The sequence below is a fragment of the Soonwooa purpurea genome (assembly GCF_053891095.1).
In genome coordinates this window covers 1-47,261 of the sequence record NZ_JBSSMA010000018.1, presented here as the reverse complement: position 1 = coordinate 47,261, position 47,261 = coordinate 1, and the positions used below count along the sequence as shown (strand labels likewise).

45 protein-coding genes, 1 tRNA gene and 1 pseudogene are annotated in these 47,261 nt (G+C 33.4%); 27 read left to right on the top strand and 20 right to left on the bottom strand.

Annotation, left to right across the window (positions count from 1 at the left end; genetic code table 11):
• Positions 1-104: 104 nt before the first annotated feature.
• The 4 genes from ACVFVN_RS13605 to holA all read right to left on the bottom strand — a co-directional run bounded on the left by ACVFVN_RS13605 (position 105) and on the right by holA (position 2,878).
• Positions 105-189: transfer RNA gene (locus ACVFVN_RS13605), tRNA-Ser, on the bottom strand.
• A gap of 124 nt (positions 190-313) precedes the next feature.
• A complete protein-coding gene (crcB, locus tag ACVFVN_RS13600) occupies positions 314-682 on the bottom strand; it encodes a fluoride efflux transporter CrcB (protein ID WP_456235686.1) in 369 nt (122 codons plus the stop codon).
• Positions 682-1,650: a thioredoxin-disulfide reductase gene (gene trxB / locus ACVFVN_RS13595; protein WP_165131444.1), complete on the bottom strand. Its 969-nt coding sequence runs from the start codon at positions 1,648-1,650 to the stop codon at positions 682-684. The genes crcB and trxB overlap by 1 nt, the downstream gene beginning before the upstream one ends.
• A gap of 193 nt (positions 1,651-1,843) precedes the next feature.
• Positions 1,844-2,878, bottom strand: a complete 1,035-nt coding sequence (gene holA, locus ACVFVN_RS13590; protein ID WP_456235685.1) for a DNA polymerase III subunit delta — start codon at positions 2,876-2,878, stop codon at positions 1,844-1,846.
• 8 nt (positions 2,879-2,886) lie between these two features.
• Here holA and ACVFVN_RS13585 point away from each other — a divergent pair, with 8 nt between their 5' ends.
• The gene (locus ACVFVN_RS13585; protein ID WP_456235684.1) at positions 2,887-3,321 is read left to right on the top strand and encodes a type I restriction enzyme HsdR N-terminal domain-containing protein; all 435 of its coding nucleotides are present in this window, start codon (positions 2,887-2,889) and stop codon (positions 3,319-3,321) included.
• A gap of 25 nt (positions 3,322-3,346) precedes the next feature.
• Positions 3,347-5,830: a hypothetical protein gene (locus ACVFVN_RS13580; protein WP_456235683.1), complete on the top strand. Its 2,484-nt coding sequence runs from the start codon at positions 3,347-3,349 to the stop codon at positions 5,828-5,830.
• Here ACVFVN_RS13580 and ACVFVN_RS13575 read toward each other — a convergent pair.
• Positions 5,827-6,843: a helix-turn-helix transcriptional regulator gene (locus tag ACVFVN_RS13575; protein WP_456235682.1), complete on the bottom strand. Its 1,017-nt coding sequence runs from the start codon at positions 6,841-6,843 to the stop codon at positions 5,827-5,829. The genes ACVFVN_RS13580 and ACVFVN_RS13575 overlap by 4 nt on opposite strands.
• 414 nt (positions 6,844-7,257) lie before the next feature.
• On the opposite strand from ACVFVN_RS13575, the gene ACVFVN_RS13570 reads away from it, so the two are divergent.
• The 5 genes and pseudogenes from ACVFVN_RS13570 (at position 7,258) to ACVFVN_RS13550 (ending at position 9,979) form a co-directional block, all read left to right on the top strand.
• Complete coding sequence (locus ACVFVN_RS13570) at positions 7,258-8,631, top strand: RtcB family protein (RefSeq protein ID WP_456235681.1); 1,374 nt, start codon at positions 7,258-7,260, stop codon at positions 8,629-8,631.
• A gap of 159 nt (positions 8,632-8,790) precedes the next feature.
• Positions 8,791-8,955 (top strand): annotated as a pseudogene (locus ACVFVN_RS13565) (DNA polymerase beta superfamily protein); the annotation flags it as partial.
• A gap of 17 nt (positions 8,956-8,972) precedes the next feature.
• Positions 8,973-9,200, top strand: coding sequence for a DNA polymerase beta superfamily protein (locus tag ACVFVN_RS13560; protein ID WP_456235680.1), 228 nt, complete (start codon positions 8,973-8,975; stop codon positions 9,198-9,200).
• A gap of 102 nt (positions 9,201-9,302) precedes the next feature.
• Positions 9,303-9,671: a hypothetical protein gene (locus ACVFVN_RS13555; protein ID WP_456235679.1), complete on the top strand. Its 369-nt coding sequence runs from the start codon at positions 9,303-9,305 to the stop codon at positions 9,669-9,671.
• 50 nt (positions 9,672-9,721) lie between these two features.
• The gene (locus ACVFVN_RS13550; protein ID WP_456235678.1) at positions 9,722-9,979 is read left to right on the top strand and encodes a hypothetical protein; all 258 of its coding nucleotides are present in this window, start codon (positions 9,722-9,724) and stop codon (positions 9,977-9,979) included.
• A 91-nt stretch (positions 9,980-10,070) separates the two neighbouring features.
• On the opposite strand, the gene ACVFVN_RS13545 is transcribed toward ACVFVN_RS13550, so the two are convergent.
• The 3 genes from ACVFVN_RS13545 to rpsO form a co-directional block, all read right to left on the bottom strand.
• Complete coding sequence (locus ACVFVN_RS13545) at positions 10,071-12,260, bottom strand: polyribonucleotide nucleotidyltransferase (protein WP_456235677.1); 2,190 nt, start codon at positions 12,258-12,260, stop codon at positions 10,071-10,073.
• Positions 12,261-12,442: 182 nt separating this feature from the next.
• Positions 12,443-13,012, bottom strand: a complete 570-nt coding sequence (locus ACVFVN_RS13540) for a coiled-coil domain-containing protein (RefSeq protein ID WP_456235676.1) — start codon at positions 13,010-13,012, stop codon at positions 12,443-12,445.
• 111 nt (positions 13,013-13,123) lie between these two features.
• Entirely contained in the window at positions 13,124-13,393 is a 270-nt protein-coding gene (rpsO, locus tag ACVFVN_RS13535; protein ID WP_165131408.1) for a 30S ribosomal protein S15, read from the bottom strand.
• Positions 13,394-13,508: 115 nt separating this feature from the next.
• On the opposite strand from rpsO, the gene ACVFVN_RS13530 reads away from it, so the two are divergent.
• The 4 genes from ACVFVN_RS13530 (at position 13,509) to ACVFVN_RS13515 (ending at position 18,571) form a co-directional block, all read left to right on the top strand.
• Positions 13,509-14,069 carry a helix-turn-helix domain-containing protein gene (locus ACVFVN_RS13530; RefSeq protein WP_456235675.1) on the top strand — a complete coding sequence of 187 codons (561 nt, stop codon included), beginning with the start codon at positions 13,509-13,511 and terminating at the stop codon, positions 14,067-14,069.
• 107 nt (positions 14,070-14,176) lie between these two features.
• Positions 14,177-16,828 (top strand): heavy metal translocating P-type ATPase, encoded by a 2,652-nt coding sequence (locus ACVFVN_RS13525; RefSeq protein WP_456235674.1) that lies wholly within the window; start codon positions 14,177-14,179, stop codon positions 16,826-16,828.
• A gap of 91 nt (positions 16,829-16,919) precedes the next feature.
• The gene (locus ACVFVN_RS13520; RefSeq protein ID WP_456235673.1) at positions 16,920-17,609 is read left to right on the top strand and encodes an SIR2 family NAD-dependent protein deacylase; all 690 of its coding nucleotides are present in this window, start codon (positions 16,920-16,922) and stop codon (positions 17,607-17,609) included.
• 83 nt (positions 17,610-17,692) lie between these two features.
• Positions 17,693-18,571: a polysaccharide deacetylase family protein gene (locus ACVFVN_RS13515; protein WP_456235672.1), complete on the top strand. Its 879-nt coding sequence runs from the start codon at positions 17,693-17,695 to the stop codon at positions 18,569-18,571.
• Between the two features lie 16 nt (positions 18,572-18,587).
• On the opposite strand, the gene ACVFVN_RS13510 is transcribed toward ACVFVN_RS13515, so the two are convergent.
• Positions 18,588-19,034 carry a GNAT family N-acetyltransferase gene (locus ACVFVN_RS13510; RefSeq protein WP_456235671.1) on the bottom strand — a complete coding sequence of 149 codons (447 nt, stop codon included), beginning with the start codon at positions 19,032-19,034 and terminating at the stop codon, positions 18,588-18,590.
• 89 nt (positions 19,035-19,123) lie between these two features.
• Here ACVFVN_RS13510 and ACVFVN_RS13505 point away from each other — a divergent pair, with 89 nt between their 5' ends.
• From ACVFVN_RS13505 to ACVFVN_RS13480, 6 genes are all read left to right on the top strand, one after another.
• On the top strand, positions 19,124-19,501 hold the full coding sequence (locus ACVFVN_RS13505; protein WP_165131390.1) for a BlaI/MecI/CopY family transcriptional regulator: 378 nt from the start codon (positions 19,124-19,126) through the stop codon (positions 19,499-19,501).
• Positions 19,498-20,913 carry a M56 family metallopeptidase gene (locus tag ACVFVN_RS13500; protein WP_456235670.1) on the top strand — a complete coding sequence of 472 codons (1,416 nt, stop codon included), beginning with the start codon at positions 19,498-19,500 and terminating at the stop codon, positions 20,911-20,913. Before ACVFVN_RS13505 ends, ACVFVN_RS13500 begins: the two co-directional genes overlap by 4 nt.
• A 99-nt stretch (positions 20,914-21,012) precedes the next feature.
• Entirely contained in the window at positions 21,013-21,672 is a 660-nt protein-coding gene (locus tag ACVFVN_RS13495) for a 3-oxoacid CoA-transferase subunit B (RefSeq protein WP_165131382.1), read from the top strand.
• 39 nt (positions 21,673-21,711) lie between these two features.
• On the top strand, positions 21,712-22,197 hold the full coding sequence (locus ACVFVN_RS13490) for a biotin/lipoyl-containing protein (RefSeq protein ID WP_456235669.1): 486 nt from the start codon (positions 21,712-21,714) through the stop codon (positions 22,195-22,197).
• A gap of 27 nt (positions 22,198-22,224) precedes the next feature.
• On the top strand, positions 22,225-23,670 hold the full coding sequence (gene accC, locus ACVFVN_RS13485; RefSeq protein ID WP_456235668.1) for an acetyl-CoA carboxylase biotin carboxylase subunit: 1,446 nt from the start codon (positions 22,225-22,227) through the stop codon (positions 23,668-23,670).
• Positions 23,671-23,678: 8 nt separating this feature from the next.
• The gene (locus ACVFVN_RS13480; protein WP_456235667.1) at positions 23,679-25,220 is read left to right on the top strand and encodes an acyl-CoA carboxylase subunit beta; all 1,542 of its coding nucleotides are present in this window, start codon (positions 23,679-23,681) and stop codon (positions 25,218-25,220) included.
• A 68-nt stretch (positions 25,221-25,288) separates the two neighbouring features.
• Here the strand turns inward: ACVFVN_RS13480 and ACVFVN_RS13475 are convergent, their stop codons facing one another.
• The gene (locus tag ACVFVN_RS13475) at positions 25,289-25,879 is read right to left on the bottom strand and encodes a Crp/Fnr family transcriptional regulator (protein WP_165131370.1); all 591 of its coding nucleotides are present in this window, start codon (positions 25,877-25,879) and stop codon (positions 25,289-25,291) included.
• 169 nt (positions 25,880-26,048) lie between these two features.
• On the opposite strand from ACVFVN_RS13475, the gene pncA reads away from it, so the two are divergent.
• Positions 26,049-26,654 carry a bifunctional nicotinamidase/pyrazinamidase gene (pncA, locus tag ACVFVN_RS13470; protein ID WP_456235666.1) on the top strand — a complete coding sequence of 202 codons (606 nt, stop codon included), beginning with the start codon at positions 26,049-26,051 and terminating at the stop codon, positions 26,652-26,654.
• 75 nt (positions 26,655-26,729) lie between these two features.
• Positions 26,730-27,299: a hypothetical protein gene (locus ACVFVN_RS13465; RefSeq protein ID WP_165131364.1), complete on the top strand. Its 570-nt coding sequence runs from the start codon at positions 26,730-26,732 to the stop codon at positions 27,297-27,299.
• A gap of 51 nt (positions 27,300-27,350) precedes the next feature.
• On the opposite strand, the gene ACVFVN_RS13460 is transcribed toward ACVFVN_RS13465, so the two are convergent.
• The 10 genes from ACVFVN_RS13460 to ACVFVN_RS13415 all read right to left on the bottom strand — a co-directional run bounded on the left by ACVFVN_RS13460 (position 27,351) and on the right by ACVFVN_RS13415 (position 37,631).
• Positions 27,351-28,379 (bottom strand): pseudouridine synthase, encoded by a 1,029-nt coding sequence (locus ACVFVN_RS13460; RefSeq protein ID WP_165131361.1) that lies wholly within the window; start codon positions 28,377-28,379, stop codon positions 27,351-27,353.
• A gap of 68 nt (positions 28,380-28,447) precedes the next feature.
• Positions 28,448-29,371 carry a UbiA family prenyltransferase gene (locus tag ACVFVN_RS13455; protein WP_165131358.1) on the bottom strand — a complete coding sequence of 308 codons (924 nt, stop codon included), beginning with the start codon at positions 29,369-29,371 and terminating at the stop codon, positions 28,448-28,450.
• A gap of 5 nt (positions 29,372-29,376) precedes the next feature.
• Positions 29,377-30,306 carry a mevalonate kinase family protein gene (locus ACVFVN_RS13450; protein WP_165131355.1) on the bottom strand — a complete coding sequence of 310 codons (930 nt, stop codon included), beginning with the start codon at positions 30,304-30,306 and terminating at the stop codon, positions 29,377-29,379.
• Between the two features lie 98 nt (positions 30,307-30,404).
• On the bottom strand, positions 30,405-31,838 hold the full coding sequence (locus tag ACVFVN_RS13445; RefSeq protein WP_165131352.1) for an MFS transporter: 1,434 nt from the start codon (positions 31,836-31,838) through the stop codon (positions 30,405-30,407).
• A 103-nt stretch (positions 31,839-31,941) separates the two neighbouring features.
• Positions 31,942-33,342, bottom strand: coding sequence for an alanine/glycine:cation symporter family protein (locus tag ACVFVN_RS13440; protein WP_456235665.1), 1,401 nt, complete (start codon positions 33,340-33,342; stop codon positions 31,942-31,944).
• Positions 33,343-33,500: 158 nt separating this feature from the next.
• Complete coding sequence (locus ACVFVN_RS13435; protein WP_456235664.1) at positions 33,501-34,679, bottom strand: acetyl-CoA C-acyltransferase; 1,179 nt, start codon at positions 34,677-34,679, stop codon at positions 33,501-33,503.
• Positions 34,680-34,689: 10 nt separating this feature from the next.
• Positions 34,690-35,085, bottom strand: coding sequence for a hypothetical protein (locus ACVFVN_RS13430; protein WP_456235663.1), 396 nt, complete (start codon positions 35,083-35,085; stop codon positions 34,690-34,692).
• Between the two features lie 217 nt (positions 35,086-35,302).
• Positions 35,303-36,397: a hypothetical protein gene (locus ACVFVN_RS13425; RefSeq protein WP_456235662.1), complete on the bottom strand. Its 1,095-nt coding sequence runs from the start codon at positions 36,395-36,397 to the stop codon at positions 35,303-35,305.
• Between the two features lie 9 nt (positions 36,398-36,406).
• A complete protein-coding gene (locus ACVFVN_RS13420; protein ID WP_456235661.1) occupies positions 36,407-37,087 on the bottom strand; it encodes a hypothetical protein in 681 nt (226 codons plus the stop codon).
• On the bottom strand, positions 37,071-37,631 hold the full coding sequence (locus tag ACVFVN_RS13415; RefSeq protein ID WP_456235660.1) for an RNA polymerase sigma factor: 561 nt from the start codon (positions 37,629-37,631) through the stop codon (positions 37,071-37,073). Before ACVFVN_RS13415 ends, ACVFVN_RS13420 begins: the two co-directional genes overlap by 17 nt.
• 319 nt (positions 37,632-37,950) lie before the next feature.
• On the opposite strand from ACVFVN_RS13415, the gene ACVFVN_RS13410 reads away from it, so the two are divergent.
• The 8 genes from ACVFVN_RS13410 to ACVFVN_RS13375 all read left to right on the top strand — a co-directional run bounded on the left by ACVFVN_RS13410 (position 37,951) and on the right by ACVFVN_RS13375 (position 46,797).
• Positions 37,951-38,289: a hypothetical protein gene (locus ACVFVN_RS13410; protein WP_456235659.1), complete on the top strand. Its 339-nt coding sequence runs from the start codon at positions 37,951-37,953 to the stop codon at positions 38,287-38,289.
• 237 nt (positions 38,290-38,526) lie between these two features.
• Positions 38,527-39,534 carry a DUF2268 domain-containing putative Zn-dependent protease gene (locus ACVFVN_RS13405; RefSeq protein ID WP_456235658.1) on the top strand — a complete coding sequence of 336 codons (1,008 nt, stop codon included), beginning with the start codon at positions 38,527-38,529 and terminating at the stop codon, positions 39,532-39,534.
• Between the two features lie 297 nt (positions 39,535-39,831).
• On the top strand, positions 39,832-40,326 hold the full coding sequence (locus ACVFVN_RS13400; RefSeq protein WP_456235657.1) for a hypothetical protein: 495 nt from the start codon (positions 39,832-39,834) through the stop codon (positions 40,324-40,326).
• Positions 40,327-41,783: 1,457 nt separating this feature from the next.
• The gene (locus tag ACVFVN_RS13395; RefSeq protein WP_456235656.1) at positions 41,784-42,065 is read left to right on the top strand and encodes a hypothetical protein; all 282 of its coding nucleotides are present in this window, start codon (positions 41,784-41,786) and stop codon (positions 42,063-42,065) included.
• Between the two features lie 71 nt (positions 42,066-42,136).
• Complete coding sequence (locus tag ACVFVN_RS13390) at positions 42,137-42,988, top strand: GLPGLI family protein (RefSeq protein WP_456235655.1); 852 nt, start codon at positions 42,137-42,139, stop codon at positions 42,986-42,988.
• 977 nt (positions 42,989-43,965) lie between these two features.
• Positions 43,966-44,970 (top strand): DNA cytosine methyltransferase, encoded by a 1,005-nt coding sequence (gene dcm / locus ACVFVN_RS13385; protein WP_124643318.1) that lies wholly within the window; start codon positions 43,966-43,968, stop codon positions 44,968-44,970.
• Positions 44,967-46,106 (top strand): phospholipase D-like domain-containing protein, encoded by a 1,140-nt coding sequence (locus ACVFVN_RS13380; protein ID WP_124643314.1) that lies wholly within the window; start codon positions 44,967-44,969, stop codon positions 46,104-46,106. Before dcm ends, ACVFVN_RS13380 begins: the two co-directional genes overlap by 4 nt.
• Positions 46,107-46,284: 178 nt before the next feature.
• Positions 46,285-46,797: a hypothetical protein gene (locus ACVFVN_RS13375; RefSeq protein ID WP_456235654.1), complete on the top strand. Its 513-nt coding sequence runs from the start codon at positions 46,285-46,287 to the stop codon at positions 46,795-46,797.
• The last annotated feature ends 464 nt before the right edge of the window (positions 46,798-47,261 follow it).

The following is a 47,261-nucleotide window of genomic DNA, read 5'->3' as shown; positions in this document are numbered from 1 at the left end:
TTTATACTTAATTCAATATAGGTAATAATAAAACACCCAATCTTACATTTTGGGTGTAAAATTGGGTGTCTGTGTTTTAACTAACTAATTGTCAGCCTTTATTGCGGAGAGAGAGGGATTCGAACCCCCGGACCTGTTACAGTCAATAGTTTTCAAGACTACCGCAATCGACCACTCTGCCATCTCTCCAAAAACACCGTTTGTATCGTTGTTTTCAGTGGTGCAAATATAGAAAGCTTTTCAATGCCATGCAAATATTTTTAATAAAAAATTAGAACATATTTTTAACTCTCTAATTTTCAGAACTAAAAATTTAAGTTTTAATTATGCTAGCTCCCATCAATACAGCAAAAAAACCAATAACGACACTCAATAAAACATAAAAAAACAGAGAAATATAATTTCCATTTTGATATAAACTGAGGTTTTCTGCGGAAAAAGTTGAGAAGGTTGTAAAACCACCACAAAAACCTGTGATGAAAAGAAACTTCAAAGTGCTGTCATGCTTAATAAAATAAGATGCAAACAAGCCAATGAGAAAACATCCGATGAGATTAATACATAAAGTGGCTATAGGAAAACTCCCAAATTTGATAAAACGCGCCGAAAAAAAAGAGATGAGATAGCGCAGTATGCTGCCTATCCCACCTCCTAAGAATATTAAAATTAAATTTCTTAACATTAATCTTGTTCCACCCAATTGTGGTTTTCGCCATGTAGCTCGCCCAAATATTTTTCTGCATCCATCGCAGCCATACAACCACTTCCGGCAGCAGTAATAGCCTGTCTGTAATGATGATCTTGTACATCACCGGCAGCAAAAACACCTGGTAGATTGGTTAAAGAAGACTTTCCTTCGGTAATGATGTAGGCGTTTTCATCCAAGGTAATTTGATCTTTAAAAATATCGGTATTGGGTTTGTGGCCAATGGCGATAAAAATACCGTGCACATCGACTGTTGATTTTTCTTGAGTTTGGTTATCGATAACAACGGCGCGTTCTACCATTGCGTTCTCCCCTTCTATACCAATTAATTCATGATTGAATTTTACTTCGATATTCGGTGTGGACATCACGCGATCCACCATCACTTTAGAAGCACGGAAATGATCTTTGCGCACCAACATGGTCACCTTGTTACAGATTTTGGAAAGATAGGTTGCTTCTTCTGCAGCTGTATCCCCAGCACCAACCACAACAACATCTTTTCCTCTGTAGAAAAATCCGTCACATGTTGCACAAGCCGACACGCCACCGCCTGCATATTTTTTTTCATCATCTAGACCAAGATATTTTGCCTGAGCACCTGTGGAGATGATTACTGTTTTTGCCAAAATTTCGCGACTTCCTGTAGAAAGCTTGTGTACCCCTCCTCTTTTTGTCGCAAATTCAACTTTGCTGATCATTTCATAGTGTACTTTAGTGTCGAAACGTTCTGCTTGTTTTTGTAGTTGCATCATCATCTCGGGACCTGTAATACCATCGGGATATCCAGGGAAGTTCTCAACTTCTGTAGTTGTAGTCAACTGTCCGCCTGGCTCTAGTCCTGTAAATAATTCTGGTTTTAGGTTAGCTCTTGCTGCGTATATTGCTGCGGTGTAACCTGCTGGTCCCGATCCTACGATAACGCAATCTAAAATGTTTTCCATATACTTTTATTCGTTTTTAAAAATCTAATTGTCAAAAATCGTAATTAATTTTAGGACTTACTAATTTTGACTTATGAATTTTTTCAATTTTGTAATTTAGATATTATTATTGAAATTTATTTGTTTTAAAATAAATAAAAAACGATTTTGAAATAATCATCAAAATCGCTTGTAGAAGTTTATTTATTTAAAATTATTTAGTTTTGAGTTGGTCGATATTTAAAATTTTAAATGTCATTTCAACATAGATTTCATCATCTTCCATTTGACGAACACCGAGACCTTTAGATTTAAGATCCATCTCACGGATAACGGAAATAATTCTGGTTGCCATTTTTAAAGGATAAAAACGTGCTGCTTCTGCGAAATTCTGGATGGCATAGGGATTTACACCTATTTCTTTGGCGATAATGGATGGCGATTGCCCTATCAAAGTATGGTACATAATAAGGTCTGAGAAAAACTTGTACAACGCGCCTATCGACATTTGGATAGGATTTGTTTTCTTGTTTTTGCCCATATAATAAGCAATTTTGAAAGCACGTTCTTTATTTTTTGTAGCTAAAGCTTTTTGAAGTTCAAAAATGTTATAGTCTTTGCTAATGCCGATGTGTTCTTCAACAATCTTTTCGTTGAGAACATCATTTTCTTTCAGAACAAGTTTTAGTTTATTAAGTTCATTAGAGATTCTGGAAAGATCGCTTCCCAAATATTCTGCTAGTAAGAAGCTGATATTAGGCGCAGATCTGTACCCGAATCTTTCAATTTCCGATTGTATCCAACTCGCTAATTGTGAGTCTTTAATTTTATCACTTAAAAATAAAAATTTCTTATTGGCAAGTTCTTTACTGACCTTTTTTCGGGAATCAAGTTTTTTATGTTTATGTGCAAAAACAAGGATCGTAGATTCTACTGGTGATGTGAGATAAGCAAGAAAAGCATCGGACTCAGATTCTTCTAATTTCAGATCTTGCGCTTCTTTTACAATGATAAGTTGCTTCTCTCCCATCATGGGATATTGTCTCGCTAAGGACAATATTTCGCCATAGTTGGTATCTTTTCCATAAACTACCGTTTGGTTAAAAGCCTTCTCATCCTCTTCTAAAACGTCATTTTCAAAATGTCTGGTCGCGACATCAATATAATATGGCTCTTCACCATGTAAGAAATATATTGGTAAAAATTCTTTATTTTTAATACTTTTGAGGACAATTTCTATATCTTTCATCAGATTTTATGCAACTACCTAAACTAAATTTCAGTACCGAATTTGACTTTAAAATCAAGCAAGACAAAGATACATTTTTTATTTATGATTCGGTGCGCAAGATGTGGCTGATCTTAACGCCGGAAGAATGGGTTAGACAGCATTGGGTAGCTTATTTCCTGAAAACAAAAGCTAAAAATGCATCTTCATTAATATTGGAACAAAAATTGGAACTGAATTCCACGACAAAACGTCTGGATCTATTGGTAACGCATCGCACAAAAGCACAAATTTTAATAGAACTGAAGGCGCCAAATGTCAAGCTAACCGAGAAACAATTTGAACAGATTGCAAGGTACAATTCGGTTATAGAAGCGCCAGAGATTATCTTGTCCAACGGATTACAGCACATTTATGCAAAATACGACGACGGACAATACCGCTTCGAGTTATTTGAATTTTGATTAAATTTAATTTTAAAACCATCAAATGGAACACAAAGTAACGCACAACAAAACTTCGAAATGGAAAAAAATTATCCTAACAAGTATTTCTGTTATTTTGTTGATATTGGTAGCATTTCCGTTGGTGCTTAATCTTTATTTAAAATCAAAACTTCCCGATCTCATCAACGAAAAGACGCCTTACGAAGTCGAATTGAAAAACTTTAGTTTTGATTTGATTTCGGGGAATCTTCATATCCAAGATGTTGATATTAAAAATAAAAATCCTAAAGACACTTCTGTAACTCAGATTTCTGGAAAAATTGGAGAATTGTTGGTGCAGGATTTTGGAGTTTTCAAAGCAGTATTCTCCAAATCTTATAAAGCTGAAATTATTAGTTTTAAGAATGCCAATCTCAAGATCCGTTTGGGTAAAAACGGAAATGAAAACAATAAAAAAAGGACAAAACCTGATGTTTTTGTCCATCATTTAAAAGTTGAAAATGCAGAAATTAAAGCCATAAATTATGATGGTAAAACCGTTTTTAATGCTAATAAAATCAATGTTGATTTAGAAGATATCGATTTGAACAATTCGGATAATTCCAGACTTCCGATTGGATTTAAAAAAGTAGCTATAAAAGCTGAAAATTCGGTGATAATGATTAACGATTATTATCAAATTCTTGCTGATAAAATAGATACTCAAAACAAAGAAATTGAGATTCTTAATTTTCATCTCAATCCAATCAAAAATCCTAATGAATATCAATCAAAAAATATATTTGATTTCCGTGTAAAACGCTTTGCAGCAAAGGATTTTAATATTAATCGCGACTCGCTGATTGCGGAATCTGCGACTTTTGACGAACCCACTATTATCATTACTTCGCTCAACAAAAAGACTGTCAAAAACGCGCCAAAAGAGCTTAATGTAAAAATAGCACTGCATGAAATTATATTGAATAAAGGCAAATTTCTTGTCCAGAATAATAGCAAAATCAAGTCTGCTTCTGCTGAGGAGTTTAATGTTAATTTGTCAAAAATTATCCTGGATAAAAATACGGTTAAGGAGAAAGTTCCTTTCAAATTTGGGTCGCACAAAATTGCTATTTCGCAACTTTTTGTTCGTGCCAATAATCATCAGGAAATTTTTGTTGGTAAAGTTTTTACCAATAATTCGGATTTAAAATTAGATTCTGTAAAATTGGCTGTCGCAGGAAAAACGGCAAATCAAAATCTTTGGTCTGGTACTATTAGACAAGTTTTTTTTAATAAAATCAACACGAAATTTGATGGTGAAAAAATTAAATTTAAACTCAATAATCTGTTGATTGATGATGCTAATTTGGCGATGATTTCTAAGCTTAATACATCGGTTAAGAATGAAAAAAAATTAACATCTAATCTCGGTATTGAAATTGGAAATATCAAATTAAATAATGCTGGATTTCGACATATTTTATCGGATGGACAACCGAAATATTCGATTTCAAAAATTAATGGCACTTTTGATCATTTTGAATTTGGTGAAAAAACAGCAAAAAATAGAATTCCATTTAGTATAAAAAAACACTTTATAAATGCGGATGAGATCTTTATCGATGCAGGGAAATATTATATTTTGCGCATCAAAAACATTCAGAATGATGGAAAACTAAGTACAATAAATCAATTGACCCTAAAATCGAAATATAGCCGAAAAGCCTTTTCTCGAATCATCAAAAAACAAGAAGACCTTTACGATATCTTTGCTCAAAAAATCCAGATTTTCAATCGCCATTCTTTATTAGAAAATCACGATGAAATTCTGTTGGATAAAGTTGTTTTAGATGGCGTAAAATGTAGTATTTATAGAGATTTGTTGCCGCCTGAAGATACAAGTTTGCGCAGCATGTTCAGTGAGAAACTAAGACATATAAAGCCACCACTTTTTGCTAATTTGGTAAAGATCAAAAATTCTTATATTTCTTATGAAGAAGATGCGGTTAATAGTAATATACCAGGGAAATTATTCCTAGATCATTTCAACGCCAATATCAAAAATGTTGGAAATGGCAAAGTCAAATCCGCCCCTAGCCTTGTCACAATTGATAGCAATTTCAAATTTTTTGGTACGGCACCAACGAAAGTTTTCTGGACTTTTGATGTATTAAACCTAATGGATGAATTCAAAATTAATGGTAAAATCGAAGGCCTTTCCGCCAATGAAGTCAATCTTTTTGTACGGCCTTATCTTAACATCACTTTGGATGGTGAGATTAACTATTTGCACTTCGATTATTTTGGGAATAAAAATATTATTAAAGGAAATTTCTTTTTAAATCACCACGAAGTCTATGTTAATTTTCTAAATAAAAAAGGTGAAAAAAAGAAATTTTTGAATAAAGCTGTAAATGTCTTTGTGCGAAGCAATGCAAAAGATGGAGGCAAAACGGTAAAAATTACTAAAGAAAGAGATCCAGAACGTTCATTTTTTAATATACTTTGGAAAGGCCTTATGGAAGGTCTTAAAAAGACTTTGCTTTAATTGTTATCTTGGATTTCGGAGTCGTAATTTATACTCGCCAATCTCACACTTTTCTGAATTCTCTCTCGTAGTTTATTGGGTTTTAAAACGGTGATAAATTCGCCCATTCCCAAAATCATACGCTCTAGTTCGAAATTAAGCTGCACCCGAATTCTGAAAGTAATATAATTTTCGTCTTCTTTAATAATCTCTTGCGAATGATGAAAAGGCTTTGTAATAACGTAAGGCGCTTGTTTTCTCACCATTCTGAAAATCACATTTTGTGGTCGTTGTGTTTCCGAAACTGTTGCGCCAATTACTTCTCCGAAATACCGATCAGCATTGAATTCTCTATTGATGTAATCTGATTTTTCATCAATTGATATTTCTAATATTCGGTCTAAAGCGAGGTTGTAAATTTTGTTTTTATGCCAACAAATCAAAAACCAACGGTTGTTGTATTCTTTCAGTAATTGCGGATGAACCGTCATGTAATTGGCTTCTCGTGCAGTAAAACTTTTATACAAAATTCGAAGAACTTTCTTGTTCAAAATGGCTTGATACAAAATATCAATATGTTCTAAACCTTTTAATTGCTCATTTTTATCTAAATGGATAATGGATTTTTGCTGAACAGAATTCACAGAATCTTCCAGTTTTTGAATCACACCATTCATTTCCTTAAACATCGAAAAATCTTTGAATTGTTTTAAAATTTGGATCGCGTTATTCATCGCTTTCAAGTCGCTTTCATTCACTTGGATATTATGAATGCTGTAATCGGGATCGCTGTAACGGTAAAATTTGCGTTCATAGACTTCAATGGGCGCTTCATAACCGAATTTTTCACTACGCATATTCTGTAAATCCAGTTGTACAGTACGTTTGCTCACGAAAGATTCTTTTTCTTCAAACTCAAACAAAGCTTCCGAACATTCGTCCATTAAATCTTCCAAAGTATATTTTTTATACTTGTTTTTTAAGCATTTGTCGAGGGTTTTGTAGCGAATTAAAGCGTTTTTATTAGAAGACATAAGGCAGATTTTGAAATTGTGTGTTTTTGATTTAAAGTTTAATATTTCAAGTTTTTTTGTCATTTCGACGAAGGAGAAATCTCTATTTTAAAGAGATTCCTCAATCCGCTTCGCCGCTTTCGGAATGACAACCGCTTTATCGTTGAAGGTAACAGTAGTTCATATTCTTATAACTTCTAAAATCTAACCTCTCACTTCTATTTCAAACATTTTCAATAAAAATAGAAAATATTTTTTACTACGCAAAAAGATTGCGCAATTGAGTTTTTACTTTGCATCATCAAATTGAAACAACTATTAATTGTATAACAAATTTGCAGCCCGACTTGAGTGGAGCTCTTTTTGTGTAGCGTAGCGAAACAAAAAAGCGGGAACGGAAGGCGGAAAAAGCTGCCCAAATAAAAAATAAACAAAATGAAAATTACAGGAAACGAATTAATCGCTTTAGGATTTCAACCCCAAAAATGGTTTGCTGAAGCTTTAGAATACATCAACGAAAATCAGTTAGAAGAAAAAGAAATGTTGGATTATTTGCAGCAGTTCAAATCTACAGATCCAATTCCGTTGCATGAAAATCCAATTGATTTCATAGTCAACATTCGAGCGGAACACGAATCTGAAACAGACAATGTTGAAAAAGTAATCAATACGATGAAAGTTTTGATGAAAACGCCAACTTTGGTTTCGGGAGCCATTATGCCAGATGCTTGTCCGACGGGACCAGAAGGAAATATTCCTGTTGGTGGTGTGGTGGCGGCGAAAAACGCCATTCATCCGGGATTTCACTCGGCGGATATTTGTTGTTCGGTGATGTTGACGGATTTTGGGAAAGTTAATCCTAAAGAAGTATTAGATGCGGCACATGCTATCACACATTTCGGATATGGCGGAAGACCACGAGGTGAGCAAATGGAAATGTCTCAGGAATTGATGGATGCTTTCAGAGAAAATATTTTTTTGAATGATGAAAAATTGATTTCAATCGCACGTTCGCATATGGGAACTCAAGGGGACGGAAACCATTTCTTGTTCGTAGGAATTTCTAAAAATACAGGAAATACAATGATGGTAACACATCATGGTTCCAGAGCTCCAGGTGCTGCTTTGTACGATAAAGGAATGAAAGTCGCCAACCGTTTCCGAATGGAACTTTCTCCAGAAACTTTGAAAGAAAATGCTTGGATTCCTTTTGAAACCGAAGAAGGACAAGAATATTGGAACGCTTTGCAATTGATAAGAAAATGGACAAAAGAAAACCATGAAGCCATTCATAACGCAACTTTAGAACAATTAAATATTGAAAAACTTGATAGATATTGGAACGAACATAACTTCGTATTCAGAGATGGAGATACTTTCTACCATGCCAAAGGTGCGACGCCGCTTGACGACAAATTTCTTCCTGACATCACAGGTCCACGATTGATTCCTCTGAATATGGCAGAACCTGTGTTGATTGTAAGTGGTGCTGCAAACGAGAGAAATTTAGGTTTCGCACCTCACGGAGCAGGGAGAAATTTTAGCAGAACGCAACATAAAAGATCTTTGGCGCATAAAACCATTGAAGAAATTTTTGCTGAAGAAACTAAAAATTTAGATGTCCGATTTTTCTCTAATGAAATTGATATTTCTGAACTTCCAAGTGCGTACAAAAATGCCCAAAATGTTCGTGCTCAAATTGAAGAGTTTGGCTTGTGCGAAGTCATCGACGAGGTTTTACCTTATGGATGTATTATGGCAGGTGATGTGCAAAAAAATGCACCTTGGAAGAAGAAGTTTAGAAAATAATTTTTAAACGCAAAGTCGCAATTCTTTAAAAACAAATATGACATGAGTCGCAAAGAAAATCAAAGGTTTTTAATTCCGTAAAATCAAGCTTTGCGACTTATTACAACTGATGAAAACAAATTATTTATCGACTTTGCGTTTAACATTTAATAAATTAATATGAAAACAAAAATAGTAGAAAAATTAAAAGCTCTTGAAAAAGAGAAAAATAGAGAAATACTTTTAGCAATAGAATCTGGAAGTCGTTCTTGGGGATTCGCATTACCCGATAGCGATTATGATATCCGATTCATATACAAGCATACAAAAGATTGGTATCTTTCACTTATTAAATTGGTAAGATGATAACTATAGATTTTCTTAAAAAAAATAATTTAATTCTTTTAGAAACCATCTCAGGAAGCAAAGCTTTTGGGTTAGCGACTGAAAAATCAGATACGGATATTCGCGGAGTTTTTTATTTGCCGAAAGAGATGTTTTATGGTTTGGAATACATTCCTCAAGTTTCTAACGAAACCAACGATGAAGTTTATTATGAAATTGGTCGTTTTGTAGAATTACTCTTGTAAAACAATCCTAATATTTTGGAGGTTTTGGCAGCGCCAGAAGATTGTATTTTGTATAATCATCCATTGATGAATCAATTGAAATTGGAAAATTTTTTATAAAAATTGTGCAAAGATATTTTTGGAGGTTATGCCTCGGCTCAAATTCAGAAAGCTAGGGGTTTAAAAAAGAAAATTGTCAATCCTTTAGAAAAAGAAAGAAAAGATGTTTTGGATTTTTGTTTTATTTTACAGGAATCCGCTGAAAAATGCGGATTGGTAAAAATACCCAATTCCAAAGGAATGTTTGGGTTGTATTATGATTTTGAAGATAATAAAAACTATCGTGGTATTATAAAAAATGAAGACTCTAACGAAGTTTCTTTGTCCTCGATTCCGAAAGGTGAAAAATTGGTTGCCTATTTATTTTTCAACCAAGACGCATATTCTGTTTATTTTAAAGAATACTGGAAATGGGTGAATGAAAGGAATTAAGATCGTTATGATACCAATCAAAAAACGGTAAAAATTATGATTCTAAAAACATGATGCACACCATTCGGTTATTACAATCAGCAGTACAAATTTTTGAAAAATCTACATTAGATATTCGTGTGGACAATCGAAAAGAATTGGTAAATATTAAAGCTGGAAACCGTTCTTATGATGAACTTTTAGAGTATGCTGATGAATTAATTTTGAAAATGAATAATTTACATCAAGTTTCAAGTCTTCCAAATTATCCAGATTTTAAAAAAGCTGAAAAGCTTTTATTTGAAATGAGAACTCATTTTTATTCATGATTTCTTTTTTGCGGCGGCTTCGCCGCCGCAAAAAAGAAATCGAAACTCACAAGCATAAAAAAACCACCGCATTTACGGTGGTTTTCTATTTTTAAGCTTGTGGCTCTTGATTATTGTTTTGAACTGTTGCTTCAGCGTTTTCAGCCTTTGGCTTTTGTTCTGGTCTTGGTGGTCTTGGCAACAAAACTTTTCTTGAAAGTTTCATTTTCTTACGATCATCGTAACCCATGAATTTCACTTCAACTTCATCACCTTCAGCGTAAGGAACTTTGTCCAGACGCTTCCATTCGATTTCAGAAATGTGAAGAAGACCTTCAGTACCTTTAGCAATCGCTACAAAAGCACCAAAATCCATTACTTTTACAACTTTTCCTTTGTATACCTCACCGACAACGGGTACGAAAGTAATTTCGTTGATTTTCGCCACTGCAGCGTTGATCTTTTCTCTGTCAACACCGGAAATCTCGATACGTCCGATTTCACCAACTTCTTCAATAGCGATTACTGTATCTGTATCTTTCTGCATTTGCTGAATGATTTTTCCACCAGGTCCGATTACTGCGCCGATGAAATCTTTAGGAATTTCCATCATCACCATTTTCGGAGCGTGAGGTTTCACATCTTCTCTTGGTTCAGCAATGGTTTCCGTAATTTTATTTAAAATATGTAATCTTCCGTCTTTTGCTTGCATTAAAGCTTGTTCCATAATATCCATAGAAAGACCTTGGATTTTGATATCCATTTGACAAGCCGTAATTCCGTCTTCTGTTCCAGTTACTTTAAAGTCCATATCTCCCAAGTGATCTTCATCTCCTAAAATATCTGAAAGAACCGTGAATTTTCCTGATTTTTCATCCGTAATTAATCCCATTGCGATACCAGAAACAGGTTTTTTAATTTGAACCCCTGCATCCATCAATGCTAATGTTCCTGCACAAACGGTTGCCATTGAAGATGAACCGTTAGATTCTAAAATATCAGAAACTACACGAATGGTGTAAGGATTTTCTTCAGGAATCATGTTTGCTAAAGCTCTTTGAGCCAAGTTACCATGTCCAACTTCTCTTCTTGAAGTTCCTCTTAACGGACGAGCTTCACCTGTTGAGAATGGAGGGAAATTATAATGAAGGAAGAATTTTTCGTCGTGGTTAGTAATTACGCTGTCCACCATGTTAGCATCTTTAATAGAACCTAAAGTTACAGCTGTTAAAGACTGAGTTTCTCCTCTTGTAAAGATGGCAGAACCGTGAGCTCCTGGAAGATAATCGATTTCTGACCAAATTGGACGAATCGTTTGTGGATCACGACCATCAAGACGAACTTTTTCGTTCAAAATCATTTGACGCATCGCTTCTTTTTCCACATCGTGGTAATATACTTTAACGAAAGGTGTTACTCTTTCTAATTCTTCTTCATCTGTATATTGAGCTAAGAAATCATTAAGAATAGCTTTGAAGTTTTCCGCTCTTTCTTCTTTTGCAGAAGGCGTTTTAGCTACTTCATAAACTTTATCGTAAGTTTCTTTCCACACTTTTTCACGAATTTCTTCATCGTGAGTTTCGTGGTTATATTCTCTTTTTGGGAAAGCTTTGCCTACTTTCGCAGCTAATCTTTCTTGAGCTTCAATTTGATTGATGATTTCTTTGTGCGCAAACTGAATAGCTTCTAACATTTCTTGTTCAGAAATTTCTTTCATTTCACCTTCTACCATTACGATTGAAGATTTTGTAGCTCCCACCATAATATCCAATTCTGCTTCTGCCAATTGCTCATATTTAGGATTGATAGAAAGTTTTCCGTCTAATTTTACCACTCTCACTTCAGACATTGGTCCATTGAAAGGGATATCGGTGATTGCGATAGCTGTAGAAGCTGCTAAACCTGCTAAATCGTCAGGAATTGTTTGTCCGTCGTAAGAAATTAAAGAAATCATCACCTGAACTTCTGCGTGGAAATCTTCAGGGAATAAAGGTCTCAAAACTCTATCTACCAAACGCATCGTCAAAATTTCTTGATCGGATGGTCTCGCTTCTCTTCTGAAGAAGTTTCCTGGAATTTTACCTCCTGCATAGAATTTTTCTCTGTAATCTACTGTTAATGGTAAGAAATCAACGCCAGGGTTAGCTTCTTTGTTGGCTACAACCGTTGCCATTAGCATTGTTCCGCCTAGTTTTACGACAACAGAACCGTCGGCTTGTTTCGCCAATTTACCTGTTTCAAGCGTAATTTCTCTTCCGTCTGCAAGAGTAATTAGCTCTGTGATTGCTTGTGGTGCACTCATAAATTAATTTTGTTTTACACTCCGTATTGAGTGTTTTATTATTTAAACTCTTTAAATTTTCGTGGGCAAAGATACGGAATTTATGGGAATTTGTTAATTTGATAAAGAAGGAATTTTAATATGAGAGAATTAAGGAAATATCAATTTAGTAACAAATTAATTTAATAATTACCAAACGATTATTAATCTTCCTCTTCTTTTTCTTTTATAATTTCAATAAGATGTTCGAGCTCTTTTATTTTGTCTCGTAATTGTTTGATTTCGTAACGGTTAGAGGAAACTTTGCTTTTCAACATGACGGTTCTGGCACGTTCGCTGTGGTCTTCGTCATCTTCGTCATTTATCTCTTCAATATCTTCTTGGATTTCGTCGATATCTTCATTAATCTCTTCTATGTCTTCGCTGATATCTTCAATATCTTCGCTAATTTCTTCGATATCTTCTTGGATTTCGTCAATATCTTCTTGGATTTCTTCAACATCTTCTCTCAGAACCTCTATATTTTCTGAACTTTTATTAACAGACATTTGAATAAAAATTGCTAAATAAATCGCTTCTAAAGATAATAAAGTCGTTAAAACCAATAACATGTGGTCCCAATCAACAATGCCAAAAACGGGTAAGGCAAAACATAATAAAAAGAAAATCGTATGAACTATTAATGACGGGATTGAGCCAATCCACCACATTGTGCCATTAGCAATTTTTTCTAATGCCGAAATTTTTTCTTGATTTTCTTCTGTTAGCTTCATACTTCGTTTTTTCTGATTGCAAAGTTAATTATTAAAAAAGCAATCAATACTAATATCAATAAAAAAAGCAACCCTTTTGGAGTTGCTTTCGTTTGTCTTTTTGACTGAGAATTATTTTCTAATTCCAAGTTCAGCGATAATCGCTCTATATCTTGCGATTTCAACTTTCTTAAGATAATCTAATAATCTTTTTCTCTTACCTACCAATTTCACTAGAGATCTCTCTGTGTTGAAATCTTTGTGATTAGCTTTTAAGTGTTGAGATAAATGATTAATTCTGTAAGTGAACAATGCGATTTGCCCTTCTGCGCTACCAGTATCTGTAGCTGACTTACCATGTTTTGCGAAAATTTCCGCTTTCTTTTCTGTTGTTAAATACATTCCAATATTATTTAATGATTATTATGTAATTCGGGTGCAAAGATATGTTTTTTTTCTAGAATATTATTATCAGCTATTATATTTTTTATACTTTTAAGCCTAAATAATATAGTTCATGCAAATTTTCATCAAAAATATGGTCTGCAATCGTTGTATTGCTGCAGTAAAAGGCATTTTTTCTGAATTAAATATTCCAGTTGATGAAATAAAATTGGGCGAAGTAAAAACAAAAAAATCATTTTCTGAAATTCAACTTAAAGAATTAGAGAAAAAACTAGAACAATCTGGTTTTGAGCATATAAAAGATGCTGTACTTCAACTGAATGATAAAATTAAAACGCTTATTATTCAAAAAATCAGTGAGTTGGATGTGGATGAAGATTTTCTTTTGTCAGAATTTTTAAGCAGCAATTTGCATAGGGATTATAGCGCTCTTTCCAAGAATTTTTCTCAAAATGAAAATATAACCCTCGAGCAATATTTTATTCTTCAAAAAATAGAAAAAGTAAAAGAACTCCTGCTCTACAATGAATTTACTTTAACAGAAATCGCTGGAAAACTGGGCTACAAAAGTGTTCAGCATCTTTCAACTCAATTCAAAAACAATACAGGTTTTACTCCAACAGAATTTAAAAAACTGAAAAATCATAACAGAAAAGGACTTGATGAGTTTTAAGCTATGAATTAATTTTGTCTAAAGTCCAAATTCTATACATCTTTTCCTTAAATTTATAACAAACTACAATTTACATTCAGCAATTTTGTGTTGTAAAATCAAGAATTATGGAACGTAGATACGAAGTTTTGGGAATGACTTGCTCTGGCTGCCAGAAAAAAATCACTGAAACGCTTAATAATATAGATGGAATTCACGCTCATGTCAACTTAGAAAAAAATGAAGCAGTGATTCATGGACACAGAGATTTCACGTTGGAAGAACTGAATGAAGCGCTTTCAAAAGTTGGAAATTATAAACTTCAAGATCCTAATAATAAAGATCAAAGTTTTGTAAAACCTCAAGATCGTGTTTCTCCATCGTCGGTTTATTATTGTCCAATGGAATGTGAGGGCGAAAAAGTGTATTTCAAACAAGGTGAAAGATGTCCCGTTTGTAAAATGTATTTGGTTCCTATTGAGGAAAAGAATCAAGAATCAAGAGTCAAGAATCAAGACGAGCATTCCCATCAACATCAACCCAAAAACGATCAAGCTGGAAAATATTATTGTCCCATGTATTGCGAGGGCGACAAAGTTTATGATTCTAATGTGGGTTGTCCGGTTTGTGGGATGGATTTAGTGAAATATCCCGAAAAGAAAAAAGCCCAATATACTTGTCCGATGCATCCAGAAATTTTGAGTGATGAACCTGGATGTTGCCCTATTTGCGGAATGGATTTGGTGAAAATTCCAGAGAAAAATAGCATTTCTGAAGATGAAACTTATAATATTCTAAAACGAAAATTCTGGATTTCTTTGGCGTTTACACTTCCTGTTTTCATTTTGTCGATGGGCGGAATGTGGATAGATTTCCCATTTTCACACCATGTTCAAGCTTATATAGAGCTTCTTTTAACGCTTCCAGTTTTATTTTATTCGGGTTGGTTTCTCATGAAAAGAGGTTGGATTTCCTTTAAAACTTGGAACCTCAATATGTTTAGTTTAATTGCTTTGGGAGTGGCTGCAGCATTTATATTCAGCATTTTTGCATTGGCTTTCCCCAATATGATTCCGCATGAAATAAAAGGTCACGATGGCAATATCCCACTCTATTTTGAGGCAGTTTGTGTTATTTTAACTTTGGTAATTCTTGGACAGTGGATGGAAGCCATGGCTCATAAAAAAACGGGTAAAGCCATTGAAGAACTCATGAATCTTTCTCCTGATGAAGCTACTTTGGTGGAAGAAGATTCCGAAAGAAGAGTGGCTTTAGATCAAGTGAAAATTGGAGATATTTTAAAAGTAAAACCAGGTGAAAAAATTCCTGTAGATGGTAAAATTATGGAAGGAAATTCCTCCATTGATGAATCTATGATTACGGGAGAGCCTATTCCTGTTGAGAAAAATGAAAATGATAAAGTAACTTCTGGAACCATCAACGGAAACCAAGTCTTCTTAATGAAAGCTGAAAAGGTAGGTGATGAAACTTTGCTTTCTCAAATTATAAAAATGGTGAACGAAGCCAGCAGAAGTAAAGCACCTATTCAGAAATTAACGGATAAAGTTTCAAAAATATTTGTTCCAACGGTAATTGCGGTGGCTATTTTGACCTTTATTTTATGGCAAATTTTCGGTCCAGAAGCTCAGAAAACCTTGTTCGCTTTTGTAAATGCGGTTGCCGTTTTAATTGTCGCTTGTCCGTGCGCTTTGGGTTTAGCAACGCCAATGTCTTTGATGGTGGGAATTGGAAAAGGCGCCAAAAATGGTATTCTGATAAAAAATGCCGAAGCTCTTGAACAAATGAATAAAGTAAATGTTTTAATTACCGATAAAACAGGAACTTTAACCGAAGGAAAACCATCTTTGGAACATATTGAAACTTTAGAAAATGTACATCCAACTCATATTCTTCAGTTAGCAGCTTCCCTCAATCAAAATTCGGAGCACCCACTTTCTAATGCGGTTTTAAAGAAAGCCAAAGAAGAAAATATTCATATCGAGAAAGTTCAAAACTTTGAAAACGTTTCTGGGAAAGGTGTTCAAGGAAATATCAATGGAAAAAAAGTGTTTTTAGGAAACGAAAGTCTTTTAAGTTCTCATCAAATTTCAATTCCCGAAAGTTTAAAACAAAAAGCGACAGAAGTGCAATCTAAAGCACACACTATTTCTTATGTTGCGGAGGGAAATCAGGTTTTAGGATTTGTAAGTTTTACGGATAAAATAAAAGAAACATCCAAAAAAGCTATAGAATTTCTTCTAAATGATGGTGTAGATATTATGATGATGACGGGGGATAACGAACATACTGCAAAAGCCGTTGCAGACGCACTTGGCATTAGACATTATCAAGCGAATTGCCTTCCTCAAGACAAATTGAATGAAGTGAAAAAACTTCAATCTGAAGGAAAAATTGTAGCGATGACGGGTGATGGAATCAACGATGCTCCAGCTCTTGCACAATCCAATATCGGAATTGCCATGGGAACAGGAACCGATGTTGCGATGGAAAGTGCGGAAATTACATTGTTAAAAGGTGATATTCTAGGTGTGGCCAAAGCAAAAATATTGAGTGAAAAACTCTTGAAAAACATCAAAGAAAATCTGTTTTTTGCATTTATCTACAATGTTTTAGGAATTCCTTTAGCTGCTGGACTGCTCTACCCTTTCTTCGGGATTTTATTATCACCCATGATAGCTGCTGCAGCGATGAGTTTTAGCTCACTTTCAGTAATTTTGAATTCTCTACGATTGAATGGTGTCAATTTGGAAGTGAAATAAGAGTCAAGAATCGAGTTTAAAAACCTTTGTAAAAGCTTGTTTAGTTTATCAACACGTTTTTTATATTTTAAACGTCAAAATCAGTTTTAAGATGAAGAAAAAATTAGTCGTTTTATCGGGTGCCGGAATTAGTGCTGAAAGCGGAATTTCAACTTTTCGAGATGCCAATGGTTTGTGGGAAAATCACCATATCGAAGAGGTAGCAAGTCCTGAAGGTTTTGCGAGAAATCCTGAATTGGTTTTGGAATTTTATAATCTTAGACGCAGACAACTCAAAGAAGTTAAACCTAATAAAGCACACCAGATTCTAGCTGAGTTAGAAGATGATTTTGATGTTCATATTATCACCCAAAATGTTGATGATTTGCATGAGCGCGCGGGTTCTTCGAAGGTCATGCATTTGCATGGCGAACTTCGCAAAGCCAGACCAGTCAATTCGGAAACCGATGCGATAGTTTGGGAAGACGATTTGCATCTTGGTGATTTGGATGACGATGGCGTACAGTTGAGACCGCATATTGTATGGTTTGGAGAAATGGTTCCCGAAATGGATAATGCCATTGAAATTGCTTCTAATGCAGATGTTTTTTTGGTTGTCGGAACCTCTCTGCAAGTCTATCCTGCGGCTGGGTTGGTACATTATGTTCCAGAGAATTGCGATATTTTTGTGATTGATCCAAATTTGGATTTTTCAATGTTTAAAAACAAAGAAAATTGTTTTAAAACCTCAGCAACAGAAGGAATGGAAAAATTTAAAAATTATTTTTCCACAAAAAAGTAATTTTAAGAAAATATGGCACTCAAATTGTTATGAGGCTTTAAGATTAATTAACATTTTTTAACAATTTAATTCCCATTAATTTTATGAAGCATTTTTCTTCTAAAAGGTCTTTTTATAAAGTCTTTTTAGGTTCTGTTGTGTTGACTTTCGCCAGTGCAATTGTCTTTAGTTCTTGCAAAAAAGAAGCTGAAGATTTTAATACTTTTGAACAGTTAAAAGTCAAACCACTAACTGAGAAAAATGTCCCCAAAGTTGAAGATATTGATTTATCAAAAAATGAGGATTCTGACAAGCGTTCTATCTATCTTACTTTTGATGATGGCCCCAATCGTGGTACAAAAAATTTGATGACAATTCTTAACAAACATCAGGTTGTAGCAACGTCTTTTGTTGTGGGAAAGCATATTGTCGGAAGCCAAAAACAAATGGATGATTTTTACGATTTGCAACAAGATTCTTTGATAGAAATTGCGAACCACAGTTACAGTCACGCCAATAATAAATATTCCAAATTTTATCGTAATCCAGAAGTTGTGGTTCAGGATTTTAAAATTCTACGTGATAGTCTGAAACTTCTTAATCCCATTGCCAGAACACCCGGTCGTAATATTTGGAGAATTAATGGTGTAACAACGACGGATATAAAATCATCAACAAAAGCTGCGGACAAATTGCAAAGTGCGGGCTTCAAATTGGTTGGTTGGGATCTCGAATGGCGCGCAACTGCTGATATGAAGCTGAAAAATAATCATGCAGAAATGATTAAAAAAGTCGATAGTATTTTTTACAATGATCTTGAAAAAACACCACGACATTTGGTTTTGTTAACACATGATCAATATTTGGATGATGAAATTTCGATTAAAGAATTGGATTTGTTTATTCAGAAATTACAAAAAAATCAGCGTTTTGTATTCAAAAAGATATCAGAATATCCTAAGATTAACGAAATTCTGAACTAATTTCTTAAAAAAACAATTAGGGTTCGTAGGTCATAATGCTTCTTTTATGCATCTCGAATCCTAATTTTTTGTATAAATGCATGGCGCGTTCGTTATGATTTTCGATTTCTAGGAACATCATTTTTAAATCTTTTTCTTTCGCAAAATTCTGTGCAAATTCTACAGCTTTTCCGCCATATTTTTTTCCTTGTGCTTCGGGTTTTACATAGAGTTCATCCAGGAAACACATCATGCCGCCAAATTCAAAACTGAAGAGAAAATTGAGAATCATATACCCCACTATTTCACTGTCGTCTTTTAATAAAAAACATTGTCCCAAATTGGAATTGTTGATGAAAATTTCAAAATTTTTTCGGGTTAATTCTGTATCAAAAGGATAATTATCAATGGCATAAAAGTCTTTCATCATCGGCATTATCGCCTCTATTTCATTAATTTTTGCAACATCAATTTTCAAACTCATTTTTTAATTTTTTTTCAAAGTTAAGTATAAAATATTTGGTGAAATAAAAATTAGTTCTACATTTGTAGAGTTAATTAATTGATTGTAGAATGAAACTAAAATTAACTGAAGCAGAAAAAGAAGTCATGCAAATTCTTTGGGAGAAAGAAAAAGTCTTTATGAAAGATTTGATAGAAGCTTTTCCTGAACCCAAACCAGCGACAACAACCATCGCAACTTTGCTGAAAAGAATGCAAAACAAAGATTTTGTAGGTTACGAATTGTACGGCAATTCGCGGGAATATTTTCCCAAGATTGATAAAGCGCAATATTTTTCGATGGAAATGAAAAGTATGATTAACAATTTTTTTGGAAGCTCTGTTAGTCAATTTGCATCGTTTTTTACTCAGAATGCCAAATTAAGTCAAGAAGAATTGAAAGAATTGCGCGAAATGATTGATAAGAAAATTGAAAATCCGAAGTCATGATTCCGATTTATTTGAAAATAATTCTTGCAAGTAGTTTATTAATTATTTTCTATTATTTGTTCTTAGAAAGCCAAAAGAACCACCATTTCAAAAGGTTTTTCTTGTTAGGAAGCTTGGTTTTTAGTTTGATGATTCCGTTTTTAGAAATCCCATTTGGGACTTATGTAATACAAAATACAACATCTATAGAAAATGGAAATTTTGAAACGGGTATTGCTGAAAATATTTTGCAAAGCGATTTTTCACAGATAGGTTTTTACTTATATATTGGGATTTCTTGTCTTTTGTTATTGAAATTTATATTTCAGATTTTTCAAATTTTAAAAATGAAAAGAGTCTCAAAGAAATTAATTTATAAAGGATTCAAAATCGCATTAATCAAAGAAGATATAACAGCTTATAGCTTTTGGCAAACGATTTTTGTCAACCAAAAGAAGTTTGAAAATCATGAGATTCATGATTGTGTTTTTGTCCACGAGCAGGCACATATAACACAGAAACATAGTTTTGACATTTTATGGATAGAAATTTTAAAAGCTGTTTTTTGGTTAAATCCTGCCTTTTATTTTTATAGAAAAGCGATGAATACAAATCACGAATTCTTGGCTGATGATAAGGTTTTAGAGCAAGTTGAAATTAAACATTATCAAAAAATTATTTATCAAGAAATTCTTTTGCAGCAATATTCTTTAGTCCAAAGTTTTAAACAAAATAACAACACCAAAAAAAGATTTAATATGATGAACACTTCACAAAACAAAAAATTAAAAGCTAGGGTTTTGGGCTCTGTCCTTTTCACTTGTGGCGTTGCTTTTCTTTTTGCTGAGAAAGTTAAAACACCAATTTTTGCAAAGCAAGCCATAAGTAAAAACGCATTGGTAAAAACCGAAAACAAAACTTCTCTTTCTGATTTTAAAGAAAATTATCAAGAAGAAAAACCAATTTCTACTTCAATTAATAAAGAAGAAATAAAAGTTTCTGACACCGTGAAACAAAACCAAATTTCTTTAGAAGCCGTTAAAAAGGGTAAAAAAGTAAGCGAAACTAAAATTGATGATGTGGATATTCCTGCTGAATTCCCTGGTGGTATGTCTGCATTTAGAAAAGCTTTAGCAATGGAAATGGATCTTACAGAAATTGGAAATATTGGTGGAAGCATTACTTCTAGCGCCTTGATAAAAGTTGATGCAAATGGTAAAATTGTAGATATTAAAACGACTGGACTTAACAATATATTTAATAAAGCTGTAGAAGTAGCCATTCAGAAAATAGGAAATAATACCACTTGGAAACCAGCAGAAAAAGATAACAAAATTGTGGCTTCTTATTTTAAAATTCCAGTCACGATGCAGTTTCATGGAGATGGAAGTACGCCGCCGCCGCCATCGCCTCCTACACATCCAAGAAAATAACAGAATAATAAAAAGAGTCTTTTTTAAGGTTCTTTTTTATTTTATAGCACTCACTAACGCAAAAAAATCTTAACTTTAAAGCATCATAATTTATTAATAATGAGTCTTACAAAAGAGCAAATTGCCCAGCGTATCGCTAAGGAAATTAAGAATAATTCGTATGTTAATTTAGGAATTGGGATTCCGACTTTGGTTGCCAATTATATTCCAAAAGGTATTAATGTTGTGTTACAGTCCGAAAATGGGCTTCTAGGCATGGGACCTTTCCCAATAGAAGGTGAAGAAGATGCCGATCTTATTAATGCCGGAAAACAAACCATTACAACACTTCCTGGTTCTGCAGTTTTTGATTCTGCAATGAGTTTTGGGATGATTCGAGCACAAAAAGTGGATCTAACAATTCTTGGTGCTATGGAAGTTTCAGAAAATGGGGATATCGCCAATTGGAAAATTCCCGGCAAAATGGTGAAAGGCATGGGCGGCGCAATGGATTTGGTAGCTTCGGCTAAAAATATTATCGTGGCAATGCAACAAGTTAATAAATATGGGGAAAGCAAACTTTTATCAGAATGTAGCTTACCTTTAACCGGTGTGAAATGTATTAAAAAAATTGTGACAGAGCTAGGCGTTTACGAAGTCCTTTCAGAAGGCGGTTTCAAGCTTTTAGAAAGAGCGCCAGGTGTTTCTGTAGAAGATATTAAAAAAGCAACGCTTGGTAAGTTGGTTGCCGACGATAATACGCCAGAAATGACATTCTAAATTTATAAAACTCTACAAATAAATATCAATAAGAAGAATATGGGAAAAACCTTTAATGCTTCGGTTAATGGCACTCAACGTTATGAGTTGACAGAAGAGCAGATTAAAGCGGTTGATGTTGCAAGCTTGGATGCCGAGCATTTTCACGTTCTACGCGATAACCAATCTTATCACGCGGAAATTTTAGAAGCTGACTTTCAGCACAAATCTTATAAAGTAAATGTTAACAACAACATCTATGAGGTTAACATCGAAAACGAACTCGATAAACTCATCAAAGACATGGGTTTTGAAGTTGGTAAAGCAAAACAGGTTAACGCTATAAAAGCGCCAATGCCAGGACTTATTTTAGAAATTGCGGTTAACATAGGACAAGAAGTTCAAGAAGGTGACAATCTTTTGATACTTGAGGCCATGAAGATGGAAAACAGCTTTTACTCGCCACGCCAAGGTGTGATAAAATCCATCGCGGTAGAAAAAGGTCAGGCGGTTGACAAAGGTCAATTATTAATAGACTTCGAATAAATTTTAGAAATTACGATTAAGTTAAAAATGAAAAAAATACTTGTAGCAAATCGTGGCGAAATTGCATTAAGAGTCATGAAAACGGCAAAAAAAATGGGCATCAAAACGGTGGCTGTTTACTCCGTGGCCGACCGCCAATCGCCACATGTTAAATTTGCTGACGAAGCGGTGTGTATCGGCGAAGCGCCTTCTAATCAATCCTATCTTTTAGGTGACAAAATCATTGAAGTTTGTAAAAAACTACATGTTGATGGGATTCACCCAGGTTATGGTTTTTTATCAGAAAATGCTGAATTTGCTGAAAAAGCTGAAGCTAACAATATTACATTTATCGGTCCAAGATCCAAGGCAATCCACGTTATGGGAAGCAAGCTGGCAGCTAAAGAAGCTGTAAAAGCCTATGATATCCCAATGGTGCCTGGTCTTGATGAAGCGATTACCGATGTTGAAAAAGCGAAGAAGGTTGCCGTAGAAATTGGCTTCCCTATTTTGATTAAAGCATCTGCTGGTGGTGGTGGAAAAGGTATGCGTGTTGTGGAAAACGAAGGCGAATTCGAGTCTCAAATGCAACGCGCAATTTCCGAAGCAACTTCTGCTTTCGGTGATGGTTCTGTTTTCATTGAAAAATATGTGGCTTCTCCAAAGCATATCGAAATCCAAGTTATGGCGGACGATCATGGCAATATTCTTTATTTATTCGAAAGAGAATGTTCTGTACAACGTCGTCACCAAAAAGTTGTTGAAGAAGCACCTTCTGCTGTTTTGACTCCAGAAATTAGAAAAGCAATGGGCGAAGCAGCGGTTAAAGTGGCTAAGTCTTGTGATTATCTTGGCGCTGGAACGGTGGAGTTTTTGTTGGATGAAAACAAAAATTTCTATTTCCTAGAAATGAACACACGTCTTCAAGTTGAACATCCCGTAACAGAAATGATTACAGGAATGGACTTGGTAGAACTTCAGATTCGTGTAGCGCGTGGTGAAGAACTTCCAATAAAACAAGAAGATTTAACAATAAATGGTCACGCTTTAGAATTGAGAGTGTACGCCGAAGATCCGCTTAATGATTTCTTGCCAAGCGTTGGGACTTTAACGACTTACCAACCGCCAGCTGGAGATGGCATCCGTGTGGATGATGGTTTTGCCGAAGGGATGGATGTTCCTATCTATTACGATCCAATGCTTTCAAAATTAATCGTTCACGGAAAAGACCGTAACGAAGCTATTGAAAAAATGCTAGTAGCCATTCAGGATTATAAAGTTGAAGGCGTTAGCACAACGCTTCCTTTCGGTAGTTTTGTGTTCAATCACGAGGCATTCCGTTCTGGAAATTTTGACACCAATTTTGTTAAGAAATATTACAGTCCAGAAATTATTGTGGAGAATCAAGCTAAAGAAGCTGAAGTTGCTGCTTTAGTAGCACTTAAACAATATTTGGAAGATCAAAAATTACTGCGTGTCCCTAATCAATTCTAAATCAAATCATGAAAAATAAAATAGACCTTTTAAATAAAAAAATAGCGGAGTCTAAATTGGGCGGTGGCGAAAAAAGAATTACAACGCAACACGCTAAGAAAAAATTAACTGCTAGAGAGCGTATCGAATATTTCTTTGATGAAGGTTCTTTTGAAGAGATTGGTGCTTTCATAACACACCGTACCAAAGATTTTGGTATGGATAAAGAATATTATTTAGGCGATGGTGTTATCACGGGTTATGGTACGGTTAATGGACGTTTGACTTATGCTTTTGCTCAAGATTTCACCGTATTTGGTGGTGCTTTGTCCGAGACGCATGCTGAGAAAATTTGCAAGGTGATGGATATGGCAGTTAAAGTTGGCGCACCGATGGTTGGGCTTAACGATTCTGGCGGTGCGCGTATACAAGAAGGCGTAAGATCTTTGGGTGGCTATGCTGACATATTCTTTAGAAATGTACAAGCCTCTGGTGTTATTCCTCAGATTTCTGCGATTATGGGACCTTGTGCTGGTGGCGCGGTATATTCACCAGCGATGACAGATTTTACCATGATGGTGGAAAATACGTCTTACATGTTCGTAACGGGTCCAAATGTTGTTAAGACGGTTACCAACGAAGAAGTAACATCAGAAGAATTGGGTGGCGCATCAACGCATTCTACAAAGTCTGGTGTTGCTCATACAACTTCTACTAACGATGTAGAATGTCTTGAAGATGTTAAAACTTTATTAAGTTATCTTCCACAAAATAATCAAGAAACGGCACCAAGTTTAGATTATGAATTAAATGATGAACTTCGAGAGGATTTAAAAAACATTATTCCTGACAATGCCAACAAACCTTACGACATGCATGACGTTATTGGGCATTTGATCGATGAGGATTCGTTCTTTGAAATTCATAAAAATTATGCTGAAAATATTGTTGTAGGTTTTGCCAGAATTGCTGGAAGAAGTATCGGTATTGTAGCGAATAACCCAATGTTCTTAGCAGGATGTTTGGATGTTAACAGTTCTATAAAAGCCGCTAGATTTACACGTTTTTGTGATGCTTTCAATATTCCATTATTAGTGTTGGTAGATGTGCCTGGTTTCTTGCCAGGAACGGATCAAGAATGGAACGGAATTATCACCCACGGTGCTAAATTATTGTACGCGTTATCTGAAGCTACAGTACCGAAAGTGACTGTTATTACGAGAAAAGCTTACGGTGGCGCTTATGACGTGATGAACTCTAAACACATCGGTGCAGATATGAACTTCGCTTGGCCGTCTGCTGAGATTGCAGTAATGGGTGCAAAAGGCGCTTCAGAAATTATTTTTAAAAGAGAAATTGCCGAAGCGGCTGATCCCGTTGCTAAATTGGCAGAGAAAGAAGCAGAATATGCCGAAAAATTTGCGAATCCATATACAGCGGCTCAAAGAGGCTTTATTGATGAGGTGATCTTCCCAGAAGATACCAGAAGAAAATTGATTAAAGCTTTTGCAATGCTGGAAAACAAATTCGTGGAAAGACCGACAAGAAAACACGGAAATATTCCTTTGTAAAATAAATATTTTGAGATAAAAAAGAGGAACAGTTAATCTGTTCCTCTTTTGTTTATGATATTTTAAATTCAGACTTCAAAGTTTTTCTTAGCCAATTCCTTTCGGACACGACTAAGGCTTTCTGGCGTTATTCCTAAATAAGAAGCCACCATCCATTGCGGAACGCGTAGCATGATGTTAGGATATTTTTTCAGAAACTCCATATAACGTTCTTCCGCGGTTGTACTAATCAAAGCGTTAACACGGTTCTGAAGATTTTTAATATGATTCAGCATCAATCTTTGATTTTTCTCAGCAACTTGAGGATAGATTTCGCCAAGATTAAAAAAGAAATCATCAGACAATACAACGATTTCCGAATCTTCTATAGCTTCCACATAAAATCTAGATTTCTCATTAAGTAATTGACTGGTGGAGTCCGATATAATCCAACCTTCTGGCGCAAATTGGATGACATGTTCTTTACCATTTTTATCAATAGAAAACATCCTTAACAAGCCTGTTTCAACAAAAAACCGATCTGCAGACGCCTCGCCTTCTTGCACCAACATACTTCCTTTTTTAAAAAATCGAATATCGTAATGTATGGCACATTTTTGAATGTTTTCTTCAGGAACATCTAGAATTTCTGACAAATGTTTATGGAAATTTTTTAGCATTTCTATCAAAAGCGTTTTAAAGTTTAAAAATACTAATTCTTATATTAATAACAGCATAATTTTTCTTTCAAAAACATGACAATATGTACCAATTAATAATTTGGTACAATTGCTGTAAGTTGTTAGCGCAAACAAAGTCTTTAAACTAAATTTGTAAAAATATTATCTCATGAAGAAAGCCTTATTAGTAGTAGATGTTCAAAATGATTTTTGTGAAGGTGGAAGTTTGGCCGTTCCGGGCGCAAGCGAAATAATCCCTTTCATTAATACACTCATGGAAAAAGGCAACTACGACGAAATTATATTGACCCAAGATTGGCATCCTGCTAATCATAAATCTTTTGCAAGTAATAACAACAGAAATGTAGGCGAAACAATTGTTATGAATGCTATTCCACAGTTTATGTGGCCAGATCATTGTGTGCAAGGAACTTATGGCGCAGAGTTTCATAAAGATCTAGACGTTTCTAAAGCAACAAAAATTATTCAAAAAGGTATCAATCCCGAAATTGATAGTTATAGTGCTTTTCAAGATAACAACCATTTTGTAAAAACAGGATTAGAAGATTATCTTAAATATCATGACATCCAAATTGTAGAAATTGTAGGTCTAGCGCTTGATTATTGTGTGAAATATACATGTCTGGATGCAATGGAAGCAGGATTTGTCCCTATGTTGCATTTTCAAGGTACAAGAGCGGTTAACGTAAAACCAGAAAGTGCCAAAAATACGATTTATGATTTGCTAGAGCATCATGTAACTATTATTGGTTAAGGAAAATTCAATAATATTTGTTTATTTATAAATAAGTTTAATTATTTTTGCATGGATAAATAAAATTATAAAACCATGAAAAAACTATTTTTGTTAGCAGCTTTAGGTGGATTGTCCATGATGAATGCTCAAAAATTTGAAATCTCTGCAGGCTATGGAACAAGTTCTCTTTTTGGCGTTGCAGATTCTATTCTGAAAGGAATTGGTGAGGTAGCAGGTAAAGCAATTTTTGGAGGAGATGACGTTGTTCTTCCGAACAGCAAAGGGGTTTTCACCATTGCAGGAACTGTTTATAGCCAAGATATGAAATGGCGTTACGGTCTAGAAGCTAATGTAGAGACTTTTAGTGAAAATGGAACCTCTTACAAAGAGCAATCTTATTTCTCTGTTCTTCCGAAAGTCGATTATTTCTGGTCAGATGCAGATAGCAAATGGCGTTTTTATTCGGGGGCGTCTGTGGGGGCATTATTCAGAAATGTGGAATATGTCGATTTTAATTCAAAAGTTCAAAAAGCGAATGACACTTTTTTAGCTTTTAACATTATGCCAATTGGTGTGAGATATGGTGGAAGTTTTGGCGTATTTCTGGAGCCGAGCATTGGTACAAGAGGCCTTGTGCAAGCTGGCTTTTCTTATGCTTTCTAAAGTTCAGATATTACCAATAAAAAAAGCGCTGAAATATTTCAGCGCTTTTTTTTATAACATTTTCAAATTATTGACTTCTAATTCGGTAAGAATTCTCCAATGTCCACGTTTGATATTTTTCTTGGTTAATCCTGCAAACATCACGCGATCCAAAGATTCTACTTCGTAACCTAGCTTTTGGAAAATACGTCTCACAACGCGATTCCAACCAATATGGATTTCGATACCGATTTCATTTTTAGGTTTTCCTTCGATAAAAGATATGCTGTCTACTTCTGCCACACCTTCCTCCAGACGGATACCTTCACCAATGCTTTTAAGATCTTCAATAGATAATTTTCTATCCAGAGTAACATGGTAAATTTTCTTCATATTAAATGATGGATGCGTTAGCTTTTTGGTCATGTGTCCATCATTCGTTAACAATATAACACCTGTTGTTTGGCGATCTAGGCGACCAACAGGAAATAATCTGTATGGCGAAGCATTCGCTACAAGGTCCATAACCGTTTTTCTGGCCTTTTCGTCTTTGGTTGTAGAGATGTAGCCTTTGGGCTTGTTAAGAACAACATAAACAGGTTTTTCTGGTGTTATACCTTGTCCATCAAAAACGACTCTATCCGTTTTTTGTACTTGATATCCCATTTCTGTAATCACTTTGCCATTAACTTCTACAAGACCTTGTGTAATAAGATCATCTGCCTCTCTCCTACTACAAATCCCAGAATTTGCAATATATTTATTAAGTCTGATTGTTTCTTTCGGTGCTTTAGAAAGCTTTTCCAATTTTCTTTTTTGGATGTAAGATTTTACGCGCTCTCCTTCTTCTTCGTTTTTGATAAATGGTTTTTTAGGACCAAATTTTCTCTCGCCGCCTTCGTATTTGTTGCGAGAATCAAAATCGCGACCTCTGGTCGTTTTAGGTTTTCCAAATTTTCCACCTCTTTCAAAAGAAGCACCTTCTTTTGATGAGTTTTTTGAATCCCCTCGTGAGCCACGCGAATTATCAGAAGATTTTCTCCCTCCAAAATTTCCGGTCTTTTTATTTCTGTCTGAAGAATTTCTCTCGTTTCTGCTCATATTCAAAATTTTTTGCAAAGATAGACTTTTTTAAGTCAATATTAAAAAGCCTTTTTTTTTATTAATTATTAAATTGCCCAACTAAAGCGTGAATAAATGCCATCGAATAGCATTGATAAAATCCCAATGAATATCCAAAACTTTAGAATGGTTAATGCATTTATTTTGTCGTTTCTATAATTTCTTAGTAACCAAAATACCGTAACAATCAAAACAAAAAGCCCTACAGCAAAGTAAAATGCCATAATGCTGTGTAGGCCAATACCTTTAATAATAATTAATGATGTCACAAAAGCGAATAAGCAAAACAGAATAATAATACGTCGTGCTGTTATAGATTTGAACTGATTAGCAATGGTTTTGTAGCCGAAAACGCGATCAGCATTTTTGGTTAAGAGATCTTTTGTCATGTCAATTATCATGAGCATCAAAAAAAGAAATATTGCCATAAAGAAGACTTTCGGGGTAAAAGTTCTGTAATAGACCAACATACCGAAGAAGGGATACATACTTAGTCCAACGAAAGTCAAGTTGTTAATTAGTAGTATTTTACTTAGTTTATGACTGTATAACCACATCAAAAATTGATAGACTAAAAAGAAAATAAAAACGCGCCAAGACTGTGTCCAAGCAATTCCTAAGCCCAAAACATTAAGAATGACATAGGCATAAAGAAAATATTTTTGTTCAAAGAAAGATTGTATTCGACTTCTGAAAGGTTTGGTAATTTGGTCTTTTTCGCGGTCATAAAATTGGTTGATGATGCCGCCCGCCATGATACTAAGAATTGAACAAAGAATAATGAGATGTGCGTGATAATCAAAAACAAAAGCCTTAAAAGACTCTTCGCGGTTGAACAAAAAAAACGTCGAAACGTACAATGCAAAAGTCAATAAGCCCACAACAAAAAAGCGTGCCCCCAAAATAAAGCCCATCAACTGATTTAGTCGATAGGCAAAATTTTTAGTTCGTTTTTGTATGTTTTGACTCATGCAAATTAAAATCTGTAAATCACTTCTTTTTGAAATCCGGATAACATTTTTTCTGCTTTTTCATAATCTTCTGTAAATCCAAGAATATAGCCTCCACCGCCACTTCCGCAAAGTTTAAGATAGTAAGCATTTGTATCAATTCCTTTTTTCCAAATATTATAAATGCTTTCTGGAATCATCGGTTTGAAATGGTCATACGCCCAAACTGATAATTTTTTTAGATTTTTAAAGAAAGGATTCATATCTTTTTTCAAAAAAGAATCAATGCAAGCGTTATTGTAGCGGATAAATTCTTCTTTCAGCGTTTTGCGGAAACCTTCAGTTTTCATTTTTTCAAAGAAGATCTGAATCATCGGTCCTGTTTCGCCTGTAATTCCGGAATCGATTAAAAACACTGCACCTTTGCCTTCTGTAGCATGATCCGGGATAGAAACTTTATCTAAATTTTCCTTGTTTTCGATAAGAATAGGAAGATTCATATAACAAATCAAAGGATCCATCCCAGAACTTTTTCCATGGAAATAGCTTTCCATTTCTCCGAAGATGGCTTTTAAAATTTTGAGATTATCTTTAGAAATATTGTCGGGGCTAAGTTTTTTAGAAGAATATTTTTCAAAAATTGCAGCAACCAAAGCACCAGAACTTCCCACACCATAGCCTTGTGGAATGTTGGAATCAAAGAACAAACCAGCAGCAATATCTTTTTGAAAAGCCTCGATATCCAGTTTGAAATTTCCTGGAAGATTAAGACTTACCAAAAACTCAGCATATTTTGCAAGATGCTGATTGGAGTTTTTTTCGAAATCTGAAGCAAGATCGGAAAACTTCAAAGCTCCTTTATAAAAACTATACGGAACAACTAGGCCTTGCGAGTTTTCTATCATTCCGTATTCTCCGAAAAGGATGATTTTAGCGTAAAATAAAGGATTGGTCATCGTTTCTTTTTCTGTGTTTTGTTTTGCAAATTTACTAAAAAAAATCTATTATGATATAAGCAAATTTAATTCCACTTTATGAAGTGAATTGAAATCGATTACGCTGCTTTTTCGTTATTGATATTGACTTTTAAAAATCTGATTAAAACCAAGCCTATTGCAAAGAAAATCGTCATTGACAAGGCAGCATAACGCATATTATTGAAATGCTCAATCAAAGTTGCAAAAATGAAAGTTCCCAAAATAATCGCTAATTTTTCTAAAACATCGTAAAAGCTAAAATAGGTTGTATTTTCCATACCATCTTGTGGCAAAAGTTTGGAATAAGTTGATCTCGACATCGCTTGTAAGCCACCCATAACAAGACCAACAATCGCGGCAACGCCATAGAATTGATACTCTACATTTGGATTTTCTTTGTTGAGATAATAGGCTGAAAGGCAGGCTACAATCCATAAAACGATGCAAATCGAAATGACATTTTTATTTCCAATTTTCCGACTCAGTCGTGAGAAAATAATCGCACCAATAATGGCTTCAATCTGGATCACTAACAAAGTCAAAATCAGTTTGTCTTGTGCCAGATTAATTTCTGATTTTCCGAATAATGTTGCCATTAAAAAAATGGTCTGCATCCCAACACTAAAGAAAAAGAAACTTGATAAAAAGAACTTCAAATTGGAGTCTTTAAAAAGGTGATTTCCAACTTTGTATAATTCTTTAAAACTTTCTCTTATAATATCTTTATAGAAAATAATATTCTTTTTTAGGACAAAGAAAAAACCGCCGTTGTTTTTATGACTTTTGAATAAATTTTTATGATTTAACAATACCAAATCTTTGGGTAATTGGTCTTTAACATTTCCAAATTTTGGTAAATGCTTGAAGGTATATTGCGAAAAGCCAAACCACCATGCTCCCGTGAATAGGAAACTAACTCTTGTAAATAATATTGCTTGTTCGGCGTCTTTTGCTAAAACTTGGATTAATACCAAACAAATAACTACCAAAATTACCGAGCCAATATAACCATACACATAACCTCTGGCAGAAAGCGCATCTTGCTTGTCTGGTGTGGCAATATCGGGAAGAAATGAATTATAAAATACCAAACTTCCCCAAAAACCGATACTTGCGGTTATACTAAATAATAGGCCTAACCATACAGTATCCATACCTGTAAACATAGCCAATCCCATACATGAAGTTGCTCCCAAATAACAGAAAAATTGTAGGAATGATTTTTTGTTTCCGATAATGTCAGCCAAAGAAGATAAAATAGGCGATAACAAAACGACTACGACAAAAGATAAGGTCAAAGAATAACCATATACTGCGTCCGGCTGGTATTCTCTACCAAAAATTTCAATCAAATGTCTTACAGGAACTTGTATTGTTTTTCCTGTTTCTTCAACATATTCGCTTTTTTCGTAAGCGGTTGTTAAAATAGAATAGTAAATCGGGAAAATGGTCGATGTAATTACTAAAGAGTATACAGAGTTAGCCCAGTCATACAGCGCCCAGGCCTTCATTATTTTCGGATTGTTTTTAATACTCACGTTTAAAATTTTCAAATATTTAACAAATATAAAATTAAAGTTCAAACATGTGACTTAACACAAGTTTATTTAAAAATTAATTTTGTTCAGATTCTAAGACTAATGCAGGATCTTTGCCTTCTTTTTTCTGTTTCTCATAATCCTTAAACAGGAACATAGCTTTTTTTTGCATCAATAATATTGCGATCACATTAAGCCAAGCCATTAATCCAACACCAATATCTCCTAACATCCATGCGGCGTCTGCAGTTTTCACAGCACCGTAAAAAGTAGATATTAAAATAACCCCCTGGAAAATTCTGATGTAAATTTTACTGTTTGCTTTTTTCTGTAAATAGCTGATGTTGGTTTCGGCAATATAATAATAAGCCATAATGGTAGTAAAGGCAAAGAAAAACAAAGAAATAGCCACAAAAGCCTTCCCTACAGAAGGTAAATGGTGCGCCACTGCATACTGCGTAAAATCGGCTCCCATCTTCACCCCGGGAATATTCTCGGTAATAAATCCACCGGCAGGATTTTGAACATTGTACATTCCTGTAAATAAAATCATTAAAGCGGTTGCGCTGCACACAAAAATAGTATCTACATATACAGAAAAACCTTGCACCAAACCTTGCTTCACAGGATGCGAAACTTCTGCAGCTGCAGCGGCGTGAGGAGCAGTTCCTTGTCCAGCTTCATTGCTGTAGATTCCACGTTTTACTCCCCAAGCAATAGCCATTCCTATAATTCCACCAAAAGCAGAATCAATACCAAGTGCGGAATCAAAAATCAATTTGAATACAGCGGGAATTTGTTGATAATTAATCCCAATAATAACCAAAGCCATTAAGATATAACCGCCCGCCATAAATGGAACAACAAATTCTGCAACAGTACTGATACGTTTAACGCCACCAATAATAATTACACCAAGTATTAACGCCACAACAATTCCAGTGATATAAGTAGGAACTTCAAAAGCATTTTCTACCGCTATGGCAATACTGTTACTTTGTACGCCTGGCAAAAGAAGGCCGGTACTTAAAATAGTTACTCCAGCAAAAATTATAGCATACCATTTTAGTTTCAAGCCTTTTTCTATATAAAAAGCGGGCCCACCGCGATATTGTCCATCTTTTACTTCTTTATAATATTGTCCGAGTGAAGCTTCCACAATTGCAGAAGCACTTCCCAAAAATGCAATCACCCACATCCAAAAAATGGCTCCAGGACCCCCCATTCCTATCGCGGTAGCTACACCAGCAATATTTCCGGTTCCTACTCTCCCAGAAATAGCCAATGCAAAAGCTTGAAAAGAAGAAATTCCTTTTTCTGAAGCTGAGCCTTTAAACAATAATTTCCACATTTCGCGGATATAACGAATCTGTGGAAATCGCATTCGGATGGAGAAGAATACCCCCGAAAAAAGACATAAAAAAATTAAAGTATTACTCCATACAATATTGTTAACTAGTTCTAGTATTTCATCCATAATTTAGATTATCTTTTTTTGAAGGTTCTAAATTAACTTTTTTTATGAAAATAAGCCCTCTAAGCAGAAATAAATTATAAAAATGATCTATAATTTTAAGAAAAAAAATCAGACTCCTTTTAAAAAGTCTGATTATAAATATCTATTTAAAAATAATATTACATATTTTCAATAACGATTGCAGATGCACCACCACCACCATTACAGATCGCTGCAGCACCATATTTACCACCGTTTTGTTTCAATACGTTGATTAATGTTACAATAATTCTAGATCCAGAACTTCCTAGTGGATGTCCTAAAGCGACTGCTCCACCGTTTACGTTTACTTTTGCAGCATCAAGACCTAAAATTTTGTTATTTGCTAAACCAACCACAGAAAAAGCTTCATTAAATTCGAAGAAATCAATATCAGAAACTTCTAAACCAGCCTTTTTAAGAGCAACAGGTAAAGCTTTTGCCGGAGCAGTTGTAAAGTTTTCGGGCTCATGAGCTGCATCCGCATAAGAAACGATTTTTGCCAAAGGTTTTAATCCTAATTCTTCCATTTTTTCTTTAGAAACAAGGATTAATGCAGAAGCTCCGTCGTTCAATGTAGAAGCATTAGCAGCAGTTACCGTTCCACCTTCTTTTTTGAAAACCGTTGGCAAAGTTGGTAATCTGTCAAAGTTTACAGACTTATACTCTTCATCTTGAGCGAAGATGATAGGCTCTCCTTTTCTTTGAGGAATTTCTACAGGAACAATCTCGTTATCGAATTTTCCTGCTTCCCAAGCTGCTGCAGATCTTTTATAAGACTCAATTGCAAAATTATCTTGATCTTCTCTTGTGAAGTTATAATCTGTAGCACATTTCTCTGCACAAACGCCCATGTGAACTTTGTTGTAAACGTCTGTAAGACCGTCAGAAACCATTCCGTCTAACATTTTGATATCTCCTAACTTAGTAGCCACTCTTGCGTTATAATAATGAGGAACTAAAGACATATTCTCCATACCACCAGCAACAATAACATCTTGATCTCCTGCTTTAATAGACTGAGCAGCCATCATAACCGCTTTCATCCCTGAAGCACAAACTTTGTTAATTGTGGTAGAAGGTGTATGATTAGAAAGTCCCGCTCCTAAAGCCACCTGACGCGCTGGTGCTTGTCCTTCCCCCGCTTGCAATACATTCCCCATATAGATTTCCTGAACCTGTGTAGGATCTAAGCCAATTTTATCTAAAGCTCCTTTTACAGCAGTAGCTCCTAATTTGGTTGCTGGTACTGTTGATAAACTTCCCATAAAACTTCCCATTGGAGTTCTCACTGCGGAAACTATAAATACTTCTTTCATTATATTAATTTTAATTATTTAAGTTTTGATTTTTATTAATTCCGAAAAGCATTAAAGCTGCACCTGCAAACTCGAAAAACCAACCCCAAGATAAATTTACAATTCCCGCAAAAGCACTTTGCCAAGACTTAAAAGGTAGAAAACTAAAAAAATCCAAAGATTTTAATTTGATGGCGATAATTGTAAAGACAAATAAAAAAATAAGACTTCCCGAAACTATTCTTGTTGCTTTTAATTTTTGTTTCTGAATGAAAAATAAAGCTAAAGCACAGAGAATCCATATGATACTCACAAGATAAGGATCGATGTTCCAATAATTCCAATTGCCTACCAAAGGTATTTTTAGTAACGGAAGAAAACTTCCTATGACAACCAAAATAACGCCTATTAATTGTATGTTTTTCATGTTGCTAAATGCTTTGCCAAAATACAAAAAAAAACATACTCGGGAAAGTATGTTTCATGATATTTAGAATTTAGACGATTTTTTTCTCCAATCAATTTATCTTTTAGTTTTCCAAATTTTACAATGACTTTGTCAATAATGGTTGATTTCTGTCTGTGCCAAAAGAAAAACTCCGAATATGAAAAAGAAAAATTTAATAAATAGATTAATCATAAATTTAAAAATCTAAGTTAACCAATTCTATACCGACTTGGATTCCATTTTTATGAGAGATTTGCGCTTTATCATTGAAAATTGGTGTGAAATCTTTTTTGATAAATAAGTTAAGACTTCCGTAACCTAAAGTAAGTTTTCCACCAAACAAAAAGCTGTTAACGCCCTCGTCCAGTGTATATTGGTATTTGTCAAACTTGCCTTCGGGATTATAATATTTAACTTTCACGATGCTTCTTGTGTTGAGGCCTGCGTAGGCGCCCACTCCTATTTTCCAAGTTTTTTTGCGTCCATCGATGTAAGATTGGCCTTCATATTCGGTATATTTTGGATTTATTAAGAACTGAAATTCCACTGGCAAGGTCAAATACACATTACGAAGTTTGGACCGTTTTAGTTTTCCATTTTCAAAATTTTCTAATGATAAATCCTGCTGATTTTGCACAAAAACCAATGGCCTTTTTGGCATATAAGTATCGGTGCGATAAGCAAAACCATAACGTAAAAACCACGGACTGGAAGTCGATCCAAGTTGCAAATCTCTACGAAACTGAAGCTCAAAACTATGCGAATTGCCAATGCGCATCTGCGAGTCTTCTTCGAAAGGATTAATACTTCCCTTTTCTTTTGTCAAATTCAGTAATCCATAATTAAGGCTCAAACTACTTGTGTTAATAAGATCTTTTGGATTTTTCTTTTCCCCCTTTTTAGTATTAACATCGATATCTATAAAGCCAGTACTTATGCTATAATTTTTGTTATTTTGAGGATTGTTGTTGGTATTAATCCCAAATACAGAAGCTACAACTGTGGATTTGGTAATGCTATCCATTTTGCTACGTTGCGATTCGATTTTGTCATTGATAATCGTTTCGTATTTTTCAGAGATTTTGGCTTTTTCAGAAACAAGTTCTTCTTTTGAAATCTTTCCTTGTTCGTAGGCTTCTTCCAGTTGTTGGATTTCGGATTTCATTTTGGATTTCTCTTTTGCCATCATGTTTTCGATGCTTTCAGAATAGTTTTTAATTTGAGTTTCGAGCGTAGTTTGGGCGCTAACAAAACTGGAGAGTAATGCTAGAATGAGTAGTTTTGATTTCATATAAATTGTTTATTTTTTAATTGTAGAATCTTTGTCAAATATTGTAAAACCAAGAATTTTTAAACTTTTGGGAGTTAGTTTTTCATCGAAATCCTTGCCTGAATTCTGAGTTTTATAATCCGTCATTCCTAATTTCGAATTTTGATTGTTTTGTTGGTCATTTCTGGTTTTGTCAAGTTCAATCCCAAAAAGTAAATCTTTGGAAGAAACATATTTGGGTTTTGGCGTTTCGGTTTTGGAATTTTCTGCTAAAACTTGTGGTTCTTCAACAGTTGACAACATTTGTTTTGGAACTTCTGAAACGATGATTTTTTCTTCTGAAATTACAGTGTTTTTTTGATTTTGAACCAAATGTTGTTTTTCAATATTATCAATAGACTTAATCTTTTCAGATGTTTTTAGGTCTTGATTGGGTGAGGCGTTTTTCTCTAAAACGGTATTATTTTCTTTAACAGCGAGAATTGTATTTTGCTTTGGTAAATCTTTAGTCAAATTAAATTTAGCCAAAGACGCTATCAAAATAATGACCGCGGCAGCCGACCACCACAATATTTTTTTCCGCGATTTGCCTTCGATTTTTGATTTTGGATTAGTATGAGAATCCGCCAACTTATCTTTTAATGTTTCCCAAATATCAGGCGAAACAGAGCGTTTCTCTTGCTCGTATTGTGATTTAAGATTTTTCAACATTTTGTTTTTCCTTTTTTTGTTGTGAAATAAAATCGACTAAAAATTTTTTGGCTTTACTGAATTGACTTTTGCTGGTACCTTCCGTTATATTGAGAATTTCAGCAATTTCTCTGTGTTTTTTTTCTTCAAAAACGACAAGGTTAAAAACAATTCTGTAGCCCGTTGGCATAGCTTTCATTAAGCTTTGGACGTCGATTTGTGCGTCGTTTTCCAATATTTCATCTTCAAATTCATCAGCTTTGTTTTCAATAAATTCTGAATCGACATACAAAATATTTTGTTTTTTCCGAACAAAAGAAATCGATTCATTAATAACAATCCTACGAAGCCAAGCGCCGAAAACTTGCGCATTTTGACACATTTCGATTTTTGTAAAAGCCTTATAAAAAGCTTGCATTAATACATCTTCGGCGTCATGCAAATTGCCAACGTAGCTGGAAGCAACAAACAAAAATTTGTCGGCAAACATTTCAAAAATTTGTTGCTGAGCGTGGCGATTTTGTTTTTGTGCCAAATTGAAGATGTGTTGAAAGTCTGATTTCATAAGATTCTACTCTAAAGACGAGCGAAAAAAGAAAAGGTTGCCTAAGATATAATTTTTTTTAATTTTTTTTTGAAATATAAAGAATGCGCAGTTGCGCATTCTTTATAGACAATTTCCAATTGCGCATTTTGTATAACTTCCTAACAGCGCATTAACAATCACAAAATAAAATTTGGTTGAATAAAATATATGCGTATATTTGAGAGTTAGCTGAAAGTCTATGAAAACCGTTCTGCGTAAAATTTTAGTAGCAATTTTATATATAATTTTCACTAAAAATTATGGACAAAACAATGTTCGAGAATATTGCTACAATTCTGTGGATAAAGATGGAATTAAAACTGAATTAAAAATTGATATTTTAGCTGATTCAACATACAATTGGAAATCTCAAATTTTAAGTTCACCAAAATATGGCGATATTAAAAAAATAGACGGAAATGAATCTGGAAAAATAATTGAGAAAAACGGAAAATTATATCTTAAATCTGAAAGCGAAAAAAATCCAAATTCTGAATACGAAATAAAACTGAATAAAAACAAACTGATTTTTATCTCATACAAAAGACAGAAAAAAATTTTAAGTAGTAATTATGATTATTATGGAAAAAATGGACTGATTTTTCGAAAAAAATACTGTAAAAAAAATGAAAATTAAAAGACCTTCAGCTAACATTGTATTGGCAAAATGCGGGGTTAAGTGCAGAATTGAAAATTTTCACATCTTTTGCCGCCGCTATTTTTCCATTTCACTAATTTTTTGTAAGTTCGTTTCATGGAAAAAATATTGGCTCCGTTTGGTCGTTCTTGAACTTTTAGTTCTTCGAAAGCCCGCACTTCGCCAATACTTTTTCCGTTATCTGCAACTATTCCAAAAATCCGTCAACAAACTGAAATGAGATATTTTATTATAATTTTTTGTATTTCAACTTTATTTTCTTGGACAATTTCAAAAGCACAAAACACAGATTTTGACTACAATAAAATTCAGCAAATTTCTGATAGCATAAAAATTAAAAATATTACTATCCATAATTTGTTTAAATCCCAAATTCTTGCACATAAAAATAAAGAATTTGATTCTTTAGTTGTTGTAAAAAATGTTTATTTACCTCATAAAAAACTTTGGGATAGTTGTTATGCACAAATTTTTGGGGATGAAAACGCAAGTCGTTTTAATACGGAAAAAGGAATGATAAAATGGAATAAAACACTTTTTGATAATAATAAAAATGACCTTATTGAAAAAACCAAAACGCTAACAGATATAAATCTTAATAAATTATTTAGGAAAAATCTTAAAAAATTTAATCGTTTAGTTGCTTATCAACCAAACGCAAAAATTAGTATTCTTTTTACGCCAATCACAGGAATTGGATTTGGAGGATGCGATTCGCAACAATTTGCTTTAGAATTAAACAATAAATCTTTAGATCTAAATTATACGCTGCAAAAAGGATTGCCACACGAATTAAATCACTTAGTTTACGAAAAATTCCGAAATGCAGATATTGACAAAAACTCTGCTTTAAGTCAAACAATTGATGAAGGATTTGCTTGCTATTTTACGTATATATTCTTTGACAAAAAGATTTCTGAATATGAAGCCGTTGAAAATATGACAAAAGAAGATTGGGATTGGTTTATAAAAAATGAAAAAGAAATCTTCACAAAAACTAAATCATATTTTTCTGATTCCTCTGGAAATAATCCATTACTAAGAAATGACAGATATAAACTTTTCCCCGACGCTCCAAAATCTTTAAATTATTGGTTAGGATTTAGAATTGTATCCAAATATGTAGAAAAATATGGAAAAAACTCTTGGAAAGACATTTATAAATTAACTGCGAAAGAAGTTTTAGAAGAGAGCGAATACGAAAATTATATTGAAAAATTATAGCTGCAGATAACATTGTATTTGCAAAAGGCGGGGTTGAATATATAATAGAAAAACCCGATGCATTTAGTCGCAACTTGCTTTTCATATTGTATTTTTTTGTAATTTAACAATCTGAAAAAGCAATTTGCTTCGTTCGGTCGAAATTGAACTTTCAGTTAAATTTAGCCCGCCCTTCGCAAATACTTTTTCCGTTAGCTGTAATCTCTTAAAAACACACAAAATAAACTGAATTATAGTAAATTAAATTTAACATTAAGAAATCAATAAGCAAAATTCAGAATAACAAATACAAATAATATGAAAAGTAAATTAATTTTTTTAAGCTTAATTGCAACAAATTTCGTTTTTGCGCAAAATTGTGATGAAACGAAAAAAGAAAATGAATATTTAAAACAAGTAATTAATGTAAATAAGCCTGAATATAAATTAGATTTTGATAAGACTAATTTTTCAATTACAAAAATCGAAGGGAATATTAAACAGCAAACTGTTACAATTTCAATTCTAGTAAACAATCAAGATGTAAATAAATATGTTTCTATGAATGACTTTACGGGAATTGACTTAGAAGGAAATGAATATAAAAAAAAGGAATATACCGAAACAAAAGGACTAAATTCTCTAGGAAGTGATACTTTTAGTACAGATGTTCCTAAGAAAATTGAGCCAATTCTTGTGAAAATCCCTTCAAATACACAATTCTTGAAATTATTAAAATTTGATTACTATTCAGATATTCTGAAAAATCATAAAACTTTAGAATTTAGAGATTTAAAAATTAATTGGAAATAAAGAGACTACAGCTAACATCGTATTGGCAAAAGAGCGGAGTAACGGCAAAGTTGAACGCTTGTGCTTCTTTTTCCGCAAAAACCATTTTTTATTCGCTACAAAAATGTAAATTAGCAAATAAAAAAATGGTTTTGCTACCGTTGGTGTAAAATTGAAAGTTAGTGCTTTCTTTTCCGCTCCTTCGCCAATACGCGGACCGTTATGTGCAATTTTATACCAATATTGCGGTTTTTAGAGGAAAATCAGGTTGGATTTTAGCGGAAAAAATTTTTGAGATTAAGCGAAAGGAAGTATGGATTTCGCTGTCAAACTTACAAAGAGATCTTTGCTGAAAGTTTACTTTCAAAGCGAATACTCGCTATTAAGTTTGGCGAAGTTACCGAATAAAAATGACAAAGTCAATACCATGGATTTTTCTTCGGTGGCTTAAAACAAAAATTTTTGACACTGAGATTTTCCTCTCTTCGTTTTATGACTTCGCAAAGCGGGGTTTTGCAAAATAAAAAAACGAAAAAAAACAAGCAGATTGGAGATAAAACTGAAACTGTTTTTGTAGATTAGCGGTATGAATATTAAACAAAAACAGCAGATAACATGGGTTTTGCAAAATTACGCCTCCAAAGCTATGGCAGCCTCGTTTTTGGCGTAACTTCGCAAAGCCCTTTCCCGTTGTACGACAGCGTTAAGAGACATTTTCCAAATAAATATTCAAGATAATTTTCAAGATTTTCTTTTCAAAATAATCATAGAATTTGTGAAAATTCGACTACTCTATTTTCGAATTTGAAAACGCATAAAATTGTAAAAATTTCTTGAAAAGTTTTGTGTTCTTGTTGCGTTATTTTCTTGAAATTTCATTCTAAGAAACTGTAATATAAAGAGAAACATTTACCATGACTTTGTGATTGGATTTTCGTTAAACTTGTGTTCTCGGCTCAACTTATTTTGCAAAAGTGTGAACGTTTTGGAATAATAGCAAGTTTTTTCATTTTAACATCATTTTTTGCGTGCGCAGTCCATTCTAAGAAACATAGAATGTAATTTTTGATATCGGAAATCTACAAATTTGGATGCGAATGTGGATAACAAGCTGGTAAAACGCCGTCGTACAACAGTGTATTGGCAAAATACGGGGGAAGATTTATAATAGGAAGATTTTCCATTTGAAGCCGCAAAAAGCTTTTTCTTTTCACTATTTTTTATAAATTAGCAAAAAGAAAAAAGTTTTTGCTTTTTGCAGTTTTCCATTGAAAATTTAGTCTTTGAAAGCCCGCACTTCGCCAATACTTTTTCGTTGTACGATATTTTAAACAAAAGCACGTTATCAGAATATCATTTTTGAAACACTAATGAATGAGATTTATAAAAATGAAAACAGAAGGAACGCTTTGACAACAAAGATGCCAAATATAAAATATCTGCAAACAAATGAATTATCAATTTAAATTTTTAAAACAATGAAAAAAGTTATTTTAATTGCTGGAATTTTAACAGCTGGTATTACAAGTGCAAACACAAATACAAATTCAACAAACTATGAAAAATCAACTACTTTCATAAACGAAGAAGAAGCTAATTCGGAAGAAATTGAAAAAGTATCAAAATTGACTGTTGAATGTATCAATATTTATCATACAACAAGTTGTGGTGTAGCAGCAGTAACATGTCAAAGTGGTTGGTCTGGTCCAAGAATGATGGAATGGGCATATGCACTTGAAGAAAATTACTGCCAAGATTAATCTTTAAATTTATATTTTGCACTTATAGATGATTATTTTATAAGTGCAATTTTACTATTTATACAAACATTATGAATAATTTAAGAAAACATTTAATATTCTTTACATTCTTTTTATTTAACGTTTTTTTTTCTCAAACTGACGATAAAAAACCATTAATTGCTGATTTCACCTATTTGTTAAAGGCTAAAATAAATAAATCTACTCCAAATTACATTCATGAAGAATTGTTTTCCTTACAAGTGCTGAAAGATCAAGCATTTTTTATTAGTGATAAAGCATTAAAATTTGATTCTATATTTCAATCCGAATACCAAAAAGCGACTATAGGAGGTTCAACAAATACTGATTTCAGAGGAAAAACATTTCCAAAAACCAAATTTCGTTATACAATAATACAAAGCAATAAAGATGTTCAATACTTCGAAAGAGTTGGAATGACTTTGCTTGCTTATAAAGAACCTACAATAGAAAACTGGAAACTTATTAATGAATCAAAAATAATAGATTCTTTTAATTGTAAAAAAGCTGTGTTGAATTATAAAGGGAGAGAGTGGACAGCTTGGTATTCTACTGATATTCCTTTATCATATGGTCCATATAAATTTACTGGATTACCTGGGTTAATTATAAAAATATCGGATGAAAAAGGAGATTATAGTTTTGAAATTGTAAAATCTGTTTCAAATGATAACTTAAAGGGAAAGTTTGCAACAATTAATAAACTTAGATATGAAAATGCTAAAGAAATAACTTTAAATGAACTAAATATAGCTAAAAAAAATGCTAATAGTAATCTTGCTGGTTCACTAGCAAATTCCGAAACAATTATAACATCAGAAGGTTTGAAAAATTTGCGAGATATACAAAAACAAAGACAACAAAATTTAAAAAATGAAAATCCCATAGAATTAATTGAATAAAAAAACATCGTACAACATTGTATTGGCAAAATGCGGGGTGAACTGCAAAATTAAACTTCTCGCCTATTTATCCGCCAAAAGCTGTTTGCTTTTGTTTTTTTTATTAAATTTACCAAAAGGCTCACAGCTTTGGCTCAGTTTCGGTCTGAACTTGAACATTTGTTCAAATTAAGTCCGCACTTCGCCAATACTTTTTCCGTTATGTGCAATTTTATCCAAAAATTGCGTTTTTCCATAAAATTTTAATTAAAAGCTAAGGAAAGATATAATATTCTCTAAGCGAAGAAGAATGATTCGCTGTTCAGACTTTCAAAGAAGATCTTTGCTGAAAGTTCTACTTTCAAAGCGAAGTCTCGCTAAAGTCTGACTAAGTTACAGAAAAAAAATGAAAAAGTCAATTATTTCATTGATTTTCTGTTGCTTATGAATATTATATCTTGGTCTCAAAAATTTTATTAGCTTCTATTAGACTTCAGAAAGCATGGCTTTATAAAATAAAATAGAAGCGGAAAAAGAGCATTTTTGTGATAAAACTGGTAAAGTTTTTGTAGATTAGCGATATGAAGATTAAACAAAAACTTCACATAACTACGGTTTTGCAAAATTGCGACAAAATATAATGTTGTAAATGTCGCAACTTCGCAAAGCCGCTAACCGTTGTAGGCAATGCGACCAAAATTGCGTATAAACTCGACCGCATAAAATTTAACCATTTTTTTTTGTAAATTGCACTCAAATTTTAACAGACAAAATAAATGAGTTTAAAACAGACAATAAGTATTAATGAATTTGACGGCAAAAGCTATCAAATTAGACTTGTTGAAGGCATTGAAGACAAAGCCGTTTTGACACATTATCTGCATAATTATAGAAATGGCGTAAAAAAACATTACGAAAAAGATGCAATTTCAACTTTAAAAAATTTCGTAGAATATAAACAAGAGGAAACTGAATTACCGATTGTTGCAGAAGATGCTTTGCAACAACTTTTATTTGAAGTTGAAAACGTTCCGTTTCCAACTCCAGAAAATTATAGTTTTAAATTCATTGACTTATTTGCTGGAATTGGAGGATTTAGATTAGCGTTACAAAATGTTGGCGGAAAGTGTGTTTTTACAAGCGAATGGAATAATGAAGCACAAAAAACGTATAGAGAAAATTTTGGAGAAGTTCCGTTTGGCGACATAACAAAAGAGCGAAACAAAAACTATATTCCTGAAAAATTTGACATTTTATGTGCTGGTTTTCCATGTCAAGCATTTTCAATTGCAGGCTATCAAAAAGGTTTTGCTGACACAAGAGGAACTTTGTTTTTTGACATTGAGCAAATAGTTGAAAAACACAGACCAAAGGTTGTATTTTTAGAAAATGTGAAAAACCTTGTTTCTCACGACAATGGAAATACATTTAAAACAATTATTGAAACACTTGAACTAAAATTGGGATACAAAACATTTGCAAAAGTTTTAAATTCAGCAACTCACGCAAATGTTCCGCAAAATCGTGAGCGAATTTTTATAGTTGCTTTTGACCCAAAACAAGTAAAAAATTATTCAAAATTTGAGTTTCCTAAACCAATCAAATTAACAAAAACAATTCACGACTTTTTGGATAAGGAAAAGCAGGATGATATTTTTTATTACAAAGAAGACCATCAATATTATCCTGAATTAGTAAAAACAATGATTTCAAAAGATACAGTTTATCAATGGAGAAGAGTTTATGCAAGGGAAAATAAAAGTAATCTTTGTCCAACATTAACAGCAAATATGGGTTCTGGTGGACATAATGTTCCATTAATTAAAGATAATTTTGGAATTAGAAAACTCACTCCTAAAGAATGTTTTGCTTTCCAAGGTTATCCAATCGAAAAATATATTATTCCAAAACTTGCAAATAGTAAACTTTATATGCAAGCAGGAAATTCTGTAACGACAACTTTAATTGAAAGAATTGCAAATCAAATAATTGAAGTTTTATGAAATCGTTTGCAGAAATTGACATAGAAAAAAACGGAAATTATTTAAAACTGCTTTCAGCAGTTTCAAAACTTTCGGGTTTGTTCAGTGAAAGTGCTATTCCTTTCATAAATTACCGTGTTGCGGAAAATATTTTTTGCAGAAGTTTTGATGCAGGAAATTTATCACGCTCTGATACAGCTTTTGACGCAAACTATAATTCTATTGGTGTTGGTTTGAAAACTTTTACTTGCAATACAAATAACAGTACAGAAAAAGTTGCAGAATTTAATTCACTTTCAAGAGTTTTAGCCGAGTTTAAAGGTAAAGAACTTGCAATAAAATTAGGCGAATTCAGAAATGATAGAATAAATTTAGCCAATAGACTTTACAATATTGAAAGTTCACTTTATCATATCGTTGCGAGAAAAGAAAAAGAACTTTTGCTTTATGAAACAGATTACAATACAATTGACATCGCAAATATTCATTCAGTAAAAGATAATAAAGCTAGTTTACAATTTGAAGATGGAAACAATTTTTATTCTTTCAATTACTCAAAAAGTACACTTTTTAGAAAGTTTATTATTCCAGAAAATGCGTTTCGCTTACCTATTGATATAATTGAAGACCCATATTCATTGCTTCTTGAATTATTTGAGGAAAACAAAAATTTAAAACCAGCAACAGACAAACTTGTAAAAGGAGAAAATTATGTGATTTTACCACTTTATGGTATTCAGAAAAAAGAGAAATTTATTTTTCAACGAAGCGGTTTAAATCAATGGAATGCAAACGGAAGAAAAAGAGATTTTGGCGAAATTTACATTCCAATTCCTGCGGAATTGCACAGAAAATATCCAAATTTCTTTCCGCCAAGAGATGAAATTTTTAATTTACAAATTCCAACAGGAGATATTTTTTCTGCAAAAGTTTGTCAAGAAAATTCAAAAGCATTGATGACAAATCCAAACAAAGCATTGTCAGATTGGCTTTTGCGTAAAGTTCTACAACTGAAAGAAGGAGAATTGGCGACAATGGAAAAATTAGACAAATTAGGTTTTGACAGCGTAATAATTATGAAAGACAAAAATGGAGATTTTAAAATTGACATTATGAAAACTAATACTTACGACGAATTTAACAACGAAACTGAATAAAAAGCACTGCCTACAACAGCAGTTTGGCAAAATGGCGGTTTCGGTGCTAAATTGAACATTTGGTTTTCAAATAAACATTGGTACTAAAATGAAAGTAAGTGCTTTAAAATCCGCCACTTCGCCAAGCTGCAAAACGTTAGCAGAAATTTTATGAAACAACCCTTAAAAACAAGATGAAATGAGAAAATTAATTTTTACTTTTTTAGTATTTTCTTTTGCGATTACAAATTATTATTCACAAGATTTAAAGAAAACATTAATAAATGATAATTTGGATGAATTGTTCATTAACAAAGACAATCCTTTTGGCTCCATCCCAATTAAAACTGTAGAAAAATATTTTTCTGAATCTTCAAAATTATATTTCTTTGAAATTGTTTATAATGGAAAAGTAATATTTCGTGAAGGAGTAAAGAAATCAATTCCGCAGTCTAGAGATTCTGAAACAATGTCGAATCAATTTAGGTTTAATTATGATAGCATCTACCTAAATGCTTCTGAAATTAGCGACTCTGACAAAATAAAACTTTTAGAATCATATAAAAATAGAATTTTTGATATTTCAGGACAAAAACTTTTATATTTAGGAGATTATCAAATTGTAAAAAAAGATATAAATAAAAATAAATTTGTTATTGTTAATCCATTGGAGAATATGCAAATCAAAATTTATAAAATAGAATCACTTTAAAAAAACTTCTGCTAACATGGGTTTTGCAAGATGCGGGGTTGAAGGAAATCTCAGAAATATTCTAGAAAGTACCCGCAAAAAACCATTTCATTTTTTTTTGTAAATTTGAAAAAATGAAAATGGTTTTTGCTAGAGATTGTTTCTCCTCCCGACTTTCGGTTTGCAGTAGCCCGCACCTCGCAAAGCCCTTTTCCGTTACACGCAATAGATTAGCGCGTTTTCGGATAATAATTTCTCTTTTTTTAACATTGGAATTTTTGGTTTTTATAAGAAAAAATTCAGTAGAAATATTGGGTTTAAAAAGTTATTAAATTTTCTTGATTACACTTTTCTCGATAAATAAATTTCGAGTTTTTTTCGCTTAAAATTTCGTAAGATTTCTAAGCTTCTTCTACTCTTTTCTTTTTTAATAATTTAAAAATTTTACTTAAAAAATTAGAAAATATCAACTTCAGAAACCATAG

Bases quoted from the DNA above. Each gene is read 5' to 3' on its own strand.
- crcB (WP_456235686.1), bottom strand. From the start codon at position 682: ATGTTAAGAAATTTAATTTTAATATTCTTAGGAGGTGGGATAGGCAGC.
- trxB (WP_165131444.1), bottom strand. From the start codon at position 1,650: ATGGAAAACATTTTAGATTGCGTTATCGTAGGATCGGGACCAGCAGGT.
- holA (WP_456235685.1), bottom strand. From the start codon at position 2,878: ATGAAAGATATAGAAATTGTCCTCAAAAGTATTAAAAATAAAGAATTT.
- ACVFVN_RS13585 (WP_456235684.1), top strand. From the start codon at position 2,887: ATGCAACTACCTAAACTAAATTTCAGTACCGAATTTGACTTTAAAATC.
- ACVFVN_RS13580 (WP_456235683.1), top strand. From the start codon at position 3,347: ATGGAACACAAAGTAACGCACAACAAAACTTCGAAATGGAAAAAAATT.
- ACVFVN_RS13575 (WP_456235682.1), bottom strand. From the start codon at position 6,843: ATGTCTTCTAATAAAAACGCTTTAATTCGCTACAAAACCCTCGACAAA.
- ACVFVN_RS13570 (WP_456235681.1), top strand. From the start codon at position 7,258: ATGAAAATTACAGGAAACGAATTAATCGCTTTAGGATTTCAACCCCAA.
- ACVFVN_RS13560 (WP_456235680.1), top strand. From the start codon at position 8,973: ATGATAACTATAGATTTTCTTAAAAAAAATAATTTAATTCTTTTAGAA.
- ACVFVN_RS13550 (WP_456235678.1), top strand. From the start codon at position 9,722: ATGATGCACACCATTCGGTTATTACAATCAGCAGTACAAATTTTTGAA.
- ACVFVN_RS13545 (WP_456235677.1), bottom strand. From the start codon at position 12,260: ATGAGTGCACCACAAGCAATCACAGAGCTAATTACTCTTGCAGACGGA.
- ACVFVN_RS13540 (WP_456235676.1), bottom strand. From the start codon at position 13,012: ATGAAGCTAACAGAAGAAAATCAAGAAAAAATTTCGGCATTAGAAAAA.
- rpsO (WP_165131408.1), bottom strand. From the start codon at position 13,393: ATGTATTTAACAACAGAAAAGAAAGCGGAAATTTTCGCAAAACATGGT.
- ACVFVN_RS13530 (WP_456235675.1), top strand. From the start codon at position 13,509: ATGCAAATTTTCATCAAAAATATGGTCTGCAATCGTTGTATTGCTGCA.
- ACVFVN_RS13525 (WP_456235674.1), top strand. From the start codon at position 14,177: ATGGAACGTAGATACGAAGTTTTGGGAATGACTTGCTCTGGCTGCCAG.
- ACVFVN_RS13520 (WP_456235673.1), top strand. From the start codon at position 16,920: ATGAAGAAAAAATTAGTCGTTTTATCGGGTGCCGGAATTAGTGCTGAA.
- ACVFVN_RS13515 (WP_456235672.1), top strand. From the start codon at position 17,693: ATGAAGCATTTTTCTTCTAAAAGGTCTTTTTATAAAGTCTTTTTAGGT.
- ACVFVN_RS13510 (WP_456235671.1), bottom strand. From the start codon at position 19,034: ATGAGTTTGAAAATTGATGTTGCAAAAATTAATGAAATAGAGGCGATA.
- ACVFVN_RS13505 (WP_165131390.1), top strand. From the start codon at position 19,124: ATGAAACTAAAATTAACTGAAGCAGAAAAAGAAGTCATGCAAATTCTT.
- ACVFVN_RS13500 (WP_456235670.1), top strand. From the start codon at position 19,498: ATGATTCCGATTTATTTGAAAATAATTCTTGCAAGTAGTTTATTAATT.
- ACVFVN_RS13495 (WP_165131382.1), top strand. From the start codon at position 21,013: ATGAGTCTTACAAAAGAGCAAATTGCCCAGCGTATCGCTAAGGAAATT.
- ACVFVN_RS13490 (WP_456235669.1), top strand. From the start codon at position 21,712: ATGGGAAAAACCTTTAATGCTTCGGTTAATGGCACTCAACGTTATGAG.
- accC (WP_456235668.1), top strand. From the start codon at position 22,225: ATGAAAAAAATACTTGTAGCAAATCGTGGCGAAATTGCATTAAGAGTC.
- ACVFVN_RS13480 (WP_456235667.1), top strand. From the start codon at position 23,679: ATGAAAAATAAAATAGACCTTTTAAATAAAAAAATAGCGGAGTCTAAA.
- ACVFVN_RS13475 (WP_165131370.1), bottom strand. From the start codon at position 25,879: ATGCTAAAAAATTTCCATAAACATTTGTCAGAAATTCTAGATGTTCCT.
- pncA (WP_456235666.1), top strand. From the start codon at position 26,049: ATGAAGAAAGCCTTATTAGTAGTAGATGTTCAAAATGATTTTTGTGAA.
- ACVFVN_RS13465 (WP_165131364.1), top strand. From the start codon at position 26,730: ATGAAAAAACTATTTTTGTTAGCAGCTTTAGGTGGATTGTCCATGATG.
- ACVFVN_RS13460 (WP_165131361.1), bottom strand. From the start codon at position 28,379: ATGAGCAGAAACGAGAGAAATTCTTCAGACAGAAATAAAAAGACCGGA.
- ACVFVN_RS13455 (WP_165131358.1), bottom strand. From the start codon at position 29,371: ATGAGTCAAAACATACAAAAACGAACTAAAAATTTTGCCTATCGACTA.
- ACVFVN_RS13450 (WP_165131355.1), bottom strand. From the start codon at position 30,306: ATGACCAATCCTTTATTTTACGCTAAAATCATCCTTTTCGGAGAATAC.
- ACVFVN_RS13445 (WP_165131352.1), bottom strand. From the start codon at position 31,838: ATGAAGGCCTGGGCGCTGTATGACTGGGCTAACTCTGTATACTCTTTA.
- ACVFVN_RS13440 (WP_456235665.1), bottom strand. From the start codon at position 33,342: ATGGATGAAATACTAGAACTAGTTAACAATATTGTATGGAGTAATACT.
- ACVFVN_RS13435 (WP_456235664.1), bottom strand. From the start codon at position 34,679: ATGAAAGAAGTATTTATAGTTTCCGCAGTGAGAACTCCAATGGGAAGT.
- ACVFVN_RS13430 (WP_456235663.1), bottom strand. From the start codon at position 35,085: ATGAAAAACATACAATTAATAGGCGTTATTTTGGTTGTCATAGGAAGT.
- ACVFVN_RS13425 (WP_456235662.1), bottom strand. From the start codon at position 36,397: ATGAAATCAAAACTACTCATTCTAGCATTACTCTCCAGTTTTGTTAGC.
- ACVFVN_RS13420 (WP_456235661.1), bottom strand. From the start codon at position 37,087: ATGTTGAAAAATCTTAAATCACAATACGAGCAAGAGAAACGCTCTGTT.
- ACVFVN_RS13415 (WP_456235660.1), bottom strand. From the start codon at position 37,631: ATGAAATCAGACTTTCAACACATCTTCAATTTGGCACAAAAACAAAAT.
- ACVFVN_RS13405 (WP_456235658.1), top strand. From the start codon at position 38,527: ATGAGATATTTTATTATAATTTTTTGTATTTCAACTTTATTTTCTTGG.
- ACVFVN_RS13400 (WP_456235657.1), top strand. From the start codon at position 39,832: ATGAAAAGTAAATTAATTTTTTTAAGCTTAATTGCAACAAATTTCGTT.
- ACVFVN_RS13395 (WP_456235656.1), top strand. From the start codon at position 41,784: ATGAAAAAAGTTATTTTAATTGCTGGAATTTTAACAGCTGGTATTACA.
- ACVFVN_RS13390 (WP_456235655.1), top strand. From the start codon at position 42,137: ATGAATAATTTAAGAAAACATTTAATATTCTTTACATTCTTTTTATTT.
- ACVFVN_RS13380 (WP_124643314.1), top strand. From the start codon at position 44,967: ATGAAATCGTTTGCAGAAATTGACATAGAAAAAAACGGAAATTATTTA.
- ACVFVN_RS13375 (WP_456235654.1), top strand. From the start codon at position 46,285: ATGAGAAAATTAATTTTTACTTTTTTAGTATTTTCTTTTGCGATTACA.